Source organism: Shewanella sp. 1180_01 (assembly GCF_052850535.1).
Window position 1 is genome coordinate 1 of the sequence record NZ_VXCT01000002.1, and the last position, 57,671, is coordinate 57,671.

Annotated in this window: 53 protein-coding genes (1 of these 53 running past the window's edge); 37 read left to right on the forward strand and 16 right to left on the reverse strand. The window is 47.2% G+C overall.

Features of this window, described 5'->3' with window-relative positions:
* Positions 1 to 447: 447 nt before the first annotated feature.
* The gene (gene uvrD / locus FW758_RS02380) at positions 448 to 2,616 is read left to right on the forward strand and encodes a DNA helicase II (protein WP_432297871.1); all 2,169 of its coding nucleotides are present in this window, start codon (positions 448 to 450) and stop codon (positions 2,614 to 2,616) included.
* Between the two features lie 138 nt (positions 2,617 to 2,754).
* Complete coding sequence (gene ubiA, locus FW758_RS02385) at positions 2,755 to 3,615, forward strand: 4-hydroxybenzoate octaprenyltransferase (RefSeq protein WP_446444546.1); 861 nt, start codon at positions 2,755 to 2,757, stop codon at positions 3,613 to 3,615.
* Here ubiA and FW758_RS02390 read toward each other — a convergent pair.
* Positions 3,612 to 3,803 carry a hypothetical protein gene (locus FW758_RS02390; protein WP_446444547.1) on the reverse strand — a complete coding sequence of 64 codons (192 nt, stop codon included), beginning with the start codon at positions 3,801 to 3,803 and terminating at the stop codon, positions 3,612 to 3,614. The genes ubiA and FW758_RS02390 overlap by 4 nt on opposite strands.
* 39 nt (positions 3,804 to 3,842) lie before the next feature.
* Positions 3,843 to 4,730: a TMAO reductase system periplasmic protein TorT gene (torT, locus tag FW758_RS02395; RefSeq protein ID WP_446444548.1), complete on the reverse strand. Its 888-nt coding sequence runs from the start codon at positions 4,728 to 4,730 to the stop codon at positions 3,843 to 3,845.
* Between the two features lie 298 nt (positions 4,731 to 5,028).
* Here torT and FW758_RS02400 point away from each other — a divergent pair, with 298 nt between their 5' ends.
* The 5 genes from FW758_RS02400 to FW758_RS02420 all read left to right on the forward strand — a co-directional run bounded on the left by FW758_RS02400 (position 5,029) and on the right by FW758_RS02420 (position 10,397).
* The gene (locus FW758_RS02400) at positions 5,029 to 5,424 is read left to right on the forward strand and encodes a VOC family protein (RefSeq protein ID WP_012197687.1); all 396 of its coding nucleotides are present in this window, start codon (positions 5,029 to 5,031) and stop codon (positions 5,422 to 5,424) included.
* A 34-nt stretch (positions 5,425 to 5,458) separates the two neighbouring features.
* Complete coding sequence (locus tag FW758_RS02405) at positions 5,459 to 6,508, forward strand: NAD(P)H-dependent flavin oxidoreductase (RefSeq protein ID WP_446444549.1); 1,050 nt, start codon at positions 5,459 to 5,461, stop codon at positions 6,506 to 6,508.
* Positions 6,509 to 6,640: 132 nt separating this feature from the next.
* Positions 6,641 to 7,843: a hypothetical protein gene (locus FW758_RS02410; protein ID WP_115333777.1), complete on the forward strand. Its 1,203-nt coding sequence runs from the start codon at positions 6,641 to 6,643 to the stop codon at positions 7,841 to 7,843.
* A 330-nt stretch (positions 7,844 to 8,173) separates the two neighbouring features.
* Positions 8,174 to 9,091, forward strand: a complete 918-nt coding sequence (locus FW758_RS02415) for a TlpA family protein disulfide reductase (protein ID WP_446444550.1) — start codon at positions 8,174 to 8,176, stop codon at positions 9,089 to 9,091.
* A gap of 223 nt (positions 9,092 to 9,314) precedes the next feature.
* Positions 9,315 to 10,397 carry an AI-2E family transporter gene (locus tag FW758_RS02420; RefSeq protein WP_446444597.1) on the forward strand — a complete coding sequence of 361 codons (1,083 nt, stop codon included), beginning with the start codon at positions 9,315 to 9,317 and terminating at the stop codon, positions 10,395 to 10,397.
* A gap of 3 nt (positions 10,398 to 10,400) precedes the next feature.
* Here FW758_RS02420 and FW758_RS02425 read toward each other — a convergent pair whose 3' ends face one another.
* The 5 genes from FW758_RS02425 to FW758_RS02445 form a co-directional block, all read right to left on the reverse strand.
* Positions 10,401 to 10,697 carry a helix-hairpin-helix domain-containing protein gene (locus FW758_RS02425; RefSeq protein WP_115333779.1) on the reverse strand — a complete coding sequence of 99 codons (297 nt, stop codon included), beginning with the start codon at positions 10,695 to 10,697 and terminating at the stop codon, positions 10,401 to 10,403.
* 123 nt (positions 10,698 to 10,820) lie between these two features.
* Positions 10,821 to 11,399: a nucleoside triphosphate pyrophosphohydrolase family protein gene (locus tag FW758_RS02430; protein WP_041408644.1), complete on the reverse strand. Its 579-nt coding sequence runs from the start codon at positions 11,397 to 11,399 to the stop codon at positions 10,821 to 10,823.
* 194 nt (positions 11,400 to 11,593) lie between these two features.
* Positions 11,594 to 12,178, reverse strand: a complete 585-nt coding sequence (locus tag FW758_RS02435; RefSeq protein ID WP_446444551.1) for a TlpA family protein disulfide reductase — start codon at positions 12,176 to 12,178, stop codon at positions 11,594 to 11,596.
* A gap of 15 nt (positions 12,179 to 12,193) precedes the next feature.
* On the reverse strand, positions 12,194 to 12,628 hold the full coding sequence (locus tag FW758_RS02440) for a cytochrome c-type biogenesis protein (RefSeq protein ID WP_115333782.1): 435 nt from the start codon (positions 12,626 to 12,628) through the stop codon (positions 12,194 to 12,196).
* A complete protein-coding gene (locus FW758_RS02445) occupies positions 12,628 to 14,703 on the reverse strand; it encodes a heme lyase CcmF/NrfE family subunit (protein ID WP_115333783.1) in 2,076 nt (691 codons plus the stop codon). The genes FW758_RS02440 and FW758_RS02445 overlap by 1 nt, the downstream gene beginning before the upstream one ends.
* Positions 14,704 to 15,128: 425 nt before the next feature.
* On the opposite strand from FW758_RS02445, the gene sirA reads away from it, so the two are divergent.
* From sirA to FW758_RS02505, 12 genes are all read left to right on the forward strand, one after another.
* Positions 15,129 to 17,192: a dissimilatory sulfite reductase SirA gene (sirA, locus tag FW758_RS02450; protein WP_446444598.1), complete on the forward strand. Its 2,064-nt coding sequence runs from the start codon at positions 15,129 to 15,131 to the stop codon at positions 17,190 to 17,192.
* Between the two features lie 61 nt (positions 17,193 to 17,253).
* Positions 17,254 to 17,694 carry a rhodanese-like domain-containing protein gene (locus FW758_RS02455; protein ID WP_006084301.1) on the forward strand — a complete coding sequence of 147 codons (441 nt, stop codon included), beginning with the start codon at positions 17,254 to 17,256 and terminating at the stop codon, positions 17,692 to 17,694.
* An 89-nt stretch (positions 17,695 to 17,783) separates the two neighbouring features.
* The gene (locus tag FW758_RS02460; RefSeq protein WP_115333785.1) at positions 17,784 to 18,566 is read left to right on the forward strand and encodes an FKBP-type peptidyl-prolyl cis-trans isomerase; all 783 of its coding nucleotides are present in this window, start codon (positions 17,784 to 17,786) and stop codon (positions 18,564 to 18,566) included.
* A 67-nt stretch (positions 18,567 to 18,633) separates the two neighbouring features.
* Entirely contained in the window at positions 18,634 to 19,320 is a 687-nt protein-coding gene (locus FW758_RS02465) for a tetratricopeptide repeat protein (RefSeq protein ID WP_115333786.1), read from the forward strand.
* A gap of 74 nt (positions 19,321 to 19,394) precedes the next feature.
* On the forward strand, positions 19,395 to 20,102 hold the full coding sequence (locus FW758_RS02470) for a 4Fe-4S dicluster domain-containing protein (RefSeq protein WP_115333787.1): 708 nt from the start codon (positions 19,395 to 19,397) through the stop codon (positions 20,100 to 20,102).
* 2 nt (positions 20,103 to 20,104) lie between these two features.
* Positions 20,105 to 21,052 (forward strand): NrfD/PsrC family molybdoenzyme membrane anchor subunit, encoded by a 948-nt coding sequence (gene nrfD, locus FW758_RS02475; protein WP_115333788.1) that lies wholly within the window; start codon positions 20,105 to 20,107, stop codon positions 21,050 to 21,052.
* A gap of 109 nt (positions 21,053 to 21,161) precedes the next feature.
* Complete coding sequence (locus FW758_RS02480; protein WP_006084293.1) at positions 21,162 to 21,653, forward strand: nitrous oxide reductase accessory protein NosL; 492 nt, start codon at positions 21,162 to 21,164, stop codon at positions 21,651 to 21,653.
* Between the two features lie 10 nt (positions 21,654 to 21,663).
* A complete protein-coding gene (gene nosD / locus FW758_RS02485; protein WP_115333789.1) occupies positions 21,664 to 22,953 on the forward strand; it encodes a nitrous oxide reductase family maturation protein NosD in 1,290 nt (429 codons plus the stop codon).
* Positions 22,950 to 23,987: an ABC transporter ATP-binding protein gene (locus FW758_RS02490; RefSeq protein WP_063883670.1), complete on the forward strand. Its 1,038-nt coding sequence runs from the start codon at positions 22,950 to 22,952 to the stop codon at positions 23,985 to 23,987. The genes nosD and FW758_RS02490 overlap by 4 nt, the downstream gene beginning before the upstream one ends.
* Positions 23,984 to 24,859 (forward strand): ABC transporter permease, encoded by an 876-nt coding sequence (locus FW758_RS02495; RefSeq protein ID WP_115333791.1) that lies wholly within the window; start codon positions 23,984 to 23,986, stop codon positions 24,857 to 24,859. The genes FW758_RS02490 and FW758_RS02495 overlap by 4 nt, the downstream gene beginning before the upstream one ends.
* A 219-nt stretch (positions 24,860 to 25,078) precedes the next feature.
* Positions 25,079 to 26,362: a winged helix-turn-helix domain-containing protein gene (locus tag FW758_RS02500; RefSeq protein ID WP_115333792.1), complete on the forward strand. Its 1,284-nt coding sequence runs from the start codon at positions 25,079 to 25,081 to the stop codon at positions 26,360 to 26,362.
* A gap of 233 nt (positions 26,363 to 26,595) precedes the next feature.
* The gene (locus FW758_RS02505; protein WP_311989093.1) at positions 26,596 to 28,710 is read left to right on the forward strand and encodes a M13 family metallopeptidase; all 2,115 of its coding nucleotides are present in this window, start codon (positions 26,596 to 26,598) and stop codon (positions 28,708 to 28,710) included.
* A 51-nt stretch (positions 28,711 to 28,761) separates the two neighbouring features.
* Here the strand turns inward: FW758_RS02505 and FW758_RS02510 are convergent, their stop codons facing one another.
* Positions 28,762 to 31,155: a fatty acid cis/trans isomerase gene (locus FW758_RS02510; RefSeq protein ID WP_446444552.1), complete on the reverse strand. Its 2,394-nt coding sequence runs from the start codon at positions 31,153 to 31,155 to the stop codon at positions 28,762 to 28,764.
* A gap of 260 nt (positions 31,156 to 31,415) precedes the next feature.
* Between FW758_RS02510 and FW758_RS02515 the strand changes: the two genes are divergently transcribed.
* The 3 genes from FW758_RS02515 (at position 31,416) to FW758_RS02525 (ending at position 34,414) form a co-directional block, all read left to right on the forward strand.
* The gene (locus FW758_RS02515; RefSeq protein WP_432334684.1) at positions 31,416 to 32,045 is read left to right on the forward strand and encodes a flavin reductase family protein; all 630 of its coding nucleotides are present in this window, start codon (positions 31,416 to 31,418) and stop codon (positions 32,043 to 32,045) included.
* 472 nt (positions 32,046 to 32,517) lie between these two features.
* Positions 32,518 to 33,747, forward strand: a complete 1,230-nt coding sequence (locus tag FW758_RS02520) for an AAA family ATPase (RefSeq protein WP_446444553.1) — start codon at positions 32,518 to 32,520, stop codon at positions 33,745 to 33,747.
* A 4-nt stretch (positions 33,748 to 33,751) separates the two neighbouring features.
* Positions 33,752 to 34,414 (forward strand): HNH endonuclease, encoded by a 663-nt coding sequence (locus FW758_RS02525; RefSeq protein WP_446444554.1) that lies wholly within the window; start codon positions 33,752 to 33,754, stop codon positions 34,412 to 34,414.
* Between the two features lie 468 nt (positions 34,415 to 34,882).
* On the opposite strand, the gene fre is transcribed toward FW758_RS02525, so the two are convergent.
* Together fre and ubiD are read right to left on the reverse strand one after the other, a co-directional pair.
* Positions 34,883 to 35,593 (reverse strand): NAD(P)H-flavin reductase, encoded by a 711-nt coding sequence (fre, locus tag FW758_RS02530; protein WP_011845664.1) that lies wholly within the window; start codon positions 35,591 to 35,593, stop codon positions 34,883 to 34,885.
* Positions 35,594 to 35,707: 114 nt separating this feature from the next.
* On the reverse strand, positions 35,708 to 37,189 hold the full coding sequence (gene ubiD, locus FW758_RS02535) for a 4-hydroxy-3-polyprenylbenzoate decarboxylase (RefSeq protein ID WP_006079949.1): 1,482 nt from the start codon (positions 37,187 to 37,189) through the stop codon (positions 35,708 to 35,710).
* Between the two features lie 159 nt (positions 37,190 to 37,348).
* Between ubiD and FW758_RS02540 the strand changes: the two genes are divergently transcribed.
* On the forward strand, positions 37,349 to 38,158 hold the full coding sequence (locus tag FW758_RS02540; RefSeq protein ID WP_446444555.1) for a hypothetical protein: 810 nt from the start codon (positions 37,349 to 37,351) through the stop codon (positions 38,156 to 38,158).
* Positions 38,159 to 38,256: 98 nt separating this feature from the next.
* A complete protein-coding gene (locus FW758_RS02545; protein WP_446444556.1) occupies positions 38,257 to 39,492 on the forward strand; it encodes an MFS transporter in 1,236 nt (411 codons plus the stop codon).
* Positions 39,493 to 39,580: 88 nt separating this feature from the next.
* Here FW758_RS02545 and FW758_RS02550 read toward each other — a convergent pair whose 3' ends face one another.
* The 4 genes from FW758_RS02550 to arfB form a co-directional block, all read right to left on the reverse strand.
* Positions 39,581 to 40,258 (reverse strand): SDR family NAD(P)-dependent oxidoreductase, encoded by a 678-nt coding sequence (locus FW758_RS02550; RefSeq protein ID WP_446444557.1) that lies wholly within the window; start codon positions 40,256 to 40,258, stop codon positions 39,581 to 39,583.
* Between the two features lie 81 nt (positions 40,259 to 40,339).
* Positions 40,340 to 40,789 (reverse strand): acetyl-CoA carboxylase biotin carboxyl carrier protein, encoded by a 450-nt coding sequence (gene accB, locus FW758_RS02555; protein ID WP_259482840.1) that lies wholly within the window; start codon positions 40,787 to 40,789, stop codon positions 40,340 to 40,342.
* Between the two features lie 35 nt (positions 40,790 to 40,824).
* Positions 40,825 to 41,265, reverse strand: a complete 441-nt coding sequence (aroQ, locus tag FW758_RS02560) for a type II 3-dehydroquinate dehydratase (protein WP_028759381.1) — start codon at positions 41,263 to 41,265, stop codon at positions 40,825 to 40,827.
* Between the two features lie 208 nt (positions 41,266 to 41,473).
* Positions 41,474 to 41,905 (reverse strand): alternative ribosome rescue aminoacyl-tRNA hydrolase ArfB, encoded by a 432-nt coding sequence (arfB, locus tag FW758_RS02565; RefSeq protein WP_300480291.1) that lies wholly within the window; start codon positions 41,903 to 41,905, stop codon positions 41,474 to 41,476.
* Positions 41,906 to 42,041: 136 nt separating this feature from the next.
* On the opposite strand from arfB, the gene FW758_RS02570 reads away from it, so the two are divergent.
* The 7 genes from FW758_RS02570 (at position 42,042) to FW758_RS02600 (ending at position 50,477) form a co-directional block, all read left to right on the forward strand.
* On the forward strand, positions 42,042 to 42,407 hold the full coding sequence (locus FW758_RS02570) for an STAS/SEC14 domain-containing protein (RefSeq protein ID WP_011845671.1): 366 nt from the start codon (positions 42,042 to 42,044) through the stop codon (positions 42,405 to 42,407).
* Between the two features lie 36 nt (positions 42,408 to 42,443).
* A complete protein-coding gene (locus FW758_RS02575) occupies positions 42,444 to 42,653 on the forward strand; it encodes a DUF3012 domain-containing protein (protein WP_106648261.1) in 210 nt (69 codons plus the stop codon).
* A gap of 202 nt (positions 42,654 to 42,855) precedes the next feature.
* Positions 42,856 to 43,308, forward strand: coding sequence for a hypothetical protein (locus tag FW758_RS02580; RefSeq protein WP_242326327.1), 453 nt, complete (start codon positions 42,856 to 42,858; stop codon positions 43,306 to 43,308).
* Between the two features lie 369 nt (positions 43,309 to 43,677).
* A complete protein-coding gene (locus tag FW758_RS02585) occupies positions 43,678 to 45,165 on the forward strand; it encodes a TolC family protein (RefSeq protein WP_446444558.1) in 1,488 nt (495 codons plus the stop codon).
* A 10-nt stretch (positions 45,166 to 45,175) separates the two neighbouring features.
* On the forward strand, positions 45,176 to 46,483 hold the full coding sequence (locus tag FW758_RS02590) for an efflux RND transporter periplasmic adaptor subunit (protein WP_446444559.1): 1,308 nt from the start codon (positions 45,176 to 45,178) through the stop codon (positions 46,481 to 46,483).
* 30 nt (positions 46,484 to 46,513) lie between these two features.
* The gene (locus FW758_RS02595) at positions 46,514 to 49,720 is read left to right on the forward strand and encodes an efflux RND transporter permease subunit (RefSeq protein WP_446444560.1); all 3,207 of its coding nucleotides are present in this window, start codon (positions 46,514 to 46,516) and stop codon (positions 49,718 to 49,720) included.
* Positions 49,721 to 50,201: 481 nt separating this feature from the next.
* Positions 50,202 to 50,477 (forward strand): antibiotic biosynthesis monooxygenase family protein, encoded by a 276-nt coding sequence (locus tag FW758_RS02600; protein ID WP_197721158.1) that lies wholly within the window; start codon positions 50,202 to 50,204, stop codon positions 50,475 to 50,477.
* A gap of 92 nt (positions 50,478 to 50,569) precedes the next feature.
* Here FW758_RS02600 and mscL read toward each other — a convergent pair whose 3' ends face one another.
* Complete coding sequence (mscL, locus tag FW758_RS02605) at positions 50,570 to 50,980, reverse strand: large-conductance mechanosensitive channel protein MscL (protein WP_006084265.1); 411 nt, start codon at positions 50,978 to 50,980, stop codon at positions 50,570 to 50,572.
* A 217-nt stretch (positions 50,981 to 51,197) separates the two neighbouring features.
* Complete coding sequence (locus FW758_RS02610) at positions 51,198 to 52,142, reverse strand: LysR family transcriptional regulator (RefSeq protein ID WP_006084264.1); 945 nt, start codon at positions 52,140 to 52,142, stop codon at positions 51,198 to 51,200.
* Between the two features lie 94 nt (positions 52,143 to 52,236).
* Here FW758_RS02610 and FW758_RS02615 point away from each other — a divergent pair, with 94 nt between their 5' ends.
* From FW758_RS02615 to FW758_RS02640, 6 genes are all read left to right on the forward strand, one after another.
* Positions 52,237 to 53,295 (forward strand): HlyD family secretion protein, encoded by a 1,059-nt coding sequence (locus FW758_RS02615; protein ID WP_012090306.1) that lies wholly within the window; start codon positions 52,237 to 52,239, stop codon positions 53,293 to 53,295.
* Position 53,296: 1 nt separating this feature from the next.
* Positions 53,297 to 54,925 carry a DHA2 family efflux MFS transporter permease subunit gene (locus FW758_RS02620; RefSeq protein WP_226058285.1) on the forward strand — a complete coding sequence of 543 codons (1,629 nt, stop codon included), beginning with the start codon at positions 53,297 to 53,299 and terminating at the stop codon, positions 54,923 to 54,925.
* Positions 54,926 to 55,088: 163 nt separating this feature from the next.
* Positions 55,089 to 55,544: a GNAT family N-acetyltransferase gene (locus tag FW758_RS02625; RefSeq protein ID WP_259571346.1), complete on the forward strand. Its 456-nt coding sequence runs from the start codon at positions 55,089 to 55,091 to the stop codon at positions 55,542 to 55,544.
* 99 nt (positions 55,545 to 55,643) lie between these two features.
* Entirely contained in the window at positions 55,644 to 55,970 is a 327-nt protein-coding gene (locus tag FW758_RS02630; protein WP_259571339.1) for a putative quinol monooxygenase, read from the forward strand.
* Positions 55,971 to 55,998: 28 nt separating this feature from the next.
* Positions 55,999 to 56,886 (forward strand): radical SAM protein, encoded by an 888-nt coding sequence (locus FW758_RS02635; protein ID WP_107949377.1) that lies wholly within the window; start codon positions 55,999 to 56,001, stop codon positions 56,884 to 56,886.
* A 504-nt stretch (positions 56,887 to 57,390) separates the two neighbouring features.
* Positions 57,391 to 57,671: the 5' end (the start) of a cysteine hydrolase family protein gene (locus tag FW758_RS02640; protein ID WP_446444561.1), read on the forward strand. It continues 415 nt past the right edge of the window; the window shows 281 of its 696 coding nt (coding positions 1-281); it begins with the start codon at positions 57,391 to 57,393; its stop codon lies off the right edge, out of view.

The following is a 57,671-nucleotide window of genomic DNA, read 5'->3' on the forward strand; positions in this document are numbered from 1 at the left end:
CCCATTGTTAAATTTACAGAGTGCATGCTTGTAAGAAGGGGTTCAGATTACTGTAGGGGTTGGCAAGATTAAGCACTGTCATGGAAGTGACCGTTGACGGCATGGATGCCGTCGTCGAGCCTATAGGGATATATTTACGGCGAGTCACTGGAATGACAGTGCTTAATCGCTGAAACAGAATGATGAACACTCTTTCTATGAGCAATTAATACAGCCTTGCATTTGTTCAATTCCTACTCTAAAAACAAAGATCTGTTACCGAAAAGCTGGATTCCCGCCCACAAGTATTGCGGGAATGACAGTGCTTAATCAATGTCGTCATTACAATACAAGCGCAAAGCAAGATGCGGCAACATATCACTCACCTTATGGCTCTCGTCTTGTGGATCAAACGCGCAGGCGGGTTTTCTTCTGTTATAATGCCCCCTCGATTTTTTGGAGGCGAGAATGGACGTATCTTCTTTACTAGACGGCCTGAATGATAAGCAGCGCGAGGCTGTCGCGGCACCGCAATCTAGCATGTTAGTGTTGGCGGGCGCGGGCAGTGGTAAAACTCGGGTGTTGACCCACCGCATTGCGTGGCTGATGCAGGTTGAACAGCAGAGTCCTTACTCGATTCTTGCGGTGACGTTTACCAATAAAGCTGCGGCTGAGATGCGCGAGCGAGTTGAAAAAGTCGCTGGCACCAATATGGGCCGCATGTGGATTGGGACTTTCCACGGCTTGGCGCATCGCTTGTTGCGCACTCACTTCCAAGATGCGGGTTTACCGCAAAGCTTCCAAATTCTTGATTCTGACGATCAAGTGCGCTTGATCAAACGTATTCTTAAAAGCTTGAATTTGGATGAGAAACAATATCCTCCACGCCAAGCTCAGGGTTATATCAATGGTAAAAAAGACCAAGGATTACGCCCTAAACATATCGATGCGGGCGGTTTTCCGCTTGAGCAGAATCTGCTAAAAATCTATCAGGTTTACCAAGAGTCTTGTGACCGCGCTGGTTTAGTCGATTTTGCCGAAATCCTATTACGTGCCCATGAGTTATGGCTCAATAAGCCGCACTTGTTGGCCCATTATCAAGACAGATTTAAGCATATTTTGGTGGACGAGTTCCAAGATACCAACGCGATCCAATATGCGTGGATCCGCGTGCTTGCCGGTCAAACTGCCAATGTGATGATAGTGGGTGATGACGACCAATCGATTTACGGCTGGCGTGGTGCTCAGGTTGAAAACCTACATAGATTCTTAAAAGATTTCCCGAGTGCGACCACGATTCGCCTCGAGCAAAACTATCGCTCTAAGGGCAATATTCTTAAAGCTTCCAACGCCTTAATCGCTAATAACCCAGAACGTATGGGCAAAGAGTTGTGGACGGATGAAGCCGATGGCGATCCGATTTCGCTTTATTGTGCCTTTAATGAAATGGACGAGGCGCGCTTTATCGTCGGTCGAATTAATGATTGGCACGAAAAGGGCGGCAACCTCAGTGATTGTGCGATTTTATATCGTTCTAACGCTCAATCGCGGGTATTGGAAGAAGCCTTATTACACAAAGGCTTAGCCTATCGAATCTACGGCGGTTTACGCTTCTTCGAACGCCAAGAAATTAAAGATGCCATGGGTTACCTGCGGCTGATTAATAACAAAGACGACGATGCGGCGTTTGAGCGTGTGGTGAACACGCCGCCCCGTGGCATTGGCGATCGCACTTTAGATATTTTGCGCTCCACGGCGCGCCAGCATGAGTTAACCCTGTGGCAGGCGAGTGTGCGTTTACTCGACGAGAAAGTGCTTGCGGGTCGCGCGGCAAATTCTGTGCGTGGTTTCATGGACTTAATCATGACACTGCGTGAAGACACCCAAGATATGGTGCTGTATCGCATGGCCGATACTGTGATCCAAGCGTCGGGCCTTAAGGCCATGTATGAAGCCGAAAAGGGTGAAAAAGCCCACGCTAGAATCGAAAACTTAGAAGAACTCGTCACGGCGGCGCGTACTTTTGAGCTGCCAGAAGAGCTGGAGGACATGGGTGAACTTAACGGTTTCCTCTCCCACGCGGCGCTCGAAGCGGGCGAAGGCCAAGCCGATGCCTTTACCGATGCGGTGCAGCTAATGACGCTGCACTCTGCCAAAGGGCTAGAGTTCACTATGGTGTTCATGGCGGGTGTCGAAGAAGGGATCTTCCCTAGTAAAATGGCACTCGAAGAGGGCGATAGACTCGATGAAGAACGCCGCCTCTGCTATGTGGGCATGACCCGCGCCATGGAAAAACTCTACATTACCTATGCGGAATCGCGCCGTATTTATGGCCGAGAAGATTACGCCCGACCATCGCGTTTTATCAAAGAGATCCCGCCGCAATATGTGGATGAAATCCGCCTCAAGGCGCAGGTTTCAACCCCTATGGCGAATAATCGTTTTAGCACTCAAAAGTCGGCTGCCACAAACGATACCGGTTTTAACGTCGGCCAACGAGTCAATCACCCTAAATTTGGTGAAGGCAAGGTGACCAACTTTGAGGGCAGCGGTGCCCAAGGGCGCGTGCAAGTCAGCTTTACTGACTTTGGCAGCAAGTGGTTAGTCGTGGCTTACGCTCGTTTAGAAGCGCTGTGATGACTGACATCATCGCGATAAATGTCAGCTTTTTGTGACACGCTTTTAGGGGATGAATTCGCATCGGGAGAAGCATGGGTATATGATGCTAAGCCTGAAAACGAGTGGAAACTTGAGGGTATTGGGAGTACCTAGTTAATGAATTTAAAGCAAAAGTGGGATGTGTATTCCCGTCTTACTCGAATCGACCGTCCAATCGGTACGCTATTATTGCTGTGGCCATGTTTGATGGCGCTAATGTTAGCTGCGGGTGGCATGCCGGATCTTAAGGTCTTGGTTATCTTCATTATTGGCGTAGTGATCATGCGTGCCTGTGGCTGCATTATTAACGACTATGCCGATCGCGATCTCGATTCTTTTGTTGAACGCACTCGATCACGCCCGCTAGCCAGTGGCGAAATCAGCACCAAAGAAGCGCTGATACTGTTCGTCATTTTAGGTTTGTCCGCTTTGGGTTTAGTCTTATTACTCAATGGATTAGTCGTTAAATTATCCGTTATCGGCATTATCCTCACGATTATTTATCCCTTCACTAAACGTATCACCAACATGCCACAGATGTTTTTAGGCATAGTGTGGAGTTGGTCTATCCCTATGGCTTATGCCGCGCAAACGGGTGAAGTGCCGATGGAGGCTTGGTGGTTATTTGCCGCCAATTGGTGTTGGACTGTCGCCTACGACACTATGTATGCCATGGTCGATAGGGACGATGATCTAAAAGTGGGTATTAAATCTACTGCGATTTTGTTCGGTAAATATGATCGCCAAATCATAGGGTTATTTCAACTTGCCGCCTTGGCTTGTTTTATCGCCGCAGGTTGGAGCGCCGATCGTGGTTTGCTTTATGGCTTAGGCATTCTGACTTTTGTTGGCTTTAGCACTTACCAACAAATGCTGATCTTTGATCGCGAACGAGCCCCTTGTTTTAAAGCCTTCCTCAATAATAATTGGGCAGGCTTAGCCTTATTTGTTGGGCTGGGTGCGGACTATTTGATTTAACGAGTACCTTTTACGCTGGGCAGATCTTGATGGATCATCCATTGATTTTCCGGCGCTAATATTTGTTCTAAATCGATTTGGTGGATGTTGTCTTGGGAGATGACCTTGATAACAGGGCTCACTCTGCGGGGATAAGGCGCACCTTCGAGTGTGCGCACCGCGAGATCGATGGCAATTCGAGCCTGCAATACCGGTGAGTCACTGACTGTCGCGAGTAGCTGCTTTTTCTACACTAATTCTATAGTTTGCGCATTAGAGTAAAATGCGATGACTTTGCCGGTTTGATTCCGGCGTCCATCTAGAAAGCGCGCCGCGAAAGTGGCCGCCACCGCATTGGCAATTACAAAATCTACGCTTTGTTTTGCAAGTACTTTTCGCACCAAATCCGCTTGAACAAATAACTCAGTCGTACCGTAACCGCCTTCAATAACCTCGAACGCTTGTTTGCCCGCCGCTTGCCTAAACCCTTGTTCCGCCGCCATCACCCAAGATGCACCCTTAGGCCCAGGAAACCACGCCACCTTAAGCTTAGGTGAGTCCTGATTGATAGCTTCTCGCTGCTGCGCCGCAATATATTCTGTCGCCGCAACGGACATATCTTCAAAGCTGACTAAGGAGCGACTCGTGAGTTTGTCGGTCGCGATACCATTGACTAAATCGATAACCGGAATGCCCGCAGCGCTGAGTTGTTCAATATCCGCAATCAGTCCGTCAGCGGTATTGGCAGCAATAATATAAGCTTGAGCCTTGAGTGCATAACAATCATGGAGTTGCTGTTTTTGCCGCTCAATCTTGTCATATCCACCAGCATCATAAATGCCGAGTGTTACGCCTTGGCGCTCGGCTTCTTGTGATAATCCAAAGGCGACGCCCCACCAATATTGATCTTTACCGTGGGGAAGTAAGGCACAGATCCGCCATGCTTGATTGGCCTTAGCGAGTGGCGTGTAGAGGATCTTTTGACCGTCAGCAATGACATCGGCGGGATACCAAGCTGCCTGCACTGCAAAGACGAAACTATTGAGGATTAAGAGGAGGCAAATCCTGAGTGATCTGGCGAAGAATGCAGTCAAGTGCATAGGCTCATCATGGTAAGTGAACAGTGAACTAAGCATAGAACAAGGATCCGTAGTTGCTTAATCATAGTTAAATAAAGCTAATTTATTGTTTAATAACAAGCGTAAAGCAGTACTGTTATGGTTTGGCCGCAAAGATATAAAATGACTTAAACGCCGTGGGGCAACGCATCCGCAGGCTTTACGCTTTGACTCGTTCACTGAATGCTTAAGTTTACATTTCACGTTGAAGGCTTAATGGCTGCGGGCTAGTTTTCGCCCTCGTGCTTGGTCTATAGTGCATGACTTATAGTGGCTTTCTATTGTCAACATCATGCTTGGGTAACAAGGAGTCGTTATGTTTATTCCGCCAGGATTTTCACGGGTTAGCCCGTATATGATTATCAACAATGCCGATAGTTTAGTGGCCTTTATGCAAAAAGCCTTTGATGCTAAAGCGCTACATATTTCCCATCGATTGGATGGCAAAATAGCCAATGCGCAGATGCAAATCGGCGACTGCCTATTTATGTTAAGCGAGGCGAGTGAAGCGTTTCCGCCAATGCCAGCATCCTACTATTTGTATGTGGCAGATGCCGATAAATCGGTAGCTCAGGCGCTTGCTGCTGCGGGCGAGTTAATCATGGAAGTGGCGGATAAACCCTATGGCGATCGCCAAGGTGGAGTGCGGGATCCCGTGGGCAATTTGTGGTGGATCTCCCAACGTTTAGCCGCAGGACCATATCAGGATTGAGCGTTAAGTGATAACCAGTCTAAGGAGATGATGTATGCCGTGCCAGTTAACCCGATTATTTGGAATCGAATTGCCAATTATTCAAGCGCCTATGGCGGGTGTTCAGGGCAGTGCCTTAACGATAGCCGTGTCGCAAGCGGGTGCGTTGGGATCTTTGCCCTGCGCCATGTTATCCCTTGAAGCCTTAGATGCCGCGTTGATACAGATCCGCGCCCAGACGACTAAGCCCATCAATGTAAACTTCTTTTGTCATCACGAGCCAGAACCGCAAGCGGCGAAACAAGCCATGTGGCTCAAGCAACTCGCGCCTTATTTTGCTGAGCTGGGTATCCATCCTGATACCCAAGCTGCGGGAGCACAACGCGCGCCCTACACGAGTGCTCAGGCTGAAGTGTTAGCTAAATTCAAACCTGAGGTTGTGAGTTTTCACTTTGGTTTACCCAATGAAGACTTGTTGCTGGAGATAAAATCTTGGGGATCTAAGATCATCTCGACGGCGACCACAGTAGAAGAGGCGCTCTGGTTAGAAGCGCGTGGCGTAGATGCCATTATTGCGCAGGGCTTAGAAGCTGGCGGCCATAGAGGACATTTCTTATCCGATGATTTGACTGAGCAACTCGGCACTTTTAGTTTATTGCCGCAAATCATTACTGCCGTTGATGTGCCCGTTATCGCCGCGGGTGGCATAGTCGATGCCAAAACCGTGCGTGCCGCCATGGCGATGGGCGCTTCGGCGGTGCAAGTTGGGACGGCTTATTTACTTTGCCCTGAATGCACGACTAGTGAGATCCATCGCGCCGTCCTGCAAAGCGAGGCGGCGCAGCATACGGCTCTGACTAACTTATTTTCTGGTCGCCCCGCACGCGGCATAGTGAATCGTTTTATGGCTGAACTTGGACCTATCAATAACGCAGTACCGGATTTTCCGCTCGCCTCCAGTGCCGTCGCAGGATTGCGAAGCGCCGCCGAGCAACAAGGGTTCGGCGATTTTAGCCCACTTTGGTGCGGCCAAAATGCAACCGGCTGTCAGGCTATTCCCGCCGCAGAGCTAACAAGACAATTGGCGTTAGGTTTGATGGTCTAATGATCAGTTTGAACGTTTTTAAGCCAGCATTGTATTCATGGTTTTATCCATCATGTTATTGATAAGCCAAGCTACTTTTTTGGGTTTTTACTATCGCATAGGCTTGGCTAGATCAACTGACAAGGATGTTAAATGCTAAAAATTCGACTAAGACGCCCAGCTAAATATCGAATTTATTTTCTCATTTTGATGATTATTGTGTATTGGCTTGGGTTTAATTTACTGCCAGAACAGTTAACGCAAACAAGTGAGCAGTTGTCTTTGGCTGTCGTCAGTGCACTATATTTTGTGTTGTTACCTCTGCTTTATTGGTATTGGATTATCAAAATTGGTGCGCAAAAAAGCTGGAAAATATTAGTCATTCTCAGTTTGAGCAGCCTCATGGCTCGCCTCAGCTACCCTCCTCAAATTGCAGAGTATTTCGAGTTTATCGCTTGGCTGCGTTTCCCTATTATCACGGTATTACTGCTCATCGAATTGTACTTGATGGTGAGCATTATTAAGGGATTGTGGCAGGCGAGGAAGGCTTCAGGCGATCCAAGATTAGCGATCATTGCTCAATATGCTGCCACTGTGGAGCAAGAGCTGGGTAATGGGGCAAATGAACTTAGAACGCTTAATATTGAGGGCGCATCAAACACTGATTTGCCAAAGAATCAAATGCCTGACGATAAGAAGCTGACCTTAGGTTTAATACTCGCTACCGAACCCGCGAGTTGGTATTACGCTATCCCTTATTTTTCCCGTCGCCACCCAGCATCGATCACACCGCTTAAGTTACTGAGTGCCCAACCTTGGCATGCTTTAGTCATCATAATGTGTTTAATCGTGGCCTCCACACTGAGTTACATACTACTCGATTATGTGAGTCATATTGTTGCCGTATTCGTTTCTGGTTTGATCTTATATTCAGTGGTATTAATCGCAGCCAATTACCGAATCAGTCGTTATTACTCCCTGTATCAAAGGGAAGGTAAGCTCATTATCAATAATGGTATCTGGGGTTTTATGGCGATTGATTTAACCCAGATAAGTGAACTGAAATTTGGGGCATTTGTGACTCACGTGCAACCACAGCAAGTGGGCGGCATTCCTATTGGTACTTCATTTGGTAATTCTGTCGACACATCTGTGGCAATCGCTGCACCAGAAATCTTGACGATAGGACGGGGTGATGTCGCGAATGTGCAGCTGATTTTTAAGCATCCCCAAACTTATTATGGCGGAATGGGACAATTGCCTGAGTCGTTAAGTATGGTCAACCTCGTTGTAGATGATCCTCAAGTATTCGCTGATGCGTTTGGCCATATCCACAACTTGCAGAAAGCATCGTAGACTGGATTCATCATGATGGGATTGTATTTCAAGATTTTGATTTGTTTAGATATTAGATGATGCTATTCACTTGAATATTTGAATTGATCACTTTGGATATCAAATAATGTCATGAGTAAAGGCCGCGATAATTTGGGCATTGATATGCTCACCAAGGCTTACATTTTACATGGCTAAATTAGCGGCTTGTTAGTTTATACTCACTGTTTAAAGGTTGGTTGCTGGGTAGACTGTCGCTCCCTTTGATTATGTATTTTCTGTGTTAATGGCTGCAAATCACTGGCCCCATAGTCGTGGATGCAAGTGGTCTATCAATTTAAGGAAAACACTATGTTGTTACGTCAAATCATTGTTATGTGCCTTGCCGTCGTGAGTTTTGCTACGTTTGCGGGCGACAAAGCCTATCAAGATATTGCACTTAAAACCTATCCCGATCAGCAGCAAGTGACCTTAGGCAGCGTTGCGGGTGACAAGCCGATATATCTAAAGTTTTGGGCAACTTGGTGTCAGCCCTGTATGGAACAAATGCCGCATTTTGAAGTCCTGCAGAAGAAGTATCAGGACAAGATTAATATCGTCGCAGTGAACATCAATATTAATGAAGAGCAGCCTAAGATCGCTGACGTTATCGCGCGCTTCGGGCTCACTATGCCCGTGTGGTTGGATAATGAAGGTGAGTTGGGTGTGGCTTTAGGCTTGGTCGGTACGCCCTATAGTGTATTGATCAATCGTGCGGGTGATGTGGTTTACACTAGCCATGAGTCAGACGCTAATTTAGATAAATTTATTGATATGTTGGCGAATGGCCAAGAGTTGACGGCGCAGGCAACAGAGGCGCCCAGTGCCGAGCAAACGGCTAAGTTACTCAAGCCTTGGGAACAAGGTGAGCATTTACTCTTTTTCACTGCAACTTGGTGTGATTGGTACTTGGCTGAGAGCCGTCCAGAAATGTCGAAAGAGTGTATTGCCGTCCAAAAAGGCTTAAATAATCTCGCGCAAAAAGTGCCGAATAAAGCGTGGCACGGTGTGGTCAATCACCTGTGGACAGACGATAAAGCGCTCGAAGATTTTAAGCAGCTTTATCAGACTAAAATTGATTTTAGTATCGATGAGTTAGGCGTGTTATTTAATCATTTTAAAATCCGCAATATCCCGACGTTACTTTGGGTTAAGGACGGGAAAGTCATTCAGCGCATTACCGATTTTAGTCAACCAGAGCAGCTCGTTAAGCAACTCTCGGCGCAATAAGCTCATTTCAACTGTTCGGCCTTTGATAGATAGCCAAAGGCCTTTTTCTTAAAAGATTGAATCGATACATAACGCAATATTCGGTATTAAAGTGGTTGCCCATGGGAAGCACTGCGCAATAAACTGACTCGCAGAACGGGTTGAACTCAAACGTTAACGGTTGGCACAATGCCGAGTGTTTTCCATCTTATCGTTGGATTGTATTGTGGGGAGTGTTAGCACTATGACGCCGATTTTCAGTAATGCCGCGATTGGTCGTAGTTTGTTGATTTTGCTCTTATGCGCTGGTGTATTCTTTTTTATCGACTTTTTAGTGCCTGCCTTAGCCGCCTTGATTGTGTGTTTTTCGAGTTGGCCTCTTTATCAAAAACTATTGGCAAAATGCGGTGGCCGCTCGGCGTTGGCGGCAACCATTGCCCTATGTTGTATTGTGCTCGGGCTGATTATCCCGCTGGTGTTTGTATTTTCCTATGCGTTACAAGAAATTAGAACTTGGGTTGATTGGTTGGTGTTTACTAACCAACACGGTTCGCCCGTGCCCTTGTGGATCAAAGATTTACCTTGGATGGGTGAATGGTTAACCCTGCAATGGCAGCAATTTATCGGTGAACCCCACGAGCTAGGCAAAATCATCAGTGCCATCAGTGGTCAGAACCTAAGTGGCATTTATCGCTGGGTGCTGCAATTGGGCTGGAACACGCTAGGCCTGCTACTGACCTTACTCTTTATGCTTATTACGTTGTTTTTCCTCTATAAAGATGGCGAGCAAGTGGCCAAACAGTTAGATATTGTCGGCGAGCGAGTATTGCCTGCCCGCTGGCATAGCTTCTCCCGTGTGGTGCCTGCGACGGTCAGTTCGACGGTAATCGGCATGACGCTTATCGCGATTGGTGAGGGCATAGTGCTGGGGATTGCCTATTGGATTGCGGGTGTGCCATCGGCCGTGGCTTTTGGGGTGTTAACCGCCTTTATGGCCTTGGTTCCCGGCGGCGCGCCAACCATGTTTACCTTGATTTCACTCTATCTTGTCGGCACTGGCGATATGACGGCGGGCGTCGGCTTGTTCCTTTGGGGCAGCATAGAGCTGTTTATTGTTGATAAAACCCTGCGCCCCAATCTTGTCGGCGGGCCGATTAAATTGCCTTTCTTACCGACTTTTTTCGGTTTGATCGGCGGCGTGAAAACCATGGGTTTTGTCGGTTTGTTTGTCGGCCCAGTATTGATGGCCTTGCTGGTGGCGATTTGGCGGGAATGGTTAAGGGAAGAACCTGAAATAATACAAAGTGATAAACAGGCGGGAAGCTAAAAGCTAAGGTTTAGTCTGCCCTAAGGTATTTTTGCGCTCATCGGTGTAAAACCACCAAGGTTTAGCATCTTCGCCCGCCATAAAACGGGTGATGGAGATAAATACATCTATCATGCACGGGTCGTGTGTTTTTCCGGTCAAACGATTGAGTGCTTGATATAGGTCGTAGGGATTTTGCCCCAGCAGTTGCTCAGGTTTATCTAGACCGAGCAAACGTAAATCCGCCGCACAGGCTTTGCCAATATTCGGCAAATCAGTTAATTGCTTCACCTCAGCACGCACTACTTTCGCAGGATTCATACGGATTGCCTCGTTAAAACACACGCTGAAAAGTCATTACTGCTGGATAATCGCTTAGGCGAGATAATTGCCTTGGCGAAATAAGAGCCTGTAAATAACAGGCTCTAAACAAAGCTATAAAATCTAGGCTTTAACCAGCTTAGTCAGATCTGCTGGGCGGTAGTATACCGATTTTAGTACCTTGCCTTGGCGAACCACTTTACCCGCCATTTCCACATCTTTAGCGCATTTGGCTATGATGAAGTCGCCTTGTTGACTACCAACAATTTCAACACCTTGCTTAGCATAAAAGGCAACTGTCTCAGCCAATTCTTGCTCGTTGCGGCACACTTTACTCATATTGCTTGAATGGACTTCGTCCCAGCAGCGAATAAAGTCGATTTCACGGTTTTTAGCGACGCATAGCAACAAGTCGATTAAGTAACTGATTTCGAGTCTGTCGGTCATGGCTTGTGCGCCTAAATGCACTAAACGTCCCATTAAGACATACACAGAGTCGACAATGGCATCGGCCTGCTCGATACGGCTATCGGCTTCTGCTAGCTCAGTTAACTCTTCAATAATCAATGAAGTATGTAAGGTGTCGGCCTTATCATCCAAAGAATCAACATCACTAACTGGCAAGTCGAAGGTGCTGCGAAACTCACTGATATCACGATATAAGTGGTCATAAATAGGTTGAGTTAAGCTGGTGAGTTTCATCTGGATTGCCTTGGGATCAATAAACAATAAGTAGTTGGCGGCAATTTTAAAGAAATGCGCCGCAGAATACAAAGTTCAGGTATTTGTTCAGAAGTGTAAAAATACCCGCTGCAAATTCGGGTGCAGCGGGTTTCGGCAAATGTAGGGTGGGCTACCGAACGGAGATGTAAACTAGCTTTCTTAGTACAGAATGATTATTGGCCGTATTTAGCGATCAATTGGTCAAGATAAGGGGCGACGTCTTTATCGCCCCAATCGAGATACCCGCGTACGAAACCAACAAGATTACCTTTAGCATCAAAAAAATACGTCGCAGGAACGACGTTTGCCGGAATGATCTGTTCTATGTTTTGTGTTGGATCGAACCAAGTTTGATAGTCACTAAAATTATGTTGAGTGAGGAAAGGTCGCACATCCTTAGGATCTTCATCGATGGATATTGGGACAATGGCAATATTTTTCCCTTGATAATCCTTTTTAAGATGCTGAAGTTCTGGGATTTCACGTAGGCAAGGGGCACACCAAGTCGCCCAAAGATTAACGAGAACCAGTTTACCTTGATGTTGTTTTAGGGTTTGAGTTTTCCCCGCTTCATCAATAAAAGGCACTTCCGGTACGCCGCGTGCATGCTGCATTTCAACGAAGCCAGTCATTACCCTAGGTTTAGGAATCGTTTCGCCAGTGTCGTAAAGCTTATTCTGCAATGAATGGGCTTGGACTGCGTTGTTTAACAGGACAAAACTGAACAGCAGAATTAGTCGCAAAGAATATCGTTTCATGGTGAATCCTTATTTTTAGGAAGGGGAGCTCAGTGCTCGGCGTTTAATGAGTCCAAGGCAAAGACCTACACCGAGTAATAGCAAGAATAATGGGCCAAACCAAAGTGCGACGGTAGAACCTTTAAGTTCGGGTTGATAACGAATTTTTTCACCATAGCGCTCTACCATAAATAGAATGATTTCATCTTGGCTATATCCTTGTTCCAACATCGAAAATATCTGAGCTTTAAGCTCATGGGCGATAGGAGCTTGTGATTCAAACAGACTCAGATTAGTTGCCATAGGACAGCGCAGCACTTTAGTGATATTCATAGCTTGTTGTTTATGAGAAGGGCTAGAGATGGGCTGCTCTTGAGCCACCGCGAGGAATGCAGTCCCTCCTAAAAATAGTGTGGTAAAGAGCAACCATGTAAAAGCGCAGAGGTAAGGTGAGCGAAAAAATGGATTCATTAGGCAAGTGTCTCCCTTTTCAATGAATGGGATGGGTCAGCTAAGGTTTCTGATTTCGGGTAATAACAAAGGTTGCGAGCAGGCCAAGCAGCGACAGTTCCGCCTAACATCATTAGCAGTGCCCCAAGCCAGATCCAACTAGCAAGAGGTTTATAGCTGATACGGATCAGGTATTCGTTATCACTAAGTTGCAATCCCATCGAGACATAAATATCCCGCCATAGGCCGTGGTCAATTCCCGCATGGGACATTTCCATGGCATTGCTTTTAAAGGTTTGTCGTTGTGGGGTGATATAGCCTATTACCAGCTCATCTTGGGCTGCATCACGGATACTGATATTGGCTTGAATGGCAGTAAAACTCTTGGTCTCAATATTCTCAGTACTTTCATAAACTAAGACATAACCTGCCAGAGGTTTTCCTTGCCCAGGCCCCATTCTTAGCAGGGCTTCTTGTTCAAAGAAAGAGACGGCCGTCGCACCTATTATTGTTACAGCAACACCTAAATGAGCGAGCAGCATGGCCATGAAGCGTCGTTTAGAGGTAGGCTTAGCCATGTTCACGGCATCTTTAACTGACTGTTTATGTTGATGAGTTTGCTTGTTCAATCCTAATGCTGCGATCAGTGTTAATAATAAGCAAATCAGTAACCAAAGTGCTGCTGCAGTACCAAGTAACAGAAATAAACTATTGCCAGTAGCTGCCTGCAAGCTTATCCACAAAGCCGAAATTAAAATCAGCGTGCCAGGAATGATTAAAGGCTTAACTTGAGCTTTGGATGTTTTTTGCCAATGGGCTAAAGGGGCTACACCCATCAAGAGTACGAGTAAGAAGGTCAGTGGTACAAAGATCGCATTAAAATAAGGGGCACCGACAGAAAGTGTACCTAAACCGAGTAGTTCATAGATCAAGGGATAGAAGGTACCGAGTAGAACTGAAAATGCAGCGACGACTAATATTACAATACCGAGTAATAACAGCGTTTCTTTACTGAAAATCGTATGCTGGACTGAGTGTCTTAGGTTATTGGCTTTAAGTGCGAAAATGAGCAGAGCTGCACCAATAAAAAGTATTAATAAACAGAGGATTGACATGCCACGTGTTGGGTCGGCGGCAAAGGCATGCACCGATTGCACTATGCCGGAACGCACTAAAAAACTGCCGAGTAAACTGAGTGAGAAAGCCAATATACACAGCAGCAAAGTTGTAATTTGAAAGCCATTAGTGCGTTTAGTCAGGACAATAGAATGGACTAATGCGGTGGCGACAAGCCAAGGAATAAAAGAGGCGTTTTCTACTGGATCCCAAAACCACCATCCTCCCCAGCCTAATTCGTTATAGGCCCACCAAGATCCAAAGGCATTTCCGCCCGTTAAAAAAATCCATGCGAGTAACCCCCAAGGCTTTAAGTGGTTAACTTGACGAGCATTAAACTTTCCGCCGAGCAGCGATGCTAAGGCGGCGGCAAAACAAACGGTAAGTCCGACATACCCGAGGAAAAGCATAGGTGGGTGCAATATAAGGCCTATGTCTTGCAATATTGGGTTGAGATCGCGTCCTTCTATGGGGATATTGGGTAGCAAGCGGGCAAAAGGATTCGAAGTAAAAAGTAAAAATAAGTTAAACCCCAGAATCACTAGCGACAAAATCGCCAGCAATCTCGCAAAGTAAACAGCGTCTTGGTATTGGTTGCTGGCTTTGGCCTGAGTGCAATCCGTTATTGGTAGGCGATAACTGATAATGGCGCCCCAGAGTGCGATTGCAAATACCCAAAAGAGCATTGAACCTTCGTGGCTGCCCCAAACCGCAGCCACTTTATACCCAAGGGCTAATTGACTATTGGAATGATTGGCAACATAGGCAACAGAAAAATCATCACTGATAAAATTATAAATTAAGCAAAGGAGTGCTGCGGATATCGAGGTAAATAATGCTCTAAATAATGCTGGGCTGTAGCCTGTTAAGTAAGCATTATCTCTATAAATTCCCACTAAAGGTACCATTGCAGATAATAGTGCAATGACAGTGCTGATAATCAGCAATATATGGCCTATTTCTGGAAGTATAGTGGTCATATTTTATTCCATTCGGATAGTGTGAATTAAATTTTAGTTAATGGTTAAACGAGAATTTTTAATTGCTAACGGCGAGATTAATTGAATGGTACTTCTCATAATGTGATCTATTTCGTTATTAAATCCATTGTTTAAACGATCTTAAGTTTTTGAAAGATAAAATGTATTTTTAGTTATTTTTATAATTAAAAACTGCGCTTTCACATCTAAAAAACTGATATGAATTCTTAATTAAGTAACTGTATTTAAATGTATTAATTTCACTTAGCTATCTTTATTTTTTAATAAAAATTTAATGTGCACTAGCTCCGATTTTTAATGGTTTGTCTTCTCCATCATGCAGCCACTGGTCAATTGTTTGTGTCGTTCAGTGAACAGTTAGGTTCAGTGGAAAATATAAAACTAATGATAATTAGGAGTGAATGATGAAACGATGGAAATCCAAAACAGCCTTAGGTGTGCTGTTTTGTTTAGGAACTATCGTCAGTGCGACAGGAATAGCGTCTGACGCTAAACCGGGAGAAGTCAAACCTGGCTATGGCAACAAACAACAGAGTGCTGAAGCGCAAGCTATTATGGCTAATCCCGATGTGACCATGGAATCACGCGGTGTTCGAACTTTGCAGGATTATATCGTTCAGGAAAAAGAGTTATTTGAATTCCTGTTCGAAAATCATCCCGTATTTAAATATGCCGAAGCGGGAAGACTTAAAGGAACTTATAAAGTCAGCGACCGTGGGGAAGAATATTTACACGGTGGTGATAGCCAGAAATACAGTCAACATCAGGAAGGCGATCGCCCTATGGCATTGCAATATCGACTTGGTGCTAAGTCGATTTTAGATTTCCCGAATAAGTTTGTTGGCCCAGAAAAATGTGGTGAGTGCCATGGTCCACAGTATGAGAAATGGAAACGTTCACGCCATTCAAAAACTTTACGTTTCCCTGGGAATCACCCTGAAGTCGATAATGATTTAAATAAAACCATGTATGGCACAAAGGATACTTCCATCCTGCCAGACGGTATTACCCCCGATGCAATTTATGCGACAGTGGGAACGCCAAGAACCAAATACGGCTTTATCGACAGCTACTTAGTACGCGGTACTTTCCATGTGAAAGATGGTTTACTAAAAGATGGTACTGGGACTATGGTCGCCGGTGGTAACCAATTCTCCCGTGGTTGGGCTGAATGGCTAACGCCTGAAATGGCCAAGAAAATTCAGAAAGTTGTACCTGAATTCCCAACAACCATGGAAGGCTTTGGCACGAGTGGTTCGCACCAATGGGGTATGAGCTCATATGGTGCGAAATACGAAAAAGAATTCCTGTTCCAGCCTGCGAGTTCCTACTGTGAAATGTGCCATACCTTTAAGTTTGATTTTAAGACTAAGGATGAATTCTTTGCTGCTTTAGGTAACCCGAAAGAACTGCAAAAACATACCGTATCACTTGGGATTACCTGCGAAGAGTGTCATGGCGCAGGCGGTCATTTAGACGGTGGTATTGGTGGTGGCATGCCTTCAAATTGTGAACGTTGTCACCAGCGTTTTAACTTTGTAGAAGAGTTAGCGCAAACGCCGCAGGGTAAAGAAAAGTTGGAATATGCCTTCAACGTGAAGATGAAATCTTCGTGCCCATCTTGTGGTACAGAAGGTTCGCAGATGTTTGCTTCATCCCACTATGATAAGGGTATGCGCTGCTCTACCTGTCACGATCCACATGAAGTCACCGACGGTGATTGGAAGTCAGGTATTACTAAACCTAAGTTAGTAAAACAGTGTACTGACTGCCACACAGCGCAGGCTGAAATCGCCAGCAATACTCAAACCCACAGCAACCAAACTTGCCAAAGCTGTCACATGCCTAATATGGGAAGTTGTGAAAACTTCACCGCTATCCAATTCCCTGATATGGCAGGCTTCGACAACGTGCGTAAGTCACATATGTGGAAAATCGATGTCGATCCTCTGCGTAAAACACTAAACCCTCCAGAAGGAAAACCCCGCGACTCAGCGACTAAAGGTTGGACAGTTGCCAAGGATGAAAACGGCCATAACTATCTCGATTTGATGTGGACCTGTGCCCGTACTTCGGTATCTGACCATGACGTGACAGAGAACAAAGGTTGCCATAGCCAATTCCAATCTGAACTCGAAGTGGGCTTACATTTCGAAGACCAAATGGAAATTTACGGCGAAGTGCAGAAGTGGCAAAAAACCGTGAAGGAAACCTTTGCTTTAGTTGAACAAGCGCTTGCCCGCATCGATAAGTTGCTTGAAGTGACAAAGTTATCGGTAGAAGACAAGACGCAAGTCTTAATGTTGACCGACAAAGCCCAAGACGTCATTAAGCTGATTAAAGCTGATGGTTCATGGGGCGTCCATGGTCCACGTTACTCACAAAAACGCTTAGACGCAGCATTGACCTATGTCACCCAAGCTCAAGCCATTATCGATGGTAAAGGTCTGAGTGCACAAAAAATGTAGTTCAACTTGAGTCCTAGTATCCCCGACACCTCTGGGTGTCGGGGAATTCGAGAGCCAAATTATGAATAAAGTGATTCGTCAAAGCCTAACTCACACCCTAATTGTGTTGGCCCTAGGCGCTGTAGCTTTGCCTGTGCTTGCAGGTGGCGGCTCAGAGATATCGGAAGCGCCTTACAACGAGATCCAACTTAATCCGATTTCGATGATGGAAGCCGAGACATTAGTTGCTCAGTCAGGCGTTTATTTTTTCGATGTAAATACGCTGGAGATATGGGCGGAAGGTTTTATCCCCGGAGCGGTTTTTTTCAATGTTCAAAATTGGAGAGAGTTACTTCCAAAGAATAAAGATGCAGTCATGGTGTTTTATTGTGCCAACCGTCTTTGTACCGCCAGCAATATGGCTGCCAGAGAGACCATGAAGCTAGGTTACACAGGTGTGCGCCATATGGCCGACGGTATTTATGGCTGGCGTTTATCTGGACGAGTAACAGAAAAACCATAGTAAAGAACACGCGAACTGATTTTCTAGAAGATCTGTTTGCAGGGCCAAGAGGCTAAACCCACAGGGTTCATCATTGTAGAGAACATAAAATGAAAACACGTATGCCAACTTCTTTTATCCCAAAAACGTTAACCGTGGCGACCTGTGCTGCGCTATTTGTTTCTGTGACAAGTTTTGCTGCCCCTAGCCTAAAAAGTGATGCGGATAAAACCTCTTACAGTATTGGCGCGTCCATTGGCAATTACATTTCAGGCCAAGTTTATAACCAAGTTGAATTAGGGTCTGAGGTCAATATTGATCTAGTCGTGCAAGGTTTTGTGGATGCGCTGAAGGATAAGCAACAACTGACGGATGAGGAGGTCGTGACCTATCTCAATCAAAGGGCTGAAGAGCTTAATGCTGCCAGAAAAATCCTTGCTGAAAAAGAAATGGCGGAAACGAAAAAAGCTAGCGCTGACTACCTTGCACAAAATGCCAAGCAATCAAATGTGAAAGTCACAGCTTCCGGTCTGCAATACCAAGTGATAACCCAAGGCTCTGGTCAAAAGCCAAACCCTGAAGATGTTGTCACTGTGGAATATGTTGGCACGCTCATCGACGGTACAGAGTTTGAAAATACTGTCGGCCGCAAAGAGCCTACTCGGTTTGCATTAATGACTGTCATTCCCGGTTGGGAAGAGGGACTGAAATTGATGCCTATGGGATCTAAATACCGATTTGTGGTTCCCGCTAGTCTGGCCTATGGCACAGAAGCCGTGGGCATTATCCCGCCCGAGTCAGCACTTATCTTTGAAATTGAGCTAAAAAACATCGAAAAACCTAGTGAAATTAAAGAGATGAAGCATCAAAGCATGATGCCTGCCCACGGTTAGTGCACCGTTTGAGTTAGCTTTAGCTTGGGTAAATGTGTCACTTGCTATGACCTGTTTGGGGAATGAGATGGTCAGTTTAGGGTTAGTTATTTGCATGTGTTTAGGTCTGTTCATTGCTTATATTTATTGGCATCACGGCCGCTTGAAATTGACATTCGCTATGGCTCAATTGCCGTCAATGTCGAGCAAAGTGCCCTTTGCCATGGGCTTAATACTCGTGTTACTGACCTTAGCCATTTATAGCCAAATAGGGCGTTTTCAAGATTGGGAAAAAGGAAAAGTTGATGAAAATATTGATTATTTAGTAGCTGCAGAAATTACCAAAGCCACGCGTTTGGCAGAACGAGAACCACAAAATACTGAGGCACTCATGTCTTTAGCTCGGGCTTATAGCGCGGGTGGTTTGTACTCGGATGCTGTGCTGACCTTGGATAAGTTGCTCATGCTATCTGAAGACGATGCAGAAGTTTTGGGCGCTAAGGCTAACGCACTTTACTACCGTGAACGTCGGCAAATAACACCAGAAACCCAGCAGGTGATTGCCAAGGTTTTAGCGCACTCACCCTTTGAATCACAGACACAGTTATTACTCGCTACCGATGCCTATCTGCACGCTCGCTACCAAGTAGCTATAGATCATTGGCGGTTACTGCTGGCACAACCAAGCAGCAGTATTAATCGTGAAGCCATCAATAACGCGATTATAAAAGCACAAATCAAATTGAATGAAAGTGGAGATAAACCAAGTCGCTAGTCATTTTCAGGCAAGTTAAGTCGATAACGATATAAATAAAAACGTCGGTTGAAAACCGATAGATGGAGGATGATGTGAGTGAAAATATAGAGAGACGGAGGTTCCTTAAAAGCGCTGGAATGTGCACTTTGATCTTAACTCCTTTAGGTGGGTGTTCAGTCAAAGAGGACGGTGATAGCGCTCATAAGCCCCATTACGTCATGGTGTTTGATCAAACTAAATGTGTCGGTTGTGGCGATTGTAAAACTGCCTGTAACCAAGCAAACCACTTACCCGAGGGAAAATCTCGCGTATTGCTTGAGCAGCAAAGTGGCCGTGTTGAAGGGCAAGCCTGCCCGCACTGCGGCAAGATGGCCTGTGATTGTGAGCGTAAGTTTGTCCGCGTATCTTGCCAACAATGTAAAAATGCACCTTGTGTGACAGTGTGCCCAACGGGCGCAGCTCACCGTGATCCTGCAACAGGAATAGTGACTATGGACGCCAGTAAGTGTGCTGGCTGTAAGTATTGTATTGGTGCCTGTCCCTACAACGCTCGCTTTATTAATGAAGCAACAGATGTTGCGGATAACTGTGACTTCTGTTTGCACAGCAAGCTAGCCAAGGGGGAATTACCCGCCTGTGTACAGAGTTGCAAGTACGATGCTTTGGTCTTTGGCGATGCCAATGATCCTCAGTCTTATGTCAGTAAGTTATTGGCGGTAAAGGACTCAGTGCGAATTAAGCCGCACTTTGGCACAGAACCAAGCTTACGTTACATACCTATCGTGAAACTGGGAGTGTAAAGATGGATACCAGTATGGAATTTACCTTAGGGCTTTCCGAAGGTGTTGCTTGGCCATGGCCCATTGCCGTTTACCTGTTTTTTGCGGGGATTTCGGGTGGCGCGTTAACGACTGCGCTTGTACTACGTTTTTATAAGGGCCAAGTGGAAAACACTGCCTTTTTAAAGGCGGCAGCGCTAGTAGCATTTATCACTATTAGTCTCGGTATGTTATGTCTCGTTGTTGATTTAACTAACCCATTATTTTTCTGGCGAATTTTAGTTTATTACAACCTCAACTCCGTGATGTCGATTGGTGTTATCGCTTTGAGTGTTTATATCCCGCTCGTGGCAATTTTGACCCTATTTGCCCTCGAAAAAGAGCTGTTATCTGTCTCTGCACTGGGGTTCTTAAAGCCGATTATCGACAAGTTAGTGGCATTTCGTCGTCCAATTGAGGTTGTAGTCTTAGTGCTGGCTATCTCTGTCTGTGCTTACACTGGGTTCTTGATCTCGGCCTTGATCCGCTTTCCTATCATTAACACTTCGGTATTACCTGCGTTATTTATCGCCTCTGGCATATCCGCTGGGGCGGCATCGGCCAAGATGGTCGCTGTGTATTTCTTTAAAGAGCAATTACATAGCGCTGAGATGAAGGTGCTCCATGGTGCCGAGTGGCCAATCATGTTCGCCGAAGCCATGTTCATTTTCATGATAGCAACAGCCCTGATGACGGGGAATGAAGGCGCTCAAATGGCCTTTGCCGCTTTCCATGAAGGGACTTGGGCAAGTGTGTTTTGGTTAGGGGTGATTGGTGTCGGATTCGTCGGGCCCTTATTACTTAATTTCGCACTTGGTAAACACTTTAGTCATTCAGCCAAAGCCTTTTATATATCAGGCTTGTGTGCTGTTAGCGGCATGATGTGTTTGAGGCTTTTTATCCTCTACGCTGGGCAAAATTACGCGATTTAATATTTTGATTTAAATCGATATCACTATTTTATCGACCCTCGTCTTAAGGTCTGTCCCTGCAAGGTGCCTAGGCGAGGTGTTGATACTTTTATTAAAAAGGATCAATAGGATGAAGAAGTTCTATTCGTTGTTACTGTTAATGCCTTTGCTATTTGGTTGTAATAAGAGTGAGGCAACCGACCAAGTTCATAAAGCTGAGATGATTCATGAACATGACCGTTGTCATTTGTGCGGCATGGTGATCACTAAATATCCTGGACCTAAAGGGCAAGTACATCTTAAGGCTGAAAAAATCGTGCCTAAGTTTTGCTCTAGTCGCGATATGTTTAACTTTGCCCTTCAGAGTGAAAACAAGCGTCAGATCGATTACATGATGGTGCATGATGCTGGCTCGACCGACTGGGATCGGCCGGACGATGGTGCTTTTATTGATGCACAGAGTGCGTTCTATGTTTACGGCACGACTAAAAAGGCGGTCATGGGGCCTGCCGTCGCACCTTTTAGCACTAAGGCTGCAGCCGAAGCTTTTGCCACAGAATACGGCGGCCGAGTTTTGGCCTTCAATGAGATTACCCTAGAACTGCTCGCAGGTGATAAGTAAGGCTGTGAAAATGAAGCTGCGTTCACTCCTGTTTTGGTTGCTGTACATTACTTCTTTTAATAGTTGGGCGGCACTGATCCGGGTGACAGACACAGATGCGCTTACACTTGCCCTTAGTAAGGCTCAAAATGGTGACACGTTATTGCTGGCTACTGGTGTGTATACCGGCTCTTTTCGAGTCACTCAATCCATTCATTTACAAGGCGAAGTTGGCGCTACCTTAGATGCACAGTATCAAGGTAGTGCGCTGATTGTTACCGCGGCGAAGGTGAGGATTGAGGGGCTTAATATTCGGCATTGGGGGAAGGATCTCTATTACCGCGATGCGGGGATCTTGCTGCAACAAGGAGCGGATAAAGTACAAATTAAAGAAAATCGTTTTGTAGGTGATGGCTTTGGTATTTATGGTGAGCAAATCTATGCCCCTGAGATCGTAGGTAATAGTATCAGCGGCAACGGTGCTATGTATGTGTTAGACAGAGGGGATGGCATTTATCTTAAGCAGGTCGTTGCCCCGCAAATCCATAAAAACCAACTCATTTTTGTCCGCGATGGGGTGTATTTAGAGTCAGTCACCCGCAGCCGCATTTCTGAAAATCAATTTACTAAACTGCAATACGGCATTCACTACATGTATACCCAAGCCGATGAAGCATGGCAAAACCAAGCTATTGCGGTTGATGGTGGCTATGCCTTAATGAATTCAACGAATATTTATCTGCACCACAACCGCGTGACTCAGGCTCGGGACTTCGGCATTTTGCTCAATATTACTGAGTCTTCCCATGTGCAGGCCAATGTTGCCAGTGACATCCATAATTCTAAGGGCACAGTGGAGCTGGGTAACGAAGGCAAAGGCATTTTTATTTACGCTGCTCAAAATAACCGTATTCAAGATAACGAGTTTAGTCATAGCGATACTGGGATCAGTATGGCCATGGGCGGAGAGGAAAACCGTCTTTGGCATAATCGAATCATTGCGAATCAAAACCAAGTGAAATATGTCGGCGACACACAGTTAGAGTGGAGTTATCAAGGACAAGGCAATTATTGGTCAGAATACCAAGGCTGGGATCTGGATCTAGATGGGATAGGTGATTTGGCCCATAGGCCCAATGACAGCTTAGACAAACTATTTTGGCTTTATCCTGAGGCAAAACTGTTAATGGAAAGTCCAGTTGTTTTACTGCTGCGTTGGGTTGAACGCCAATTTCAGCCCCGAATGACGACGGGAATTAGCGATAGTTTTCCCTTAATGCAATCGGTCTCGCCCGCACTTATTGATGGAGGTACGCAATGAATCAGACTTTCACATTCTCGACGAATAAGCCTGTGGCCAGTGCTGATATTGCCGTTAAAGCGATAAATGTCAGTAAATTTTATAACAACTTTAAGGCATTGGAGGACGTGAATTTTGAGGTTCTAAAGGGCCAAGTTGTTGCTCTCCTTGGCCATAATGGAGCAGGTAAGTCTACGTTACTTAAGCTTATTTTAGGATTGCTAACTCCTACACGTGGCCAGATCCAAGTTCAAGGGCACAATGTGGGATCTATGAATGTCAGGTTGAGTTTATCTTTAGGTTATTTACCTGAAAATGTGAGCTTTTATGACAACATGACCGCTCTCGAATTACTCGGCTATTTCGCTAAACTTAAAGGCGTCGCTCTTGCAAAAGTACATGAATTACTTGCCGAATTTGGTTTAGAAGCCGCTAAAGATAAACGTCTGAGTACATTTTCCAAGGGAATGCGGCAGCGTCTTGGGCTCGCTCAGGCAATATTGGCTGATCCTCAGATATTGTTACTTGATGAGCCGACTGTCGGTCTAGATCCCTTAGCATCGGCTTTTTTGTATCAAAAAATAGCCCAACTTAAGGCGAAAGGCTGCGCGATTATCATCAGTACCCATGAGTTAGGATTAGTTCAAGATCAAATGGATCGGGCTTTGATTTTAGGCCGAGGACGAATGTTAGCTTCGGGAACTTTAACCGCCCTTAGATCTGCAACTCGGTTGCCAAACCAGTTTTTTTTGCATTCTTTGTCTCACACTCAAAGGCTAGAGGTGCTCGCAGATCCTATTTTAGCCAGCTGTGTTGAGATGAGTTCGCCGCAGGGATTAAAACTGACTGTACCGCAGGGGCAAAAGTCAGGTGTTTTACATCATCTATTGCAAAAAGTGCCGGCAGGGGATTTTTCTGTTGAGCCTCCGAGTTTGCAGTCTGTGTTTCATCATTATATGGAAACCGTTTGTCATTCTCTGCCCCAGGTTGTATCTGCAGATACCACTCAAGTAACAGATATGGCTCAAGGCGTTAAGTGGGAGGCCGCCGTATGAGTCAATCAGAGGTTTTGCAGTGTGGTCATTTAAGTGCTCTAAATATAGTGAGTACCATAGCTGCCAAGGAGTTTAAGGACAATTTGCGCAATCGATGGCTATGGATGATGGCGGGTGTATTGTTGCTGCTCTCCCTTAGTGTGAGTTTTATGGGGAGCGTAATATCGGGCAGCTTAGTAGTATTTGAGCCTGCGCAGATCCTTTCTGGGCTTGTGACTTTATCGGTATTTATGCTGCCATTAGGCGCGATTTTGTTGAGCTATGACAGCTTTGTCGGTGAGAAAGAATCTGGCACCTTATTGTTATTACTGACCTATCCATTGGAGCGTTGGCATCTTGTCTGCGGCAAGTTTTTGGGCCATGCGTGCGTAATGACTATCGCCTGTATCTTAGGTTTTGGTGTGACAGGATTATTACTGATACTACTTGGCGATGCTCAGGCTCAATTCGCGATAGTTATCGGATTTACCCATTTGATAATAAGCAGTATTTTGTTGTCATTAGTGTTTGTTCTATTGGGCTATTGGGTTAGCCTGTGTGTGCGAGAAAAAGCCAAGGCACTGGGAACGTTACTTATTTTATGGTTTGTGCTTGTGCTGGTTTATGACCTTATTTTGCTCAGTGTTTTGGTTGGAATGAGTGAAATGCTTAATCGCAATCTATTTAATCTACTCATTTTACTGAATCCTACCGACTTGTTCCGTGCCTTAAATTTGCTTGCCGCACCTTCGGATACACTAGCAGCTAAAAGTAGCCTTTCCTTAATCGCGCAAACGGGATTGGGATTACCCATGATGTATGGTTTGTTAGGCGGCTGGATTATTGTTCTATTATTGGGGTGCTCTTGGGTCTTCAAACGTCAAGAAATTTAGTTTAGCAAATCCTGTATTAGTCTAATTTTGTGCTTATTAAACAATAACTAAACTGAGCATGCAGTCACAGTATTTTATGTTGTTAAAAAGTAAAATAAACCATCTTAGATAGGTGGCTGCAAGTCACAGTGCTTTTGGGAAAACATGGTCCCAATCTGCTTGCCCGCCGTTAGCGCAATCATACCTTATCTACTTTTGCTGAGTTTTCGGGCGTTTAACATGCATAAAATCACTTCATATTTATTTTTAGATGAACAGGCTAAAAAACTAGTTGATCAAGTGCATGGCACATCCATAGACCTGACTTTTTCTGAAGCGGCTATATTGGTACGCTTGTTATCTTCCCCCAACGCCATATTGACGAAAGAAGCCTTGTTGCAGGTGGGTTGGCCAGACCGCGTCGTGGCACCGACTTCACTAACACAGTGCATCAGCACCCTAAGAAAAAAACTCGAGCCTTATACTGAAGTACAGCTCAAAACCGTGGCGCGCCGCGGTTATCAATTGCATATCGCTGAGCAATCCCATGTAAAGATGTTGGCTATAAACGATGCAGATGCAATCCGTGATGCTTTAGTTGGGGTATCGGCTTGGACCAAATTTGCAGGTATTGCTTTCTTGGGCCTGATCTTGGCGATCTTCTGGTATATGAGTGATCACCATGCAGTGGTTAAACAAGTGGCTAAGTGGCATGCAGATAAATACATCAGCCTCAATATCGGTGGGACTCTGGGAACGGCGCAAACTTTCTATATTGGCGATGAGGAGCATTTACATCCCTCTTGGTGGCAAAAACATTTGGCGCCAGAGGGAAATCATATCAGCAGTATTAAGCATTTCAGTGCTTTTGCAGCCACGGATGGTAAAAACTATTCCATGGCAATTTGTCCAGAGCTAGATGCAGAGGCTTGTAATGGTCGCGGTATGATTAATATCACCGCAATAGATGCGAAACCTGCAGGCTTAAATATGACGGAATTTATTCCGCTGAGTCAAAAGATGGAGCAGCGGATTCGTTATAACCGCATTGTTCTCCCTGCGGATGACAAGGGTAAGGGGGAGTTAGTTGAGCATAATTACCATGCGGATATCTATTTTCCTGTCGCGGGTGAACTCTTAGTTCGGAACGATCTCAGCATGTCTCTGGTGTATGAAGGGGAGAATCGGGGAAATTTCTATTCAACCTCTTGTATAACAGATCAAGATTGCTTAACGACACCGATTAAGTACACGATCCGCGGTGAGTTTGAACAGTACCAAACTGAGATTAATGATCTTAAAGTCGATGTTTTCTACGTTAAAGTGTTACAAAAAGAGCTGACAAAACCGGATGAAGTGAGCAATTCTGCCATGCAGTTTTATCGTGAAATTCGTAAGCATGATATCCGCGATGAAGAATTATTCTATTATCGTGTTTATCAAAATGAGCATACGGCGGTATGGATTATTCCTCAAATGGGACAAGTGCTTGCATGGACTCAGTACAATCAGCTCAAGTTATAGTAACCTTAAACCACACTTGATTAAGCCGACATAAAGTCGGCTTTTTTGTGTCTGCAATGAGGGGATTTTTGATGGCATTAAGTGATTGGTTGAGACGCTGCGGCTCAAAATGTTTGCATTAACTTTTTATCATAAAAAGTGGCTTTGTTTTACTTCTTCATTCAGTGCCAGTTACACTGCAAAACCTAATCATCACAAGATAAATACAATAATAAAAGAAAGAGGAGTCATTCATGTCGGACCGTCTAATTCCCGTGCTGTTACTGTCTACTTCAGTACTTACGGGGCTCACTGCTTGCAGTGATAACACCACAGAAAACACAGTTAAAACCAGCGAAAGCGCACCTAAGAGCCAAGACGTAGCCGCTCAAATGCCAGTAGGTATTAATGTCGCGGCGATGACGCCAACGGTAAAACCTGGGGATGATTTTTATACCTACGCCAATGGCGAGTGGATGAAAACGACAATGATCCCTGCCGATCGCTCCAGCACTGGCGCTTTCCTTGTTGCCTTTGAAGAAACTGAAAAGCATAAAACCAGTTTGATTGCCGAACTGGTAAAAGCGCAGCATACGGCGGGTAGCGACGAAGCGCGTATCGCCGATTTCTACAAGGCTTACACAGATACTGCCGCCATTGATGCCGCAGGAATGAAACCTGCTGAGGCGGATATCGCCCGTTATGAGGCCATTGCGAGCAAGCAAGATTTATCCGCAGCATTAGGTGAAAACCTGCGCGCCGATGTTGACCCTCTCAACGCGACCGATTTCCATACCGAAAACCTGTTTGGGGTCTTCGTCACCCAAGGTTTAGCCACGCCAGGCGAAGTTTTGCCTTACTTTTTGCAGGGCGGTTTAGGTTTACCTGAGCGCGAATATTACCTGTCTGCCGATCCTAAAATGGCCGACATTCGCAGCGCTTACCGTGCTTATATTGAAACCTTGCTCAAAGATGCGGGCGTGAGCGATGCCGCTGCCCGTGCCGATCGTATTTTCGCCCTTGAGAGCAAGATCGCTGCCGCCCACGCTAGCCGTGAAGATAGCGAAGATTTCGCTAAGTCTTCTGGCGTGTGGAGCCGTGCTGACTTTGATGCTAAAGCACCGGGTATCGACTGGACTGCTTTCCTCGCGGCGGCGCAACTGGGCAATCAGCCTAAATTTGCAGCCTACCATGCGACGGCAATTACAGGACTTTCTGCGCTAGTGGCCTCTGAGCCTTTAGAAGCTTGGAAAGATTGGCTCGTGTTCCACCAGATCAACAGCCACGCCGATGTGTTGCCATCGACTATAGACAACGCTTCGTTTGCCTTTAATGGCACTAAACTTTCTGGGACGCCAGAGCAGCGTAGCCGCGATAAACGTGCCTTAGCGGCACTCGATCAATACCTAGGTGATGCCGTAGGCCATGCCTATGCCGAGCAATATTTCCCTGCTTCGGCCAAGGCTGAAGTCAGCACTATGGTGGATAACATAGTGGCGGCTTTTGGTCAGCGAGTGGAAAAACTCGATTGGATGGACCCTTCCACTAAGAAAGAAGCCCTAGCAAAAGTGGCGACTATGGCGGTGGGCGTGGGTTATCCCGACAAATGGCGCAATTACGACAGCTATGCTGTAACGGCGACTAATGCCTACGCGAATGCCATCAATGGTGAAAAAGTAGAGTACAGCCATCAACTCGCCAAGATTGGCAAACCAATGGATAAAGGCGAGTGGTGGATGACGCCGCAAGTGGTGAATGCGGTGAACCTGCCCGTGCAAAATGCGCTTAACTTCCCTGCGGGTATTTTACAGCCACCATTCTTCGATGCTAAGGCCGATGCCGCCTATAACTATGGTGCGATTGGCGCTGTGATTGGCCATGAAATCAGCCATAGCTTTGATAACAATGGTGCGGCATTTGACTCGACTGGCGCTATGCGTAACTGGTGGACGCCGGCTGACTTTGCTCAATTTGCTAAGCAAGGCGATGCCTTAGCTCAGCAGTTTGATACCTATGCACCATTCCCAGATTTACACGTGAATGGCAAGCTGACCTTAGGTGAAAACATTGCCGACGTGGCGGGTTTAGCCGCGGCACTTGATGCGTACCATGCCTCGCTTAACGGTAAAGAAGCCCCAGTGATTGAAGGCTTTACGGGCGATCAACGCTTCTTTATCGGCTTTGCGCAAACCTGGGCCACTAAGATGCGTGATGAAGCGCTGCGGGCTCGCGTCGCTACCGATGGCCATGCCCCTGGCATGTACCGCGCGCTGACAGTGCGTAACTTAGATGCTTGGTATAGCGCATTCGATGTTAAGCCTGGCGACAAGCTGTATTTAGCCCCAGAAGATCGCGTTAAGATCTGGTAAGTTTACTGGGTTGATTTAAAAGCAAGGGGAACGCTAGCGTTCCCCTTTTTATTAACGATTTTGCAGGCGGTTGTAATCCAGCCAACCGCTTTCTATCGGGTGATTGTCGAAAAATATCTGATTGAGTTTGTCACTAAAGGCCCAAAAGGTGGGATCGCTACGGCGTACAGCCGCAACATCGAGCAGTGCCTCATAGTCTTTTTCGGTTTGCATTTGCTCTACCGCCGCGACGATTTTAGGTAAGTCCTGTTCTTTCACCAGCCAGAAGGCTTCTGGGTAACTGCCCAATAAACCATGCACTAAGGTGACATCATCCTTTGCGGGTTCGCGGTTACTGGCCTCATTAAACAGGCTCGAAATATTACGATGGGCACTATTGCGAACTAAGGTAAAGACCTCGGCCTTACCCGCTTTTTCGGGCTCGACCATGATCATCGTCAGCTCAGGTAACAGGGTCGCTTGGGTGCCTTTTAATCGACCTAATGCCTGCAACAGCGCCTTGCTGTTGGCTTGCAAGTTGCTGTTTTCTATTTGATATCGATTCGGCTGTACCTTAGCGACTTTCTGCCCGAGTTTTTGATACAGTTCGCCCTTGAGGTCATCGCTATAGTAGAGCACGCCCGTGGGCTGATTAAAGGTGTTGATATCCCCCGCGATAAACGCCGTGAGCTGAGTGCCAGCCCCTTGATACCAATCACTAAATTGTTTGCGCCTTTCCTCCTGCGGTAACAAGGTCAGGAAATTTGATTCCCCCTCCATGCGTAAAAAATCCATGTATAAGCGAGTTAAAAGCTGGTGGCCGTAGTTACCATACACATCGAATCCCGCGACCAGCAAATAGTGGATACGCTCCAGTAAGGCGTAATCGATAATCCAAGCGGTTTTGGGCGGCTCACCGACTAAACCTTTGACCACAGTGGCATTATCGAAGTGGCGAAACACTGTCAGGCTAGCATTATCATTGTTGTCGTCGCCATCCCAGAGCCCGTCGATAGTGAGGTGTTGGCCGTTTTTAAACTTCTCATTCAAGAACTGATTACGCGCCCGCATGTACTTGCCTTGCTTGGCGGCATATTTCACCCAAGTTACGGCGAGTGCAGTGCTTTCTTCCTCCGCTGGCATGCGTAAGTTTTCAATCTGGGAATGGTAGAAGGTCCTAAAATCCGTGTCGTCCATATAATCTGGGGTAACAAAGTACACCCAGAATCTGTCGTTAATCACATTGAGCGCCACCTGACCACGGCACACTGGGCCTTTGATAAAGCCCATAATGGTGTCTTGGGCGCGGTTCAGCATAAAGCGATAGCGCGCACCGGCAGGAATTTGAATAAAGGCTTCGAAGGGATTGGCCGCAATGCTCGGCTGGTAGCTCGGCAGCTGAGTCACTGAGTAATCCGCATCGATAAACCATTGCTGCCAGTCGTGCAGCAAGCCGGTATTTAAGGCATAGGGGATATGAGTTTTATCGACTATGGTCGCCCGATAAGGTCGAAAACGGTAATAGACACGTTCTACCTTAGGATCGTCGAAGGGACGACGGGAGGCGATAATATCCAGTGCTTGCCCCGGCGGCGTCCTAGAACGGACTAACTCGAAAAACAGAGGCTGGGCGTTCGGCTGATTTAAAGATTCAAAATATAAGTGGAAGGCAAACAAATGCTCGTAGATGTAGCGTGCGCTTAATTGGCTTTTTAAGCTGTCGCCGTTTAAGAATTGCTCCCAATGGGTGATTTCCGTTATAAATTCAGGGGCTAGCGATGGCGCGAATGGCAATGGCGCACCTTGTTCGAGCCAGTTCATCAACACTTGATGTTCATTCGCATTCAACGCTGGTAAGCCATAGGGCATACCGGCAAACGGTTGGCTTTGCTCGTATTTGTCCATTTCCTCTAGGCTGGCGCATTGCTGAACCCTGTCGAGGCTGAAATCAAAACGCTTATCTAAAATCTTGTCTTCGGGCAGGGGATGCATTTGCTTAAGCGTGAGCATTCTGGCCAATACTGAGGCTTGGGTATTGGCTTCTGGGGTTTGATTGCGCTCGTTCAACATGGGATAAAACCCACGTTGACGCCAAGTTTCTGGGGTAAAGGCATCGACAAATAAGCGATTAGGTGTGGCGGCAACTAAACGTGTGCCTTGGTAAACTTTTTCCTTACTCGCCCCGCGTTCTATACCTTCGCTTGAGGTCATTTTGAGCTGGCAGGGAGCATCGTAGCAGGCATGGCACACCACGCAGCGGCTATTAAGGATTGGCTCGACTTCTTTGTGCACAAATTCGGCCTGTTGAACAAATTGGTTGTTAAGCTGTGCATTCTCGACGCGCTTTTGCGGTGAGCTAGTGCCAAACAGAGCATTGAAATCGATTTGCGCTACACTGGCACAACCCGTCGCCAACAGCACTGTGGCCAATAACAACCTTTTCCATATTCTTTTTATCGCATCCATTCAGGACTCCTTTATTTGCCACCTAGCAGAGTTAGCCATTTAGCCCACTGATCAGCATCACTTTAGCAGAAGAGTGTGTTGGATCTAAAATTTGCAGCCTGATTTTATCCTAGCTCTCGCTTAATTTATGCCGCAGAGTTTTGGCGACGGCCGCGGAACTTAGGTAAGATAGCGACCATAAAAGTGCCTGTGCTAGCAGTGTTAATCGCTCAAGTCATGGTTGTGGTAATACCCATGTGGCAATAACAAAAGGATCAAGTATGACTGCTGATAACCGCTATTTTTACGAACCGAGCAAAGGCCATGGCCTTGCACACGATCCTTTAAATGCGATTGTGGGGCCTCGACCGATCGGCTGGATTTCATCACGGAATGCCGAGGGGCAACGTAATCTCGCACCTTACAGCTTTTTCAATTGTTTCAACTACAAACCGCCCATCATCGGCTTTGCCAGCACAGGCTGGAAAGACAGTGTCGCCAATATCGTCGAAACAGGGGAGTTTGTGTGGAACCTCACCACTCGCGGCTTAGCCGAGCAGATGAATCAAACCTCCGCCATGCTGCCACGCGGTCAAGATGAGTTTAGCTTTGCCGGACTTACGGCTAAAGCAGGCACCATTGTTAAGGCCGATTTAGTGGCTGAAAGCCCAGTAAATTTTGAATGTAAGTTGTCGCAATGTATTCAACTCAGCGCCGCCAATGGCGACAAGATTGATACTTGGTTAGTACTAGGTGAAGTGGTGGCCGTGCATATTGCCAAGCATTTACTCAATGCCGAGGGGATTTATCAAACTGCACTTGCCGAGCCCGTATTACGTGCCGGCGGCCCATCTGCCTATTATGGGATCTCCGAAGATCTGCGTTTTGATTTACATAGACCACAAGTGTAAGGGGCTGCTCAGGCGCCGCAGGGCTTTGGGTGTTCAAACTTCGTTTGAGTTTGATCTTGGTGTAAAGGTTTGTGCATTAGAAATCAAAATCTAAATCAACGTCGTGGGGCTTCACCCCACACCCGACCAAGGAGGACTGCTCGTCCTATCCTCCTTGGATTCTCCATGACGCCCCTAGCGAAGTTACATGCATTGATTAGTGGCTTTGTGCTTATTCGAAAATAGCTAACGCTTCCGATGGGGCGTCCCTTCCCCCCGAAAGCTACGCAGACGTCCTGTCTGCGTCACGCGATTTTCTTCAACGCCCTTCAGCAACTTCGCAGGGAGGTTGTATCCCTTTAGTTTTGATATTGTTGGTCCGTCATTCAAAGAAAAATAGTTATTGATATCCAATACTTTCTTTTTAAAATAGATGCTAGGATTTATTAACCCAAGTAGAATGTTAATCAAACTTACAAATTTGGTTAAAGACATGATTGAATCAATAGACTTCAAGTTGGCTGGCAATAGTGAAAAACGAGTAGTTGTAAATCTAAGTGGTAAGAATCTAATCATAACTGGTGAAAATGGTTGTGGTAAGACACGATTTTTGCGCCAGGTACATATATATCTTAAAGAGTTCTTTGCAAGACAGATTCAAACAAAAGATATACTTCAACGTGATTTGGATAATAACAAATTGCAGCTAGATAAGATTAGTGCATCGGATAAACATTACAATCATTACTATTTACAAGTTAAAAATTTTACAGAAAAACTGGAGCGAATATCGAACGAAAAAATGGTAATCAGTGAGACTGACTTATTGTTCGAATTGATTAACAATAATCAATTTATCCTTCGATTTTTCGAAGCGAATCGACTTGCTAGTCAAATCGCAGGTAACGGTCAAGTTGAAAGTATATCCAGTGTGAAATCTACGGGTAAATCTATAAGTTACGAGCAAGATTCAAGTGTTCAATTCGAAAAATACTTAGTCAGTTATTACAATTACGGTTCACACGTAATCGCTCGTGAAAATAATCCAGATAAAGAACAGCATATCAACGCATGGTTCGAAAAGGTTCAAGATGACCTTCGTGACTTATTTGAGGATCACGAACTAATCTTAGAATACAACCCTAAACAGCAAGCATTTTACATTCTTCAACAAGGTAAAGAACCATATAGGTTCAATAACTTATCCTCTGGCTACAGTTCAATTCTGAGTATTTACGCAGACTTACTAATGAAAGTTGAATTGCGTGATATTCCAGCTGAAGAAATTACAGGTTTTGTTTTAATCGATGAAATTGATGCACACTTGCATGTTTCGATTCAACGGAAGATTTTTTCTTTCTTTGACAAGGCATTTCCTAAAATTCAGTTCATCGTTACTACTCATTCGCCATTCGTAGTTCAGTCAGTTAACGATTCGATAATTTATGACCTAAGTAAACTTGAGCCACTAGAAGATCTCTCAATGTATTCCTATGAGTCGATTCTTAAAGGGTTACTCGGTGTTGAAAGTACATCTGATATCTTGAACGAAAAATTAGATGAAATGGCATTAATCGTACAGAATGAGCCGTTAAAAAAAGAGCGTCTAAAAGAGTTAATTGATTCAATTAAACCTCATGAAGCACAGTTAAATTCTCGCTCACGAGCATTTCTTCTATTAGGTAAGAATGCTCTTTTAGATTCAAACAATGGTGTGGAGTAATTCGATGTTTAACGTTACTCGCATATACCCGGCACCAGATAGTATCGCAAAGAATCAGTACAACAAGGATGATGTTCTTAATAAACTCAAGCCTATGTTTTTTGAAAAGTGCTACCTTTGTGAACGTGATGATATTCAGGATGTAGAGGTAGAGCATTTTGTTCCTCACGAAAGCAACGGTGCTTTGAAGTACGATTGGGACAACCTTTATTATTCATGTTCTCGCTGTAACAGTATTAAAAGTAATACACATATCAATCTCTTAAACTGTACAGATAATAGTATTGATATAGGCAGTCTTATTTGCTGCTTAATGCCATCAACCCCTGACGGAGATGTAAAAGTTGAAGCAACCAGTACCAAATGCGATAAAACTGAAAACACCGTTAAATTGCTTGAGAAATGCTACAACCTAGAAAATACGGCATTAAGAGGCATCAGTCGTGAAACTCTAATGGAGCAAATGTGGGAACATTACACAGATTTGTTACTAGTAAGGAAAATTCTACGGGACAAGAAATCAGGGCGTACCATGAAACAAGGCGCAGAGGAAACTATAGAAGCGATGCTCAAAGTTGAACATCCATTTTCTATTTTTTGGCGCTATTACTACCTGAACGATTCTTTCCTTATAGAACATTACCCACATCTACGAGTCGGTTTTTGATTCTAATAGTGACTGATCTCAAAGAGCCGACAGGCATACATTTGATGATGAAGGTTACACCAATCCCCTGCGAAGTTGCCGCGGGGCGTTGGAATCAATTGCGTGAGTCCGGTCATGGATGATCGGCTAGCTTTCGGGGTACAGGATGTACCATCGGAAGCGATAGTAATTTATCCATAAGACCAAGGCTAGTATCTAATGCATGTAACTTCGCTAGGGGCGTCTTGGAGAATCCAAGGAGGATAGGACGAGCAGTCCTTCTTGGTCGGGTGTGGGGTGAAGACCCACGACTTTAATCTTTTGCTTAAGCAAAAAATAACCTTTGGATAAGCAGATTTACTGAGTGGATGTATCCACAAAATATGAAATACGGCATGACGTATAAAACAAAACCCCAGTAAAAACTGGGGTTTATTATTTAAGCCTTAGCTGGCAAAGGTTAGCCAGCTAAGCTAACCAATTATCGTGTTATTTGATAAACGCGAACGCATCACCGTAGAGATGCGCTTCTTCTACACCAATCTCACGGAAGATTTCCCGTGCTGCACCCACCATATCGAAACGGCCGGCGATGTAGATGTCGTAGCCATTTAAGCTGACAAAATCTTGCTTGATTTGCGCTAACAGATTGGCGGTTTTCCCTTGCCAATTTGCTGGGGCTTCTTCGATCACTGGGACGAAGTTCAACCAAGGGTGGGCATCGTGCCATTGGCGGGCTATGGCTTCAAAATACATGGCATCTTGGGTGCGACAACCCCAATACAGGGTGGTTTTAACCTGTTGGCCAATGGCGATTTGGTGCTCGACGATACTTTTAATGTAAGAGAAACCAGTGCCGCCGGCGATTAAGAGGCGAGGGCGTTGGCTTTCGTGGCGCAGGTGGGCTTCGCCGCCTGGTGCTTCGATATCGATAGTGCTGCCATCAAGGGCGCAGGCTTTCAGGCGCTCGACCACTTGCATTGGGTAGCTTTCACTTACAGCGGCGCCAATGTGTAATTCGATCAGCTCGGCGTTTGGCGCTGACGCGATAGAGAAGGGACGTTTATCTTTTTCACCCATGACAACACATAAGTATTGCCCCGCTTGGAAATCGAAGGCGGTTTCTGGCCTTAACAATACTTGATATACGGCATCGTTAAATGGGCTAACTTTCTCTATCTTACAACGTATGGTTTTCATCAAACTTCCTTTGCACCTTTCTTCAACATTATGTGTCTAGGTGTCGCTTTAGCGGCCTGTTATTGGCCTATTCTCTTGGCTTAAGCCGATATTTGAGTAACGGCTTAAGCTGAATTATAGGGTTGGGCTGTCGTCTATGCCTAACTCATCCCAGATTGAGTCGATCTTTTGTTTTACTTTTGGATCCATCACGATTGGCGTGCCCCATTCGCGGTTGGTTTCGCCTTCCCACTTATTAGTGGCGTCGAGTCCCATTTTTGAGCCTAAGCCCGCGACGGGTGAGGCAAAATCGAGGTAGTCGATCGGGGTGTTTTCGATCATCACGGTATCGCGTTTAGGGTCCATGCGGGTGGTGATCGCCCAGATCACATCTTGCCAGTCACGGCAGTTCACATCTTCATCGACGATGACAATAAACTTGGTGTACATAAATTGGCGCAGGAAAGACCAAGCGCCCATCATCACCCGTTTGGCGTGTCCCGGATATTGTTTGCGAATAGAGATCACTGCCATGCGGTACGAACAACCCTCTGGCGGCAGATAAAAATCAACGATCTCAGGATATTGCTTACGCAAAATCGGCACAAACACTTCGTTTAATGCAACTCCCAGCATGGCGGGCTCATCCGGTGGACGGCCTGTGTAAGTGCTGTGGTAGATGGCATCTTTACGGTGAGTGATGTGGGTAACGGTAAATACTGGAAACTTATCGGTTTCGTTGTAGTAACCCGTGTGATCGCCGTAGGGGCCTTCTTCCGCCAGTTCCTCAGGATCGATATAACCTTCGAGGATGATTTCACTGGTGGCGGGCACTTCTAAGTCACAGCTTAATGCCTTGCAGACTTCGGTACGTTCACCGCGCAGTAAACCGGCAAAAGCGTATTCGCTCATGGAATCGGGGACTGGGGTGACGGCACCTAAAATGGTCACAGGATCGGCGCCGAGTGCGACGACAACAGGATAACGCTCACCGGGGAATTGTTGTTTAAAATCAGCAAAGTCTAACGCGCCGCCACGGTGGGATAACCAACGCATGATCAGCTTGTTTTTACCCAGTAATTGTTGGCGATAAATACCTAAATTCTGACGACTCTTGCGCGGGCCTTTGGTGATGGTTAAGCCCCATGTCACCAGTGGTGCGACATCGCCCGGCCAGCAATGCTGAATAGGTAATTGGGTCAAATCGACTTCATCGCCGGTTTTGATCACTTGTTGGCAAGGGGGATTGCGCACTGTCTTTGGCGGCATATTCAAGGCTTGCTTGAACATAGGGATCTTAGCGATCGCGTCTTTAAAGCCCCGTGGTGGTTCGGGTTCTTTTAAAAAGGCTAACAGTTCGCCCACTTCTCGCAACGCTAAGGGATCGTCTTTACCGAGCGCCATGGCCACACGTTTTGGCGTACCGAACAGGTTTACCAACACGGGCATGTGATGATCTTTGGGATTTTCAAATAATAGCGCAGGGCCCTTTGCGCGTAATACGCGATCGGCGATCTCTGTCATTTCTAAATGAGGATCAACTGGGTAGCTAATGCGTTTGAGTTCGCCATTGGCTTCCAGATGATCAATAAAGCTGCGTAAATCCTTAAAACTCATGTGGAAATAGCCTCTGCAATGAAAATCCGTGTGGCGCGCACTATAGCATTTTTCTGTTTTAGGGTTAACCAATTCAGTGATCTTCAAGCTTAGGAAGCGTAAAATGGACATCAGTAAGTTACGATTGATCTCGCTTACGCCCTTTATTTCGAGGTTTATATGAATATCCCAGTAAAGTTTACTCAAGGAAAGTGTGTTCAAAGTCAATCACATGGCGTGCTTAAGCGGCCGCTAAAGTGTTTGGTTTTGTCGCTGGCTGTGGGGATATCGCTCTTGGGCGCGCTCAGTGTGTCGACTGCGGCGGTTGCCGGACATCGGGACCATTCGGAGCAAGGCGAGCGCCAAGGTCATCGTGATAGCCACAGTCGTGGAGAAAGTCATTACAACAATCGTCATGACAACCATTACGACAACCGCCATGTGCGCAACAATAATCGCCACTATCGTCCCTACTACCGACCTTATTACCCTTGGGGTTTAGGACTGGGTTTAGGGCTCGCTACGGGTTGGGGTTCTGGCTGGAATGTCGGTTACGGTGTGAACAGCCAATGGAACAATGATTGGGGCTGGAATACTTCGCGTGACGTTTATGCTCGAAATTACTGGAACTCGCCCTATTCTGGCATAGGCCTGTCAATTCCTATGCGCTACGACGATGAACCTGTGGCGATTTCTGCGCCTGTACGGGTAACAACCAGTATGCAATATTCTGCGAGTGAAGGCCGTATGGTGTCGAGTATGCCTGTAAATATGGCCGGACAATCGACTGGGCAACTGGTGTCGCAAACTAGTAACGTCACAGGCAAAACAGCTGCGACTCCCCGTCCACGGGCAGTGCACAGTGTGTCGAGTTTGCCGAGCAATGCTAGGGTTGTGCAGCAGGATGGTCGTACACTTTATGAGTGGCAAGGCACGCTTTACGCCTACGACTGGAACAGTCAAACCTATCAAGAACAGTTAGTCCGATAGATTTACATTAGGTAAATGACTTAGAAATTGGAGCCCCTTAGTGGGCTCCAATTTATTTATTAGCTAGTTGTCGTTTTATAGCATAGCGGAGAAAAAGTTTGAAAACCGTTCAACATCAGGTTCAAAATCCATCTGTCCAAAATCAGCATAAGGGCGCCAGTACACTATGGGTGTTGCTCGCCTTAGCGCTTGGCACATTTGCCTTAGGTACCACAGAATTTGCTTCCATGACTCTAGTGCCCTATATCGCCAGCGATATAGGCGTAGATGTCGCCCACGTGAGTTATGCCATTAGCGCCTATGCACTAGGGGTTGTGGTCGGTTCGCCGATTATTATGGTGCTAGCGGTTAGGGTCCGGCGGCGAACACTCTTGATTGCTTTAGCTGCCTTAATGGCGGTGGCCAATGGCTTAAGTGCGTTAGCGCCATCATTGAATTGGTTAATCTTTTTTCGTTTTCTCAGTGGCTTGCCCCACGGTGCTTATTTCGGCGTGGCTATGTTGCTCGCCGCCTCTTTAGTACCGCCAGAAATGAAGGCCCGCGCCGTATCGCGGGTGATTATTGGTCTTACGCTGGCGACGATTATCGGTGTGCCGTTTGCGACTTGGATGGGGCAAACAGTGGGCTGGCGCTCAGGCATTGGCATAGTGGCGATTTTGGCAACTATTACCGCTGTGATGGTGTATTTCTTAGCGCCTGATCAAGCCGTGGCCGCTGATGCGAGTCCAAGGAAAGAGCTACAAACCCTGAAGAATCGTGAAGTCTGGCTGACGCTTGGCATCGCGGCGATTGGCTTTGGCGGTATCTTCTGCGTGTATACCTATCTGGCTGAAACCTTAATCCAAGTGACGCAAGTCGAGCCGTTTAAGATCCCGATCATGATGGCGGTATTTGGTATTGGCGCAACATTGGGCACGCTAGTGTGTGGCTGGGCGGCGGATAAGTCGGCCTTAGCGGCGGCGTTTTGGTCGTTAGTGTTAAGCACTGTGGTATTAGCGATTTACCCGAGTTTGACCGGACATTATTGGGCGCTGATGCCCGTAGTATTCTTTGTCGGTTGTGGCTTGGGACTTGCCACCATAGTGCAAGCAAGATTGATGGATGTGGCGCCCGATGGGCAGGCCATGACAGGTGCGTTAGTGCAATGTGCCTTTAATCTCGCCAACGCGATTGGCCCTTGGGTGGGCAGTTTAGTGATCCTGTCTGGACAAGGGATTGCCGCGACAGGTTATGCGGCGTCTTTGTTGTCATTAGGAGGACTTGTGATGTGGTGGCTGACCCACAGGGAGAGTCGCCGCGCGGTGAGCTTAAACACAGCCAACTGCGCCGACTAGCAAGTGGAACACTCAGGTTCGAGGTGCAGTTATCCTGCTTCTCGAACCTGTTTTGTGCGCAATCTGCTAACCTCAGTTTTGGCTAGAGCTAGGCTCTTTGTATGGTGATATCGGCGATATAACCATGCTCTGTGGCAACTAAGGCTTGTTTGAGCATACCTGCCGCTTCATCGGCGGACATAAAGCTTGAGGTATCTAATGTTTTACCACTACTTGGCCAAAAGCCTGTATCCATGCCGCCGGGATACACGGCAATCAACTTCATTGGGCTTTGTTTAAGCTCTAATCGCAGCGACTCGATAAATCCCCGCACTGCCCATTTTGCCGCGCAGTAAGTGGATTCTCCCGCTTTGGCGGCAAGCGCTGCGGTGGACATGACCACAACCACAGTGACCGCTTGATCTTTATAGCGTTTCACTAGCTCGCGCACTAACAAAATCGTTGAGGTGACATTGTTATTGAGCAGGCTGTGGATATCACTGGCAGTTTGGGTTTCAATCGCCCCAAAGTAGCCGCTGCCCGCACAGTGGATCACGGTTTTAGGGGCTTGAGTCAGGCCATCGAACAGGGCTTCTAGACTCGATTCACTTGCGAGATCGGCGGTGATCGCGGCGATAGGCTTGTTGGAGAAGGGCGTTAATGCATTGGCGACGGTTTGTAGACGCTCGGCATTGCGGCCTGTGAGTGTTAGCGGTTCATTTTCTTTGGCGTAGAGCGATGCTAGCGCCGCGCCTAAACCACTGCTGGCGCCGGTAATTAATATCATAGTGACCTCGGTTAATGCTGCCTTTGCTTGAAAACCGCAGCTTAAACTCAAGTGCGCTTCAATTCATGATAAGGCGAGCGGTTAGATTAAGGTAAATAGCGGTTGATCGAATGCCACTTCATCGCCGTCTTTGGCCCAAATAGCGCTGATCACGCCATCGCGCTCGGCTTGGATGGGATTCATCATTCTCATCGCTTCGATAATGCAGACAACTTCACCTTGGCTCACCTTTTGGCCGACTTTAACCAGCGGCACATCATCGAGTTCTGCCGCCGCGTAAAAAGTGCCGACCATAGGCGAGACTTGCACAAAACCTTCCACACTTGGCGAAACGGCGGTTTGCTTTGCCTGTGTATTTAAAGGTGCCACGCGTGCTGTGGTTGGCGTTTGCGATGACTGCACATTGGCTGGCATAGGGCTGTAGCGGGTGATGCGAATCGACTCTTCACCTTCGGTGATCGCCAGTTCTGCTATGTCAGACTCTTGCACTAACTCAATGAGTTTTTTGATTTTACGAAGATCCATTGCCATTTATCTGCCCTTGCGAAGCACGCTATTGAATGGGATTACTGTGGCTGGTTGAGCCGCTTAATGGCTGCCGCCAGTGCAAACTCATAACCCTGTGAACCGAAACCGCAAATCACGCCTATCGCCTTATCGGAAAAATAGGAATGGTGGCGAAAGGCTTCACGGGCGTGCACATTGGATAAATGCACTTCAAAGAACGGAATTGCGACGCCAAGCAAGGCATCACGCAGGGCGACGCTAGTATGGGTAAAGGCGGCGGGGTTGATAATGATCATCTGTGCATCGGTCGCATGAATCGCGTTGATTAGCTCAAATTCGGCGTTGGACTGAATATGCTCAAGCTCAACTCCCGCCAACTTTGCCTGCTGGTTTAACTCCGCCACTATGTCGGCCAAGGTTTGATGACCGTAAACGCTGGGCTCGCGGCGACCTAAGAGGTTGAGATTGGGGCCATTGACGAGCAAAATTTTGTGACTCATTGCGCTTTCCTTTACGACATGCCTTGGAATTAAAGCTGGGAGGCATTTGTTAGTTTTGTAGATAGGTCACTAACTTAACCTGTTCAAGTCGATTTTGCATTATCCGTTAGTCGATTGTGTGTGAGCTGAGCATGTGCGAGCCGACTATACCATTGAAATCCAGCGCCATTGTCGGCCAGTTTCAACTGCGGCCTAATGCTGATTAACGCTAATAATCAGTCTTTTGCTGACGCATGGCTTTAGTGGCGGCTTTTTGTTTCTTGGACTCTAATCGCCGCGTTTGGCTGCCTTTGGTGGCGCGGGTAGGAATGCGTTTTTTCTGCACTTCACCGACGCTGGCGACTAAGGCGATAAATTGCTCCAACGCCGTTTGGCGGTTGGCATCTTGGCTACGGCTCGCTTGGCATTTAATGATGATTTTGCCGCTTTTAGTGATGCGGTGATCGGCCTTGTTGAGCAAGCGTTCTTGGTAATACTCGGGTAATGATGAGCTTTTAATATCGAAAATTAGCTGCGCAGCGGTGGACACTTTATTTAAGTGCTGACCGCCAGCGCCACTCGAACGGATAAATTGCCACTCGATTTCATTTTCCTGAAGTTCCACACGGTTTGAGATTTTTATCATGGCAAACTTAGGCATTTTTCAGCATGGATTGAGAAGCCATCAATAATCACTTATGGCTTTTCAATAGATTTGTTATCATCGGGCGCATTCTTTGCCATTGCATTGGTCAAGGCCATTGCTTGCAAAAGTGTTCTCGATTCGGAGTGCCTCTATGTTATGCCAAATCCCCGATATTGCTAAGGGTGTTATCAGTCTTTTTGCCAGTGGCCGACTATCCTCCACCGATTATCGGACCCGTTTACAGCCGGCGATTAAGAGTTATCGTAAGGATTGGGGCCAAGTTTGCCTGTATATTGAGGCTGACGTGTTACTCGAGGGCTGGGAATTTGAGTCACTCACAGGTAGTGGTGAAGTCCAATTACCTAATTTTGAAGCCTTAGTATTTGTGGGCGGACCTGATTGGGTGGGAAATGCGGTGCGCTTACTTGGTCCTTTTATGCAGGGCGAAGTGGCATGGTTTCCCCTAGAGCAGAAAACCAAAGCGATTGCTTGGATCACTAAGCGTTCGAATATCTAATGGTCTTATGTAGACCGTATTTACAAGGAATGAAGTATGTCTTTATTTAAATCGCGCGCTTTTTCTAAGCAAAATGTTTCAAAAATCAGTGCCATTGCGTTGGTGCTAGCGTTTACCGCTGGATTGAGTGCCTGCTCGCCAGAAGTCGGTAGTGATGCTTGGTGTAAGCAGATGAAAGAGAAGCCATCTGGCGATTGGACTGCCAATGAAGCCGCTGATTATGCTAAGCACTGCGTATTTAAATAAGTGTTGCGTGTTTAAATAAGCACTGAGTATTTAAGTCAGCGTTAGCCTTTAGAGATCACAGCTTGAAAGACTTTGCTTGCGAGCTGTGAACTTATGTTTATCATACGGGTCAGATGTTCCGTTATCCGTTATCCGTTATCCGTTATCCGTTATTTGCTATAGGTGATATTTGAATTCTACCGCTAAGCCATTTTTTACTCGAATGGTGACCTTACTGATAGCCATTATCGTGCTGCAATTTGCTGGCGCGAATTTGGGTGCGCATCAGTTACATGCGGGCAATGGCGCGGAAGAAGCCGATAATCATCCCCATCTGCAATTTAGTGCCCAAGTGACCACTTTAGCCCAATGTGTCGATTGCGTTTGCCCAAGTGAGCAAGCCCTAGGCTTTACCGACATTGATGCAAGTACCAAAGTGTTAGGCAATAACGCGGGTGAAAATCATGCCAGCGAATTGCATTCCCACTTAGTGAAAACCACAGAATTACAGGATTTTGACCTGTGCCTCGATTGCCAATGCCATGGCGGTCATGTGGCGCTGTTATCTCCTGGGCTAAGCCAACCTGTACAAGCGTTAGAAAGCGTCTTTCTCGCTGCTAATGTATCCTATTTCCAGCCCGATAATTTACCTAAGTACCGTCCTCCAATAGCTTAATCCCCCAATATCCAGCTTATTCCTCGGTCTAAAGATCTTGATTCATCTTCTTGGATCTCAATCTATTTCGCCGCGCGATAAGCCTTTTATATTCATTCCCAAAATGCGATTTAACTGATGCTCAGCAGCGTGAGTTGTTGTGCCGGCCATCGGCCTTAGCCATGCGATGTGTTGGTTATGCATAGCTTAAGTTACGCATAGTGTTAGCTATGTATTGCTTGGCGGGATGATTCGATCGGCGCTTATTTGCCATGCCTAGAACGATGTGATTGCTTTGCATTGAGCTATTTCAAATGAAGCTCAAATCTAGCTGTCTCACATTGGGCGCAAAAGTCAGCCGATCCACATTCGATATTGTTAGGATTTGCGATGAACAAAACGACTCTCGCCCGTACCTTGGCTTGCCTATTTAGATCGGGCTTGCTGAGCTGCGGATTAGTATTGGCTGCCGGATTGCTAGCCTTTGCCCTCGCGGCAGAAAATGACACTCTTGAAGTCTTCCTTGAAACCAAAGCCCTTGAAACCAATCCCTTGGAAACCAATGCGCTTGAAATCAAAGCTCCTGAAGCCGAGGTGTTTAAAGCTCAATCACTGGGCTTACCCGCCAAAGAAACCGACACGCCATATGTCGCTTTTGGCCAATGGTTGCCCGCGTTACTCACACAGTTCAATCAGTTACCTGAAGTGCAAGCGCAGCTTACACGGCAGCAACAAGCAGAGCTTGCCATTCAGGCGGCGGATCGCGCCGTGTATAACCCTGAACTTGGGCTTAACTATCAAAATGCCGACACAGATTCCTACAGCTTAGGCCTGAGTCAAACCTTAGATTGGGGAGATAAGCGCGGCGTGGCGACAAAACGTGCCGAGCTTGAAGCCCAAATCCTGTTCGCTGACATAGGTTTAGAGCGTAACCAAATGTTGGCCGAACGCTTACTGGCGCTGGCAGAACAGGCGCAAAGTCGTAAGGCGCTGACTTTTGCCGAGCAGCAACTCAGGTTTACTAAGGCGCAGCTCGACATTGCCAAGCAGCGGTTGGCGGCGGGGGATTTGTCTAACGTTGAGTTGCAATTGATGCAACTCGAGTTAGCAACCAATACCGCCGATTATGCCTTAGCTGAGCAGGCAGCTTTAGTGGCTGACGGCAAAGTGATTGAGTTGCTTGGGGATAATAATCTTGCCTTTAGTGAGTTCATCAAGGAGATCCATGTCTTCGTGACTCAGGCTAAGCAAGCGCCAGCGCCCGAGTTGGGCACCTCCAAATCAACTTTGCCAGCACTGGCGAGCGCTTACCAACAAGTGTTGTTGGCGCGAGTCAATGCCATGCAAGTCAAGGCCGATAAGTCAGCGGACCCGACCATTAGCCTAGGCGCAGAAAAGGAGGGCACGGACAATAAGCTCGGTGTCGGTGTATCGATTCCTCTGCAAGTTCGCAATAACTACAGTGAGTTACAAGCAGTGGCCGATAAGGGCATCGCGATCGCCGAGCAAGGCTATCTTGCCCGTGAGCGAGTACTTACCGCCAAGCAGAAACACGTCCTCTACGCGTTACCGCGTTTACTTGAGCGTTACCAAGATTGGCGCGAGTTAGTACAAGTGTCCGGTGCCAAAGCCGCTAAATCCTTAAGCCAACAATGGCAAGCGGGCGATGTGAGTACCAGCGAGTACTTGCAGAGTCGCCGTCAGTTGGCCGCCAGTTATTTGGTGGGCTTGAATCTAGAAACGGCCATTTATCAGAGCTGGTTAACGTGGATGGGCGAAAGCGGTCAGCTTATGCCCTTTTTGAATGGTACGGCTGAACAGATCAGCCAAGCACCTTCACACATGCCAAATGCCGCCGCGCGCACAGTAAACCAATGAGGTAACCCAAATGAATTCACATAATCACTTTAACGCTACTAAGTCTTATGCAGTTGTAATGTCAGAAACTGTTGCACCTGACATCATTGCGTCTCAAATCACAACACCTCAAATCACAGTACCTGCAAAGCGGCAGTTCACGCTGTCGACACTCGCCCTCGCATTATGTGTGCTCGGCTCTGCTGCGCTTTTCACCGCCCAACCTTCATGGGCAGGGGACGATCACGGTTCAGCTACTCAAACTGAGCAAGCGGATGAACACGGTGCACAGGCGCTGAAATTGACCCAAGTGCAGCAAGCTTTGGCGGGCATTAGCTTGTTACCCCTGTCGAGCGATAGCTTGAATATCGCCAATTTGAATCTGGATATTAGGGCGACGGCCACCTTAGTGGTGGATCGCGATAGAACTGCCACCCTTGCGCCGCAGCTCGATGTGCGAGTGTTGGCGCGCCACGTAGTGCCGGGACAAGAAGTCAAAAAAGGTGAGCCTTTACTGACCTTGGGCGGCGCAGCCGTTGCGCAGGCGCAGGCGGACTACATCAATGCTGCTGCTGAATGGAGCCGAGTTAAGCGCATGAGTGAAGGTGCGGTTAGCGTTAGTCGGCGGATGCAGGCTCAGGTGGATGCCGAACTTAAACGGGCGATTTTAGAGGCGATTAAGATGACGCCAACACAAATTCGTGCACTGGAATCGACGCCCGAAGCGATAGGTAGTTATCAACTTTTAGCGCCGATAGACGGACGAGTGCAGCAAGATATCGCCATGTTAGGCCAAGTGTTTAGTGCGGGCACGCCGTTAATGCAGCTGACCGACGAGTCTTATTTATGGGTCGAAGCGCAGCTAACGCCTACCCAAACTGCGCATATCACTGTCGGCAGTGCAGCCTTAGTGCAAGTGGGGGATAAAACGCTGGCGGGCAAGATCATAGGCCGCTCCCATGAACTCGATAGCGTGACGCGCACCGAGCAAGTGCTGGTGAGTATGCCTAATCCTGATCATGTGCTGCATGCGGGGCAATTTGCCGAACTCTACTTTGCTAATACTGTCGCCAACTCTGCTGATAAGGCTGGTGGAATCGTGCTGCCCGATGCGGCGCTTACCCGCAGCGGCGATGGCGACTGGCAGATTTTTATTCAAGATGAAGATGGCTTCGAGTCCATTGAGGTAGAAGTGGTGCAGCGTCAGCGCGGCTTGAGTTTAGTGCGCGGCGCTGAGCTTGAAAAAGCCCAGCAGGCAAAGCTCAAGGTCGTGGTGGCTGGTGCATTTTTCTTGGTGTCCGAGCAGGCGAAAGCAGGCTTTGATATCCATAACCATTAATGTCGCCACTGAACGCTTGAGGAATTTTCTATGTTGCAAAAGTTAATCGAAGCCGCGATTAAAAATCGGCTGTTAGTGGTGTTGGCCTTGCTCGCCATGATAGTGGCAAGCGTGGTGATGCTGCCTAAATTGAATCTCGATGCCTTTCCCGATGTGACTAACGTGCAAGTGACTATCAATACTGCGGCCGAAGGCTTAGCCGCAGAAGAGGTGGAAAAACTTATCAGTTATCCGGTGGAGTCGGCCATGTACGCCTTGCCAGCCGTGACAGAGGTGCGCTCGTTATCGCGCACCGGCTTGTCGATTGTGACTGTGGTATTTGCCGAAGGGACGGATATTTATTTCGCCCGCCAGCAAGTGTTTGAGCAGTTACAGGCGGCGCGGGAGATGATCCCAAGCGGCGTCGGTGTACCGGAAATCGGCCCGAATACTTCGGGATTAGGGCAGATTTATCAGTACATTCTGCGCGCTGAACCTAGTTCAGGTATCGATGCCGCCGAGCTGCGCAGTTTGAACGATTACCTTGTGAAACTCATCATGATGCCCGTTGGCGGCGTGACTGAAGTCTTGTCCTTTGGTGGCGATGTGCGCCAATACCAAGTGCAGGTCGACCCGAATAAATTGCGCGCCTATGGCTTATCGATGGCGCAAGTCACCGAGGCATTAGAGAGCAATAACCGCAACGCTGGCGGTTGGTTTATGGACCAAGGCCAAGAGCAACTTGTGGTACGCGGCTACGGCATGTTGCCCGCAGGAGAAGAAGGCTTAGCGGCGATCGCACAGATCCCGCTTACGGAGGATAAAGGCACGCCCGTGCGGGTGGGCGATATCGCTCAGGTTGATTTTGGCAGTGAAATCCGTGTTGGTGCTGTGACTATGACCCGCCGCGATGAAGCTGGCAACGTACAAAACCTCGGCGAAGTGGTGGCGGGGGTCGTGCTCAAACGCATGGGGGCAAACACTAAGGCGACAATTGACGATATCGGCGCGCGGGTGAGTCTTATCGAGCAGGCCTTGCCCGATGGCGTGTCCTTTGAGGTGTTTTACGACCAAGCGGATCTGGTCGATAAGGCAGTGACCACAGTGCGCGACGCGCTGCTAATGGCCTTTGTGTTTATCGTAGTGATCTTGGCGCTGTTCCTCGTCAATATCCGTGCGACCTTGCTGGTGCTGCTGTCTATTCCTGTGTCTATCGGGCTCGCGCTCATGGTGATGTCCTACTATGGATTGTCGGCAAACCTGATGTCGCTCGGCGGTTTAGCCGTGGCGATTGGTATGTTAGTCGATGGTTCCGTGGTGATGGTAGAGAACATTTTCAAACACTTAACTCAGCCGGATCGTCGACATTTGCTGGAGGCGAGAACGCGTGCCGATGGTGAGGCAGACCCATATCATAGCGATGAGGACGGTGGTCAGCAGGCCAATATGGCTGTGCGCATCATGCTCGCGGCTAAAGAGGTGTGTAGTCCAATCTTCTTCGCGACGGCGATTATCATAGTGGTATTTGCGCCACTGTTTGCCCTCGAAGGCGTTGAAGGCAAGCTGTTCCAGCCGATGGCGGTCAGTATCATTCTGGCAATGATATCAGCGCTGCTGGTGGCCTTGATTGCCGTGCCAGCCCTTGCTGTGTATTTGTTCAAGCGGGGTGTGGTACTCAAACAAAGCGTGGTCTTAGCGCCGCTGGATGCCGCTTATCGCAAGCTACTGACGGCAACACTTGCTAGGCCAAAGGTCGTGATGCTCAGTGCCTTATTGATGTTTGCTTTGAGCCTCTTATTGCTACCAAGGCTGGGTACCGAATTTGTGCCTGAGCTGGAGGAAGGCACGATTAACCTCAGGGTCACGCTGGCACCAACCGCGAGTTTGGGCACGTCTTTGGCGGTCGCGCCCAAGCTTGAAGCTATCTTGCTGGAGTTTCCCGAGGTGGAATATGCCCTGAGCCGCATTGGTGCGCCTGAGCTTGGCGGCGATCCTGAGCCTGTGAGTAATATCGAGGTCTATATTGGGCTTAAGCCGATATCTGAATGGCAATCGGCAAGTTCGCGCTTAGAGCTGCAACGCCTGATGGAGGAAAAACTCAGTGTGTTCCCCGGACTCTTGCTGACTTTCTCGCAACCGATTGCGACTCGGGTAGATGAATTACTCTCGGGGGTAAAAGCCCAGTTAGCGATCAAAATCTTCGGCCCAGATTTAGCGGTATTGTCTGAGAAAGGCCAAGCGCTCACCGATCTTGTCGCGAAAATTCCCGGTGCCGTCGATGTGTCATTAGAGCAAGTGAGTGGAGAAGCGCAATTGGTTGTGCGGCCCAAACGCGAGTTATTGGCGCGCTACGGCATTAGTGTCGATCAAGTGATGAGCCTTGTCAGCCAAGGCATTGGCGGCGCGAGTGCAGGTCAAGTAATTGATGGCAACGCTAGATATGACATCAATGTGCGCCTCGCGGCCGAGTTTCGCCAAAGCCCTGATGCGATTAAAGACTTGTTACTCAGCGGCACGAATGGCGCCACAGTGCGCTTAGGCGAAGTCGCCAGCGTTGAAGTGGAAATGGCGCCGCCGAATATTCGCCGTGACGATGTGCAGCGCCGTGTTGTGGTGCAGGCCAACGTGGCGGGACGCGATATGGGCTCGGTCGTGAAAGATATTTATGCTTTAGTGCCACAGGCCGATTTACCCGCGGGATATACAGTGATCATTGGCGGCCAGTATGAGAATCAGCAGCGAGCGCAGCAAAAGCTGATGCTGGTGGTGCCGATTTCTATCGCCTTGATTGCCTTGCTGTTGTACTTCTCCTTTGGTTCATTCAAGCAAGTGTTGCTCATCATGGCGAACGTGCCCTTAGCTTTGATTGGCGGCATAGTGGCCTTGTATGCCAGTGGCACTTATTTATCTGTACCTAGCTCTATTGGCTTTATCACGCTATTTGGGGTGGCTGTGCTCAACGGTGTGGTGCTGGTGGATTCGATTAATCAGCGCAGGCAAAGCGGCGAAGCACTCTATGATTGTGTTTATGAGGGCACGGTTGGGCGTTTGCGCCCCGTGTTGATGACGGCATTGACCTCGGCCTTAGGCTTGATCCCGATTTTATTGTCATCGGGGGTTGGCAGTGAAATCCAAAAGCCGCTGGCAGTGGTGATTATCGGTGGCTTGTTTAGCTCGACGGCGCTGACCTTGCTAGTGTTGCCGACCTTATATCGCTGGTTATATCGTGGCGACAAGCACATCGATGAACTCGATTAACCTCAGATAAGCCGTTATCGTGGGCAATAACTTGTTATATTTCGGGTTATTGCCCACATTGTAGACAGAATTATCAGATTGACTAAAAGTCTAAAAATCAGCGAGCTATCGCGCCCTGGTTGGGCTAATCTTAAAGTCGACATTTAAGGACGTTAATTTCTGGAGAGCGTTATGATCGCTGTAATTTTTGAAGTCATCCCGACACAAGAAGGGAAGGAAGAGTATCTGCACGTGGCGGCTGAAATGCGCCAATATTGATACCCAAATAATCTCTAGATACGAGTTTCAGAGCGTCCAGGGTGCTCCAATTCAAGGCGCATCAATGACAGAATGTCGGCTACCTTTTGAATTGATGCAACACAGAAGTGGAGTGCCCTGGGCGCTCCGTCCCGGCGGGTTTTAACGCACTTTATGCTGTGTTGACTATTTTTAACTTAGCCCACTAGGTCTGCAAATAGCCGCCTTGCCTAAAGTGCGTTAAATTCCCGCTGAATCCTGCATCTTGAGGTTGTTTGGGTATCTTGGTCGTAAGGGATTAATTTCGATCGAACGTTTTCAGAGTTTAACCGACGATGGCAAAGTGCTGAGCCTGTCGTTTTGGGAAGACCAAGCTTCTATCACCCAATGGCGCAATCAGATGGCCCACAGTATTGCCGAGCAAACGGGCATAGTGCCGTGTTTGTTTAACTCTTACCGCATTCGAGTGGCTGAAGTGGTGCAAGATTACAGTGAAACTGTGCACATTGAAGCTGAGTAATCGCTTATCTGCTTGATGTGAAACATCGCCGATATAAAAACAAAACCCATCGAGTTCGATGGGTTTTTTATGATCTGCGCTTTAGATTAGGCTTATTTTTCTTGCTGAGCTTTCAGTAGATCGCGGATCTCAGACAGCAGTTCTTGATCTTTAGTCGGTGCCGCGGGTGCTTTAGGCGCGACTTCTTCTTTGCGCTTTAAGCGATTGATTGCTTTGACGCCCATGAAAATGGCGAAGGCGATAATCGTAAAGTCGATAATGGTTTGAATGAATTTACCATAAGCAATCACCACAGAAGGCGCGTCGCCTTGAGCTGCCTGCAGCACTATGCTCAAATCACTAAAATTCACTCCGCCTAAAATGATACCAATCGGTGGCATTATGATATCGGCCACAAAGGACGAGACTATCTTGCCGAATGCGGCACCTATGATGATACCAACGGCCATGTCGATCACATTGCCACGGGACGCAAAAGCCTTGAACTCTTTAATTAAGCTCATTAGGTTTCCTCCAAAATTGAGATTAAATGTTAAATTTTATTATGCAAACTGTATCAGGAAAACCTAAGGTCTTTTGCTGCCTGTTACCTTGCCAAGCTTATAGAGGCTTAAGGATTAAGGCAATTATGACATAGCGGATTTATCCCTATGGCTGCGATTTAAGCTTTACAAAGTTATAGTTGTTACTGTTTTGATCGCTTTATTTGTTCGATTTTGTTTATTCGCCCTGATCGGCTTGGCCGATAAAATCGGGCACTTCCAATACTTGCGATCCCCAACGTTTAAATAATGCGGAATAGATGAACTCGATAAAGACACGGTATTTTCGAGGTAAGTAGGCCCGCTGTGGATAACTGAGCACGACCTTAGTTTGGACCATAGGATAGTCATCAAGCAGCGGGATTAAGTAGCCTTTTTCTAATGCCACTTGGGCAATGATGGAGGGCACTGCTGTGATCCCAAGCCCCGCAATGGCGGCCTCGCGAGCCAGAGTGACATTGTTTACTGTCAATTGAGTCATGGGCTCGGCGACAATCCAAGTTTTGCCATCGAATAACTTCCATGCACCTTCAATATGCGCCGACTGTAAGCGGATAGCTTTATGTTTGGCTAAATCCTGTGGCACTTTTGGGGTGCCGTGCTCGGCCAAATAAGCAGGGCTTGCCATTAACGACTTATGGGCGTTGACTAAGGCATAGCTTTGCAGGCGAGTGTCACCTGAATCGGCAATTTGAAATAACAGATCGATACCTTCTTCTATCACATCGACCTTACGATTGGTGAGTTCAGCCTCTATGGTGATATCGGGGTAAAGCGTTAAAAACTGAGCGAAAATCGGCCCTAAAAACAATTGGCCTAATTCAATTGGGCAGACAATTTTTAGATTGCCTTTGATCAATTGCTGTTGGGCGCTGAGCTGATTTTCGGCGCTCTGTAGATCGGTGAGGATCTTATTGATCCTATTGTAATAACTCGATCCCGCCTCGGTGAGTTTTAGGGCTCTGGTGGTGCGAAATAACAGTTGTGTGCCGGTATCAGCTTCGAGCTCGGCTATCTTGCGACTGACCGTTGCCTTAGTGATCCCAAGGGCTTTGGCGGCACCCGTAAAGCTGCCTTGCTCGACCACTTGAGCGAAAATTTGCACGCGATTGAGATCCATCATTGTTACACCTGTGAAACAGTGGGTTGATTTTTTACTGGCTAATAAACTTGGTGAGACAGTAGTACACTAGATATCACTAATCAAGGAGTCATTCATGTCCAAAAGTAAACTCATTATCGCCGTTCCACTGTTACTCGCTGCGGTTGCGGGAGGCGGTTATTACTGGTGGACACAGGTACGTTTTATCGAAACCACTGATAATGCTTATGTTGAGGCCGATATTTCCCATATCAGCGTTAAAGTGCCGGGCTATGTGGTGTTAAGCGATGTGACTGATAACCAGCATGTGCAAAAGGGTGAGCTATTAGCTCAGCTCGAAGATAACCAATTTAGCGCCAAAGTGAGCCAAGCCGAAGCCTCACTGGCAAGTTCGAAGGCGGACTTGCAAACCCTAGCCGCTAAGGTTGAGTTACAACGGGCGTTAATCACCCAAGCCAGTGCCGGTGTCGTGGCGGCTGAGTCCGATAAAATACGTGCACAGCAACAATTGAGCCGCTCGAAAAAGCTTAAAGTCAGTAATTACAGCTCTCAAGATGATGTCGATCAACTGCAAGCGGGATTCGATTCTGCCGCCGCCCGCCTCGATGAAGCCAAAGCCGTGTTAGTGGCAAAGCAACGCGAGTTAGCGGTTTTTAATGCCCAATTAGATCAGGCGGGTTCTGTGGTAGAACAGGCCGATGCGACCTTAGAATTGGCGAAAATTCAATTAAATGATACCCGTGTGACTGCACCTTTTTCTGGGGTGATAGGTAAACGTGGCGCTATGGTGGGGCAGTACGTGCAACCCGGCCAAGCACTCTACAGTTTGGTTCCGGATGGGGCAGTGTGGATCACGGCGAACTTTAAAGAGACCCAGATCCAACATATGCAACCAGGACAGTCGGTGCAGGTCAGTCTCGATGCGTTTCCCGACAAAACCTTTATAGGTGTTATCGATAGTCTGTCACCGGCGTCCGGAGCCAAATTCAGTTTACTGCCGGCGGAAAACGCCACAGGTAACTTCACTAAAATCGTCCAACGTATTCCCGTGCGTATTCGCTTAGATTTGTCTGAGGAAGAAGCACACATGCTACCGGGCTTAAGTGCGGTCGTGAAAGTGGATACGGCGTCGGGTACTGCAATATCGGCAATCGCTGCAAATACAGGTCGTTAGTATGAGCGCAACTGGCTCTATCACTGCGTCTGCCGATATGGAGGCGCAGGGCATCAGTGTCCCTAACAAGCCTACTGATTATGAGCGTGGCAGTCGCCGCTCATGGATCGCGGTATTTGGTGGGTTGATCGGCGCCTTTATGGCGATCCTCGATATCCAAATCACCAATGCATCGATGAAGGAGATTCAAGGCAGTCTTGGGGCTACGCTCGAAGAAGGCAGTTGGATTTCAACCGCGTATCTGGTGGCGGAAATGATCGCGATCCCGCTCTCTGGCTGGCTCAGTACGGGATTGTCGGTCAGGCGTTATTTGTTATGGACCACGGCTGCTTTTATCTTTGCTTCTGTGCTTTGTTCTATGGCGTGGAACTTAGAGGCCATGATCGCCTTTCGGGCGCTACAGGGCTTCTTTGGCGGCGCGCTGATTCCGCTGGCCTTTAGGCTTATCCTTGAGTTTTTACCCGATAACAAGCGTGCCGTCGGCATGGCGTTATTTGGCGTGACAGCCACATTTGCGCCTTCAATCGGCCCGACCTTAGGCGGTTGGTTGACTGAGCAATTTAGCTGGCATTATCTGTTTTATATCAACGTGCCACCGGGTTTGTTAGTTATGGCCATGTTGGCCTACGGTTTAGAGAAGCAGTCGGTCGTTTGGGATAAGCTGAAGAATGTCGATCTGGCGGGCATAGTCACTATGGCGCTAGGTATGGGTTGCCTTGAAGTGGTGCTGGAAGAAGGCAACCGCAAGGACTGGTTTGGCTCGGAGCTCATTCGTAATCTGGCCATTATTGCCGTAGTCAATTTGGTGTTGTTTGTTTGGATCCAGTTAAGGCGTAAAGAACCGTTAGTGAATTTGCGTCTACTCGGTAAGCGTGATTTTGTGCTCTCCACCGTGGCGTATTTTTTACTGGGGATGGCACTATTCGGCGCTATCTATTTGATCCCGCTTTATCTATCGCAAGTCCATGATTACACACCGTTAGAGATTGGTGGCGTGATTATGTGGATGGGATTTCCGCAGCTATTGGTATTGCCTTTAGTGCCGAAATTGATGGAGCGCTTCGATAGTCGTTATCTCGCCGCCTTTGGCTTTTTAATGTTCGCTATTAGCTATTACATGAATAGCCAGATGACCGCAGATTATGCCGGACCGCAGATGATCGCCTCGCAAGTGGTGCGGGCCTTAGGTCAGCCGTTTATTCTGGTGCCTATTGGTATGCTTGCGACCATGCATTTGAAACCCCATGAAAATGCTTCGGCGTCGACGGTATTAAACGTGATGCGTAACTTAGGCGGCGCTTTTGGTATTGCGCTGGTCGCGACCCTATCAGACACGCTGGCGCGCGGGCATTTGGCCCATATTAAGGAATCCTTACCCGCAGTGAGCACGCAAGCGCAGGACTATTTAGCCCAAAGCGCAAGCATGTTGCAGGCGGGTGGTTCAGATCCCTATACCGCGGCCGCGCAGGCGAAAGCCTTGCTGGGCAAAACCATGAGTCAGCAAGCCTATATTCAGGCCTATAACGATGTGTTTTACATCATGGGCGCTCTGCTACTCATCGCTGTATTTGCCGTGCTGCTGATCCGAAAACCGACTGGGCCTGTGGCCCACGATGCCATGGTCGAGTAATAACGTTTTTCGTTATCCTGTTGTTGCCTTAGATTTCCCCAGATCTATTGGTTTGCGCAACAGTTTTGCGCCTTAGTCCTCGCGGATTAAGGCGCTTTTTTATGGTCTTTATGCTGTGGTAGACTCAAAGCTCTTTTTCGATGATTTGCAGAGGGATAATCGTTTGCAGTGGCAAAATCTTACATTTAATCAATTAAATGCCAATACCCTATACGACATATTGAAGTTAAGAGTCGATGTGTTTGTGGTTGAGCAGACCTGCGCTTATCCTGAGCTTGACGATAAGGATAGGCACCCAGAAACCCAGCATTTAATTGGCTTATCGCCAGACGGAGAACTGCTTGCCTACGCGCGTATTTTACCGCCGGGGCTGAGTTATCCTGAGGCGAGTATCGGCCGCGTGGTGGTATCGCCAGCGGGACGGGGCAAAGGGCTAGCCATGCCTTTAATGCAGCACGCCATCGAATCGGCACTGACGACTTGGCCCGATGCGGGGATCCAAATTGGCGCCCAAGATTACCTTAAAGCCTTCTATCAAAAGCTCGGCTTTATCGCTTGCTCTGAGATGTACTTAGAAGATGGTATTCCCCATTTAGATATGCGCTACCATTCAGCATAAGCGGCTATCAATATGAGTTATCTACATCAATTATCAACATAAGCGATCAACAAAAGCTAGGCACATAAGCATTTAACATTAAGCCAATAAGGAACCGAGATGTCGACTTCAACGGACTATAAAATTAATCAACAACAAATTGCCTGCGTGGCGAGTTTTCTGGCTAAAGAGGGCAAAACCGAAGCGTTGATCGCGGCGCTCGCGAGCCTTATTCCTGACACCCGCCGCGAAGCGGGTTGTATTCGTTACGAGCTCAATGTGAGCCGTGATGAACCACGCCGTGTGACGTTTGTAGAAAAGTTTGTCGATATTGCAGCCTTCGATGAGCACTGTGCTAAAGACGCCATTCAACATTATTTCCAACAAGTTATGCCCGAATTGGTTGAGTCGTTCCATGTGGAAACTTATCACCAAATCATTGTTTAACCGTGAGACCAATTATTAGGAGCTTGCAGTGTTGATTAACTATATCGAGCCAGTATTTAGACCGCCATCCGAATGGAAGTCATTGATACTGCAAGTGACTAATGGTTGCAGTTGGAATCAGTGCAGCTTTTGCGACATGTATACCCAGCCGCAAAAAGCCTTTCGGGCACAAAAGCTCGACAAGGTTGAGCAGGATATTTTGGCCGTTGCGCAGTCTGGCACCCCCGTTTCTCGGGTATTTTTGGCCGATGGCGATGCCATGAGTTTGCCCTTTGCGCGTCTCGAAGCGATTTGTGAGCTGATCAACCGTCACTTGCCACAGGTTACGCGCATCAGCAGTTACTGTTTGCCGCGCAATTTGAATAATAAAACCCCAGAGCAACTCGCACGTCTGCGCGAACTCGGGCTGTCTTTACTCTATGTGGGTTGCGAAAGTGGCGATGACGAAGTGCTCGCCAAAATCCAAAAGGGTGAAACCTTCGAATCATCCTTAGCGGCACTACTTAAGATCCGTGCGGCGGGGATGAAGTCATCTGTGATGATCCTCAATGGTTTAGGCGGTGTCGCGCTATCCCATCAACATGCTGTCAACTCGGCCAAGTTAATGAATGCCGCCCAGCCGGATTATCTCTCTACTTTAGTGGTGACTTTACCCTTAGGCACAGAGCGAATGGACGCGGTATTTGGCGGTCAATTTCAGTTGCCAGATCAAATGGGCTTGTTCCAAGAAATGCATACCTTATTGGAGCATTTGGAATTAGATCAGACGATATTTAGATCCGACCATGCCTCTAATTACCTAGTGCTCAAGGGCGTATTAGGTAAGGACAAGGCGAAATTGCTGGCACAGGTTGCACTCGCCATCAATGCGCCGCGCAGCATTCCCCTAAGACAAGAATGGCAGCGCGGACTGTGATGGTATGATTTTACAGGGGTTAGCAGTTGGTAACCCCTGCTGTGTTAACTGAGTGAACTTCCCCTTGCTTGTAACTGCCCCAGAGCCGCAGGGTATCGTTTGCATGCATCGCATCGATACAATGTCGTGATGTCACATCAAGCTTCAATATCTGTGAGCCGACATCGCTGCCACATAGTCAATCACTCACTTCAAAGCAGAACTAAGTTGATATTGCAAATAGGCTGTGATGCCGCATCGTTGAGGTGGGCGTTGAATGCTATAGCACTGTTCTTCCCTTTCTTTTCTTTTCTAAGTTGTAGCACTGTGCTGAGCATCTAAATCCGCGAAAAATATCACCTTGGTCGTCTGGTTGATGGCCTAATTTGTTCGATGCGGCCACTTTGGCCCAAAAGTACTGTTTTTCGTCACAAAGCCGCCTATTAGTATCGTTAAGCGCTCTGCATAATGCCCGCATCACTTGGCAATACGGCCTGTGACACAGAATATGCAAGGATATTTACGATGAAAAAAGTAGCAATATGCAGTGCTCTGGCACTTTCGATGGCGAGTGCAACGGCCAGCGCAGAGACAAGCAATAAAGTATCAGCACCGACAATCCGCACCATGACTCAGGCGCAAGCGTCAACGGAACTGAATGCGAACACGACAGCTGTGTTGGTGATTGATTTTCAGAACGAATATTTCACTGGCAGCATGCCGATCCCGAACGGCAAGCAAGCGTTGGGCAAAGCCAAGCAAGTGGTTAAATTTGCGCACCAGAATGCGATGCCAGTTTATTTTGT

Bases quoted from the DNA above. Each gene is read 5' to 3' on its own strand.
- FW758_RS02525 (WP_446444554.1), top strand. From the start codon at position 33,752: ATGTTTAACGTTACTCGCATATACCCGGCACCAGATAGTATCGCAAAG.
- FW758_RS02595 (WP_446444560.1), top strand. From the start codon at position 46,514: ATGTTGCAAAAGTTAATCGAAGCCGCGATTAAAAATCGGCTGTTAGTG.
- FW758_RS02515 (WP_432334684.1), top strand. From the start codon at position 31,416: ATGACTGCTGATAACCGCTATTTTTACGAACCGAGCAAAGGCCATGGC.
- aroQ (WP_028759381.1), bottom strand. From the start codon at position 41,265: ATGAGTCACAAAATTTTGCTCGTCAATGGCCCCAATCTCAACCTCTTA.
- FW758_RS02420 (WP_446444597.1), top strand. From the start codon at position 9,315: ATGACGCCGATTTTCAGTAATGCCGCGATTGGTCGTAGTTTGTTGATT.
- FW758_RS02480 (WP_006084293.1), top strand. From the start codon at position 21,162: ATGAAGAAGTTCTATTCGTTGTTACTGTTAATGCCTTTGCTATTTGGT.
- FW758_RS02455 (WP_006084301.1), top strand. From the start codon at position 17,254: ATGAATAAAGTGATTCGTCAAAGCCTAACTCACACCCTAATTGTGTTG.
- uvrD (WP_432297871.1), top strand. From the start codon at position 448: ATGGACGTATCTTCTTTACTAGACGGCCTGAATGATAAGCAGCGCGAG.
- ubiD (WP_006079949.1), bottom strand. From the start codon at position 37,189: ATGAGTTTTAAGGATTTACGCAGCTTTATTGATCATCTGGAAGCCAAT.
- FW758_RS02415 (WP_446444550.1), top strand. From the start codon at position 8,174: ATGTTGTTACGTCAAATCATTGTTATGTGCCTTGCCGTCGTGAGTTTT.
- mscL (WP_006084265.1), bottom strand. From the start codon at position 50,980: ATGAGCTTAATTAAAGAGTTCAAGGCTTTTGCGTCCCGTGGCAATGTG.
- FW758_RS02500 (WP_115333792.1), top strand. From the start codon at position 25,079: ATGCATAAAATCACTTCATATTTATTTTTAGATGAACAGGCTAAAAAA.
- FW758_RS02630 (WP_259571339.1), top strand. From the start codon at position 55,644: ATGTCGACTTCAACGGACTATAAAATTAATCAACAACAAATTGCCTGC.
- FW758_RS02610 (WP_006084264.1), bottom strand. From the start codon at position 52,142: ATGATGGATCTCAATCGCGTGCAAATTTTCGCTCAAGTGGTCGAGCAA.
- FW758_RS02430 (WP_041408644.1), bottom strand. From the start codon at position 11,399: ATGAAACTCACCAGCTTAACTCAACCTATTTATGACCACTTATATCGT.
- FW758_RS02465 (WP_115333786.1), top strand. From the start codon at position 18,634: ATGGTCAGTTTAGGGTTAGTTATTTGCATGTGTTTAGGTCTGTTCATT.
- FW758_RS02505 (WP_311989093.1), top strand. From the start codon at position 26,596: ATGTCGGACCGTCTAATTCCCGTGCTGTTACTGTCTACTTCAGTACTT.
- torT (WP_446444548.1), bottom strand. From the start codon at position 4,730: ATGCTTAGTTCACTGTTCACTTACCATGATGAGCCTATGCACTTGACT.
- FW758_RS02620 (WP_226058285.1), top strand. From the start codon at position 53,297: ATGAGCGCAACTGGCTCTATCACTGCGTCTGCCGATATGGAGGCGCAG.
- FW758_RS02540 (WP_446444555.1), top strand. From the start codon at position 37,349: ATGAATATCCCAGTAAAGTTTACTCAAGGAAAGTGTGTTCAAAGTCAA.
- nrfD (WP_115333788.1), top strand. From the start codon at position 20,105: ATGGATACCAGTATGGAATTTACCTTAGGGCTTTCCGAAGGTGTTGCT.
- FW758_RS02440 (WP_115333782.1), bottom strand. From the start codon at position 12,628: ATGAATCCATTTTTTCGCTCACCTTACCTCTGCGCTTTTACATGGTTG.
- FW758_RS02490 (WP_063883670.1), top strand. From the start codon at position 22,950: ATGAATCAGACTTTCACATTCTCGACGAATAAGCCTGTGGCCAGTGCT.
- FW758_RS02460 (WP_115333785.1), top strand. From the start codon at position 17,784: ATGAAAACACGTATGCCAACTTCTTTTATCCCAAAAACGTTAACCGTG.
- accB (WP_259482840.1), bottom strand. From the start codon at position 40,789: ATGGCAATGGATCTTCGTAAAATCAAAAAACTCATTGAGTTAGTGCAA.
- nosD (WP_115333789.1), top strand. From the start codon at position 21,664: ATGAAGCTGCGTTCACTCCTGTTTTGGTTGCTGTACATTACTTCTTTT.
- FW758_RS02435 (WP_446444551.1), bottom strand. From the start codon at position 12,178: ATGAAACGATATTCTTTGCGACTAATTCTGCTGTTCAGTTTTGTCCTG.
- FW758_RS02445 (WP_115333783.1), bottom strand. From the start codon at position 14,703: ATGACCACTATACTTCCAGAAATAGGCCATATATTGCTGATTATCAGC.
- FW758_RS02495 (WP_115333791.1), top strand. From the start codon at position 23,984: ATGAGTCAATCAGAGGTTTTGCAGTGTGGTCATTTAAGTGCTCTAAAT.
- FW758_RS02410 (WP_115333777.1), top strand. From the start codon at position 6,641: ATGCTAAAAATTCGACTAAGACGCCCAGCTAAATATCGAATTTATTTT.
- FW758_RS02520 (WP_446444553.1), top strand. From the start codon at position 32,518: ATGATTGAATCAATAGACTTCAAGTTGGCTGGCAATAGTGAAAAACGA.
- FW758_RS02575 (WP_106648261.1), top strand. From the start codon at position 42,444: ATGTCTTTATTTAAATCGCGCGCTTTTTCTAAGCAAAATGTTTCAAAA.
- FW758_RS02425 (WP_115333779.1), bottom strand. From the start codon at position 10,697: ATGAATCCTGCGAAAGTAGTGCGTGCTGAGGTGAAGCAATTAACTGAT.
- ubiA (WP_446444546.1), top strand. From the start codon at position 2,755: ATGAATTTAAAGCAAAAGTGGGATGTGTATTCCCGTCTTACTCGAATC.
- FW758_RS02615 (WP_012090306.1), top strand. From the start codon at position 52,237: ATGTCCAAAAGTAAACTCATTATCGCCGTTCCACTGTTACTCGCTGCG.
- FW758_RS02570 (WP_011845671.1), top strand. From the start codon at position 42,042: ATGTTATGCCAAATCCCCGATATTGCTAAGGGTGTTATCAGTCTTTTT.
- sirA (WP_446444598.1), top strand. From the start codon at position 15,129: ATGAAACGATGGAAATCCAAAACAGCCTTAGGTGTGCTGTTTTGTTTA.
- fre (WP_011845664.1), bottom strand. From the start codon at position 35,593: ATGAAAACCATACGTTGTAAGATAGAGAAAGTTAGCCCATTTAACGAT.
- FW758_RS02590 (WP_446444559.1), top strand. From the start codon at position 45,176: ATGAATTCACATAATCACTTTAACGCTACTAAGTCTTATGCAGTTGTA.
- FW758_RS02400 (WP_012197687.1), top strand. From the start codon at position 5,029: ATGTTTATTCCGCCAGGATTTTCACGGGTTAGCCCGTATATGATTATC.
- FW758_RS02550 (WP_446444557.1), bottom strand. From the start codon at position 40,258: ATGATATTAATTACCGGCGCCAGCAGTGGTTTAGGCGCGGCGCTAGCA.
- arfB (WP_300480291.1), bottom strand. From the start codon at position 41,905: ATGCCTAAGTTTGCCATGATAAAAATCTCAAACCGTGTGGAACTTCAG.
- FW758_RS02585 (WP_446444558.1), top strand. From the start codon at position 43,678: ATGAACAAAACGACTCTCGCCCGTACCTTGGCTTGCCTATTTAGATCG.
- FW758_RS02405 (WP_446444549.1), top strand. From the start codon at position 5,459: ATGCCGTGCCAGTTAACCCGATTATTTGGAATCGAATTGCCAATTATT.
- FW758_RS02510 (WP_446444552.1), bottom strand. From the start codon at position 31,155: ATGGATGCGATAAAAAGAATATGGAAAAGGTTGTTATTGGCCACAGTG.
- FW758_RS02580 (WP_242326327.1), top strand. From the start codon at position 42,856: ATGGTGACCTTACTGATAGCCATTATCGTGCTGCAATTTGCTGGCGCG.